46 protein-coding genes (1 of these 46 running past the window's edge) are annotated in these 57,671 nt (G+C 49.9%); 29 read left to right on the forward strand and 17 right to left on the reverse strand.

Annotated elements, in window-relative coordinates:
• Positions 1-83 precede the first annotated feature (83 nt).
• Both ACO6UY_RS14290 and ACO6UY_RS14295 read right to left on the reverse strand, forming a co-directional pair.
• Entirely contained in the window at positions 84-1,778 is a 1,695-nt protein-coding gene (locus ACO6UY_RS14290) for a VRR-NUC domain-containing protein (RefSeq protein WP_422490353.1), read from the reverse strand.
• Positions 1,779-2,038: 260 nt separating this feature from the next.
• Positions 2,039-2,707, reverse strand: a complete 669-nt coding sequence (locus ACO6UY_RS14295; RefSeq protein ID WP_422459491.1) for a hypothetical protein — start codon at positions 2,705-2,707, stop codon at positions 2,039-2,041.
• 110 nt (positions 2,708-2,817) lie between these two features.
• On the opposite strand from ACO6UY_RS14295, the gene ACO6UY_RS14300 reads away from it, so the two are divergent.
• Together ACO6UY_RS14300 and ydiJ are read left to right on the forward strand one after the other, a co-directional pair.
• Positions 2,818-3,384 (forward strand): DUF4202 domain-containing protein, encoded by a 567-nt coding sequence (locus ACO6UY_RS14300; RefSeq protein ID WP_422490354.1) that lies wholly within the window; start codon positions 2,818-2,820, stop codon positions 3,382-3,384.
• A gap of 185 nt (positions 3,385-3,569) precedes the next feature.
• Positions 3,570-6,632 carry a D-2-hydroxyglutarate dehydrogenase YdiJ gene (gene ydiJ / locus ACO6UY_RS14305; RefSeq protein ID WP_422490355.1) on the forward strand — a complete coding sequence of 1,021 codons (3,063 nt, stop codon included), beginning with the start codon at positions 3,570-3,572 and terminating at the stop codon, positions 6,630-6,632.
• 100 nt (positions 6,633-6,732) lie between these two features.
• Here ydiJ and dmsD read toward each other — a convergent pair whose 3' ends face one another.
• The 4 genes from dmsD to ACO6UY_RS14325 all read right to left on the reverse strand — a co-directional run bounded on the left by dmsD (position 6,733) and on the right by ACO6UY_RS14325 (position 12,886).
• Positions 6,733-7,326 (reverse strand): Tat proofreading chaperone DmsD, encoded by a 594-nt coding sequence (gene dmsD / locus ACO6UY_RS14310; RefSeq protein WP_269676953.1) that lies wholly within the window; start codon positions 7,324-7,326, stop codon positions 6,733-6,735.
• A gap of 94 nt (positions 7,327-7,420) precedes the next feature.
• Positions 7,421-8,170: a class I SAM-dependent methyltransferase gene (locus ACO6UY_RS14315; protein ID WP_422446520.1), complete on the reverse strand. Its 750-nt coding sequence runs from the start codon at positions 8,168-8,170 to the stop codon at positions 7,421-7,423.
• A gap of 47 nt (positions 8,171-8,217) precedes the next feature.
• Positions 8,218-10,425, reverse strand: coding sequence for a 1,4-alpha-glucan branching protein GlgB (glgB, locus tag ACO6UY_RS14320; RefSeq protein ID WP_422466820.1), 2,208 nt, complete (start codon positions 10,423-10,425; stop codon positions 8,218-8,220).
• 4 nt (positions 10,426-10,429) lie between these two features.
• Complete coding sequence (locus tag ACO6UY_RS14325) at positions 10,430-12,886, reverse strand: glycogen/starch/alpha-glucan phosphorylase (RefSeq protein WP_422446524.1); 2,457 nt, start codon at positions 12,884-12,886, stop codon at positions 10,430-10,432.
• A gap of 544 nt (positions 12,887-13,430) precedes the next feature.
• On the opposite strand from ACO6UY_RS14325, the gene malE reads away from it, so the two are divergent.
• The 10 genes from malE (at position 13,431) to adhP (ending at position 29,286) form a co-directional block, all read left to right on the forward strand.
• Complete coding sequence (gene malE / locus ACO6UY_RS14330; RefSeq protein ID WP_422446526.1) at positions 13,431-14,648, forward strand: maltose/maltodextrin ABC transporter substrate-binding protein MalE; 1,218 nt, start codon at positions 13,431-13,433, stop codon at positions 14,646-14,648.
• Positions 14,649-14,682: 34 nt separating this feature from the next.
• Positions 14,683-16,239 (forward strand): maltose ABC transporter permease MalF, encoded by a 1,557-nt coding sequence (gene malF, locus ACO6UY_RS14335; protein WP_422490357.1) that lies wholly within the window; start codon positions 14,683-14,685, stop codon positions 16,237-16,239.
• An 86-nt stretch (positions 16,240-16,325) separates the two neighbouring features.
• On the forward strand, positions 16,326-17,216 hold the full coding sequence (gene malG / locus ACO6UY_RS14340) for a maltose ABC transporter permease MalG (protein ID WP_422446530.1): 891 nt from the start codon (positions 16,326-16,328) through the stop codon (positions 17,214-17,216).
• Between the two features lie 82 nt (positions 17,217-17,298).
• Positions 17,299-18,435, forward strand: a complete 1,137-nt coding sequence (locus tag ACO6UY_RS14345) for an ABC transporter ATP-binding protein (protein WP_422466816.1) — start codon at positions 17,299-17,301, stop codon at positions 18,433-18,435.
• A gap of 9 nt (positions 18,436-18,444) precedes the next feature.
• Entirely contained in the window at positions 18,445-20,718 is a 2,274-nt protein-coding gene (malQ, locus tag ACO6UY_RS14350; RefSeq protein WP_422490359.1) for a 4-alpha-glucanotransferase, read from the forward strand.
• A 202-nt stretch (positions 20,719-20,920) separates the two neighbouring features.
• Positions 20,921-21,700 (forward strand): outer membrane protein, encoded by a 780-nt coding sequence (locus ACO6UY_RS14355; protein WP_422490360.1) that lies wholly within the window; start codon positions 20,921-20,923, stop codon positions 21,698-21,700.
• Positions 21,701-21,729: 29 nt separating this feature from the next.
• On the forward strand, positions 21,730-25,143 hold the full coding sequence (gene pulA, locus ACO6UY_RS14360) for a pullulanase-type alpha-1,6-glucosidase (RefSeq protein ID WP_422490362.1): 3,414 nt from the start codon (positions 21,730-21,732) through the stop codon (positions 25,141-25,143).
• Positions 25,144-25,528: 385 nt separating this feature from the next.
• Positions 25,529-26,020, forward strand: a complete 492-nt coding sequence (locus ACO6UY_RS14365; RefSeq protein WP_422459513.1) for a DUF2244 domain-containing protein — start codon at positions 25,529-25,531, stop codon at positions 26,018-26,020.
• 353 nt (positions 26,021-26,373) lie between these two features.
• On the forward strand, positions 26,374-27,936 hold the full coding sequence (gene lamB, locus ACO6UY_RS14370) for a maltoporin LamB (protein WP_422490364.1): 1,563 nt from the start codon (positions 26,374-26,376) through the stop codon (positions 27,934-27,936).
• 330 nt (positions 27,937-28,266) lie between these two features.
• Positions 28,267-29,286 (forward strand): alcohol dehydrogenase AdhP, encoded by a 1,020-nt coding sequence (gene adhP / locus ACO6UY_RS14375; protein WP_269673119.1) that lies wholly within the window; start codon positions 28,267-28,269, stop codon positions 29,284-29,286.
• Between the two features lie 302 nt (positions 29,287-29,588).
• Here adhP and ACO6UY_RS14380 read toward each other — a convergent pair whose 3' ends face one another.
• Genes ACO6UY_RS14380 through ACO6UY_RS14390 form a run of 3 tightly spaced genes read right to left on the reverse strand, consistent with a single transcriptional unit; the run spans position 29,589 to position 30,857 of the window.
• The gene (locus tag ACO6UY_RS14380; protein ID WP_422447905.1) at positions 29,589-30,017 is read right to left on the reverse strand and encodes a YkgJ family cysteine cluster protein; all 429 of its coding nucleotides are present in this window, start codon (positions 30,015-30,017) and stop codon (positions 29,589-29,591) included.
• Positions 30,018-30,057: 40 nt separating this feature from the next.
• Complete coding sequence (locus tag ACO6UY_RS14385; RefSeq protein ID WP_422446545.1) at positions 30,058-30,570, reverse strand: GNAT family N-acetyltransferase; 513 nt, start codon at positions 30,568-30,570, stop codon at positions 30,058-30,060.
• A 17-nt stretch (positions 30,571-30,587) separates the two neighbouring features.
• A complete protein-coding gene (locus ACO6UY_RS14390) occupies positions 30,588-30,857 on the reverse strand; it encodes a DUF1778 domain-containing protein (RefSeq protein WP_422446547.1) in 270 nt (89 codons plus the stop codon).
• A gap of 109 nt (positions 30,858-30,966) precedes the next feature.
• Between ACO6UY_RS14390 and ACO6UY_RS14395 the strand changes: the two genes are divergently transcribed.
• Entirely contained in the window at positions 30,967-31,194 is a 228-nt protein-coding gene (locus ACO6UY_RS14395; protein WP_422459589.1) for a hypothetical protein, read from the forward strand.
• 8 nt (positions 31,195-31,202) lie between these two features.
• Positions 31,203-31,295 (forward strand): alcohol dehydrogenase catalytic domain-containing protein, encoded by a 93-nt coding sequence (locus ACO6UY_RS14400; protein ID WP_286198363.1) that lies wholly within the window; start codon positions 31,203-31,205, stop codon positions 31,293-31,295.
• Positions 31,296-31,964: 669 nt separating this feature from the next.
• On the opposite strand, the gene amrS is transcribed toward ACO6UY_RS14400, so the two are convergent.
• Complete coding sequence (gene amrS / locus ACO6UY_RS14405) at positions 31,965-33,065, reverse strand: AmmeMemoRadiSam system radical SAM enzyme (protein ID WP_422446549.1); 1,101 nt, start codon at positions 33,063-33,065, stop codon at positions 31,965-31,967.
• Positions 33,066-33,278: 213 nt separating this feature from the next.
• Between amrS and amrB the strand changes: the two genes are divergently transcribed.
• Together amrB and amrA are read left to right on the forward strand one after the other, a co-directional pair.
• Positions 33,279-34,058 carry an AmmeMemoRadiSam system protein B gene (amrB, locus tag ACO6UY_RS14410; RefSeq protein WP_422446551.1) on the forward strand — a complete coding sequence of 260 codons (780 nt, stop codon included), beginning with the start codon at positions 33,279-33,281 and terminating at the stop codon, positions 34,056-34,058.
• Positions 34,059-34,219: 161 nt separating this feature from the next.
• Positions 34,220-34,798 carry an AmmeMemoRadiSam system protein A gene (gene amrA, locus ACO6UY_RS14415; protein WP_422446553.1) on the forward strand — a complete coding sequence of 193 codons (579 nt, stop codon included), beginning with the start codon at positions 34,220-34,222 and terminating at the stop codon, positions 34,796-34,798.
• Between the two features lie 310 nt (positions 34,799-35,108).
• On the opposite strand, the gene tyrS is transcribed toward amrA, so the two are convergent.
• The gene (tyrS, locus tag ACO6UY_RS14420) at positions 35,109-36,416 is read right to left on the reverse strand and encodes a tyrosine--tRNA ligase (RefSeq protein WP_422446555.1); all 1,308 of its coding nucleotides are present in this window, start codon (positions 36,414-36,416) and stop codon (positions 35,109-35,111) included.
• Positions 36,417-36,807: 391 nt separating this feature from the next.
• On the opposite strand from tyrS, the gene ACO6UY_RS14425 reads away from it, so the two are divergent.
• The 3 genes from ACO6UY_RS14425 (at position 36,808) to ACO6UY_RS14435 (ending at position 40,731) form a co-directional block, all read left to right on the forward strand.
• Positions 36,808-37,842 (forward strand): hypothetical protein, encoded by a 1,035-nt coding sequence (locus tag ACO6UY_RS14425; protein ID WP_422446557.1) that lies wholly within the window; start codon positions 36,808-36,810, stop codon positions 37,840-37,842.
• 202 nt (positions 37,843-38,044) lie between these two features.
• Positions 38,045-39,490 carry an OapA family protein gene (locus ACO6UY_RS14430; RefSeq protein WP_422490365.1) on the forward strand — a complete coding sequence of 482 codons (1,446 nt, stop codon included), beginning with the start codon at positions 38,045-38,047 and terminating at the stop codon, positions 39,488-39,490.
• A gap of 131 nt (positions 39,491-39,621) precedes the next feature.
• Entirely contained in the window at positions 39,622-40,731 is a 1,110-nt protein-coding gene (locus ACO6UY_RS14435) for an anhydro-N-acetylmuramic acid kinase (protein ID WP_422459519.1), read from the forward strand.
• A gap of 13 nt (positions 40,732-40,744) precedes the next feature.
• On the opposite strand, the gene ACO6UY_RS14440 is transcribed toward ACO6UY_RS14435, so the two are convergent.
• On the reverse strand, positions 40,745-42,100 hold the full coding sequence (locus ACO6UY_RS14440; RefSeq protein ID WP_422490367.1) for a hypothetical protein: 1,356 nt from the start codon (positions 42,098-42,100) through the stop codon (positions 40,745-40,747).
• A gap of 536 nt (positions 42,101-42,636) precedes the next feature.
• On the opposite strand from ACO6UY_RS14440, the gene ACO6UY_RS14445 reads away from it, so the two are divergent.
• The 4 genes from ACO6UY_RS14445 (at position 42,637) to ACO6UY_RS14460 (ending at position 47,209) form a co-directional block, all read left to right on the forward strand.
• The gene (locus ACO6UY_RS14445) at positions 42,637-43,518 is read left to right on the forward strand and encodes a hypothetical protein (RefSeq protein ID WP_422490369.1); all 882 of its coding nucleotides are present in this window, start codon (positions 42,637-42,639) and stop codon (positions 43,516-43,518) included.
• 202 nt (positions 43,519-43,720) lie between these two features.
• Complete coding sequence (locus tag ACO6UY_RS14450; protein WP_422490371.1) at positions 43,721-44,239, forward strand: C2H2-type zinc finger protein; 519 nt, start codon at positions 43,721-43,723, stop codon at positions 44,237-44,239.
• Between the two features lie 22 nt (positions 44,240-44,261).
• Positions 44,262-46,031, forward strand: a complete 1,770-nt coding sequence (locus ACO6UY_RS14455) for an SGNH/GDSL hydrolase family protein (RefSeq protein WP_422490373.1) — start codon at positions 44,262-44,264, stop codon at positions 46,029-46,031.
• A 131-nt stretch (positions 46,032-46,162) separates the two neighbouring features.
• Positions 46,163-47,209, forward strand: coding sequence for an START domain-containing protein (locus tag ACO6UY_RS14460; RefSeq protein WP_422490375.1), 1,047 nt, complete (start codon positions 46,163-46,165; stop codon positions 47,207-47,209).
• A 25-nt stretch (positions 47,210-47,234) separates the two neighbouring features.
• Here ACO6UY_RS14460 and ACO6UY_RS14465 read toward each other — a convergent pair whose 3' ends face one another.
• From ACO6UY_RS14465 to ACO6UY_RS14475, 3 genes are all read right to left on the reverse strand, one after another.
• Positions 47,235-47,477 (reverse strand): hypothetical protein, encoded by a 243-nt coding sequence (locus ACO6UY_RS14465; protein ID WP_422446575.1) that lies wholly within the window; start codon positions 47,475-47,477, stop codon positions 47,235-47,237.
• A gap of 41 nt (positions 47,478-47,518) precedes the next feature.
• Positions 47,519-48,463, reverse strand: a complete 945-nt coding sequence (locus tag ACO6UY_RS14470) for a C2H2-type zinc finger protein (protein ID WP_422446577.1) — start codon at positions 48,461-48,463, stop codon at positions 47,519-47,521.
• A gap of 180 nt (positions 48,464-48,643) precedes the next feature.
• Positions 48,644-49,066 (reverse strand): organic hydroperoxide resistance protein, encoded by a 423-nt coding sequence (locus tag ACO6UY_RS14475; RefSeq protein ID WP_422446579.1) that lies wholly within the window; start codon positions 49,064-49,066, stop codon positions 48,644-48,646.
• A gap of 158 nt (positions 49,067-49,224) precedes the next feature.
• Between ACO6UY_RS14475 and ACO6UY_RS14480 the strand changes: the two genes are divergently transcribed.
• The gene (locus ACO6UY_RS14480) at positions 49,225-49,635 is read left to right on the forward strand and encodes a MarR family winged helix-turn-helix transcriptional regulator (protein ID WP_276328469.1); all 411 of its coding nucleotides are present in this window, start codon (positions 49,225-49,227) and stop codon (positions 49,633-49,635) included.
• 91 nt (positions 49,636-49,726) lie between these two features.
• On the opposite strand, the gene ACO6UY_RS14485 is transcribed toward ACO6UY_RS14480, so the two are convergent.
• Complete coding sequence (locus ACO6UY_RS14485; RefSeq protein WP_101745577.1) at positions 49,727-50,143, reverse strand: hypothetical protein; 417 nt, start codon at positions 50,141-50,143, stop codon at positions 49,727-49,729.
• Positions 50,144-50,254: 111 nt separating this feature from the next.
• Here ACO6UY_RS14485 and ACO6UY_RS14490 point away from each other — a divergent pair, with 111 nt between their 5' ends.
• From ACO6UY_RS14490 to ACO6UY_RS14510, 5 genes are all read left to right on the forward strand, one after another.
• The gene (locus tag ACO6UY_RS14490; RefSeq protein ID WP_422446585.1) at positions 50,255-50,497 is read left to right on the forward strand and encodes a hypothetical protein; all 243 of its coding nucleotides are present in this window, start codon (positions 50,255-50,257) and stop codon (positions 50,495-50,497) included.
• A gap of 665 nt (positions 50,498-51,162) precedes the next feature.
• Positions 51,163-52,479, forward strand: coding sequence for a dicarboxylate/amino acid:cation symporter (locus ACO6UY_RS14495; protein WP_422446587.1), 1,317 nt, complete (start codon positions 51,163-51,165; stop codon positions 52,477-52,479).
• A gap of 121 nt (positions 52,480-52,600) precedes the next feature.
• Positions 52,601-53,245, forward strand: coding sequence for a thiamine phosphate synthase (gene thiE, locus ACO6UY_RS14500; protein WP_422446589.1), 645 nt, complete (start codon positions 52,601-52,603; stop codon positions 53,243-53,245).
• Positions 53,246-53,325: 80 nt separating this feature from the next.
• The gene (gene hemL, locus ACO6UY_RS14505) at positions 53,326-54,621 is read left to right on the forward strand and encodes a glutamate-1-semialdehyde 2,1-aminomutase (protein ID WP_422446591.1); all 1,296 of its coding nucleotides are present in this window, start codon (positions 53,326-53,328) and stop codon (positions 54,619-54,621) included.
• 52 nt (positions 54,622-54,673) lie between these two features.
• Positions 54,674-55,327 carry a hypothetical protein gene (locus ACO6UY_RS14510; RefSeq protein WP_422468697.1) on the forward strand — a complete coding sequence of 218 codons (654 nt, stop codon included), beginning with the start codon at positions 54,674-54,676 and terminating at the stop codon, positions 55,325-55,327.
• Between the two features lie 231 nt (positions 55,328-55,558).
• Here ACO6UY_RS14510 and ACO6UY_RS14515 read toward each other — a convergent pair whose 3' ends face one another.
• Positions 55,559-57,671: the 3' portion of a hypothetical protein gene (locus ACO6UY_RS14515; protein WP_422459528.1), read on the reverse strand. The gene runs 308 nt beyond the window's last position; 2,113 of the gene's 2,421 nt are visible here — the last part of the coding sequence; the start codon falls outside the window, past its right edge; the stop codon is at positions 55,559-55,561.

A 57,671-nucleotide genomic window follows, 5' to 3' on the forward strand; every position in this document is an offset into this window, starting at 1 on the left:
CAGGAGATAGAGCAACGCAGGAGCAGTTGCCGGGAGTGACTGACAACTTAGTCAGAAATATATGATTTCATTTGGTTAACTACTTATACCCACCCAACATACACCACCTCCGCTGGAATTCCGTTTTCCTGAAAAAAGGCTAACCACAATTTCTGATTTTCCTGCAGCCTGTCTCCCGGCCCCTTAACCTCCAGCCACTGATACCGGTTATTTTCCGGATCAAACAGGATCAGGTCCGGAAACCCGGTTCGGTTGTGGGCAATATCAAACATCAGTCGTTGAAACATGGCACGCAGTTGTGCCATCGGTATCAACGATACGGCCAGGGTAATCAGCTCCGGACTGAGTGCAGGCCAGATAACCAGACGATTGCTGATGCCCTGCTTCGCGCTATAGGTTGCCAGCAGAGTATCCAGAAGATGGCTTTCAGACATTTCTGCCAGCCTTTGATGAATCGAATCCTTACAGCTTTGATAAAAATCCGGAGTCATCAGGTCTGCTGGTCCACTCTGAAACGGGTGGAAAAACACCCCCTCCCGGTCGGCAAAGATAATATCCCAGAACCACAGGCCAGCAAGCCCATTGATCAGGGCATTTTCCACATAAAACACCTGCCAACCCTGATCTTTGAAATGCGCCTGCACCTGAAATTCAACCCGCTGACCATTGTCATTCAGCTCAAGAGTCCGTTCGTTAAACGGTGCGGTTTGCCGCCTGCGCTTCTCGCCCTTCAGGGTTTTGGCAAACCGATGGGCAAAAGCCAGCTCCAGGCTGCTGGCTGGTGAAGCCTGTATCTCTTCACACAGTGCCAAAGCGCCCGCAGTGTCATTCAGCCTGGCCAAAATGCGAGTCCGCCGTTCCCGGGACGGAGGCAAATACGACTGCTGAAAACTGGCGACTGCCGCCCGCAAAGCACCTTGCCTTTCCAGATCACGGGCAATGGCATTCACCAGCCGGGCATACCGCCGCTTAAGGGTCGGATGGCTGAAATCAGACGACGGTGGTAATTTAGCGACCAGGGCCTGCAACTCTTCAAGGTCAAGTTTCTTGTTGTCCCGGGCAACTGCCTGCCAGAGCAGTGACAGACTCAACCCCTGCTCCAGCTCCTCCCGGCGGTCAAATAACCGCGAGTTTAGCGGATAGCTTTCAAAGCGATTCAAACCCAGGTCCTGAAGTACAAACTCCGTCAAATCCTGACTGAGGTTACCAAAGAACAGGAACAATAAGGTTCTCAGCTCTTCCCGGTACAGCGGTTGAAGAATGGTAAATGGCAGATCAGGGCATGGGTTACCGCTATCCACCAACCGGTTTACCAAAGATTGCTTACGTTCGCTTCGGTAAGGGCCAAGCTGGTCAGGAAAACAGCACAGTAACTCACTTTTGGTCATAAGCTCGCACACCGCAACCAGATCCAGCGGCGGGTTAACCTGCATAAGACCCGCACCGACCAATTCATTAACCGCCAATTCAATGGCGGCAATTTCCGGATAGCTGAGTTTATCCCGCCGAAACATCGGGCCTTTGCGCCCCACCAGCCGCACATAGAGTTTCTGTGCATCCTCCTCCAGCCGTCGGAAGGTGTTGAGAAAAGCGGTTTCGCGGCAACTCAATAAATCAGCATACAGCTGCTCAACAAAACCAAGCAGCCGCTGAAAATTGGTCAGGTAATAGTCTTCAGGTAATACCACCGGTGTGTGCAATGCAGCCTCGCTATTAAGTAGTTGGCCAAATGGAATCGTATATTTCTGGCTAAGTGGGCAGTTACTATGTAATACCAATTCCACCTTCTAAATATGAACTGCGCAGCCATTTTGAACAGCTGGATCTTCGTTGGAATTCCTCGCAATAGCCCTGCTATTACTCGTCATTCCGCCTTGCCCAGCTGTCCAAAATGACTTGCTCGATCTCATATTTAGAAGGCGGAATTGGTATAAGGCGCAACGTAGGGAGCATAGCAGTAGCTATGTGACCGGAGTTGCAACGCCGCAGAGTGATTGACAACTTAGTCAGAAATATATGATTTCATTTGGTTAACTACTTATTCACAGACAGCAATATCGGAAGGGCGGAACACCTGCAAACCGGACACATCCAGTAATGACTGCTGGTACATCAAGGTTGCCAGTGCTGTAATCCGGGTGGGACGAAGTGCTTTCAAACCGGAAACCGGCAGGCTGCCTAACAGCGACAGCAGATAAAATCCAACAGACTCCATCAGCCGAAACTCATCACGATTGCCATGCAGCAATGACGGCTGGTAAATAGCCAGAGAGCGAAGCCCCAGTGCTTTCAGCCCACTCTCCGCCTCACCTTTCACCTTCATATAAAAGGCCTGCGACCCCTTATCTGCCCCATAAGCACTGATCAGATGAAACGACGGCTGTCCATGGTCCACTGCCCACTGACCAAGTGCCAGAACATAGTCACGATCAACTTTGGCAAAGGCTGACCTTGAGCCAGCTTTCTTTATGGTGGTACCAAGACAACAGAACAAGACGTCAACGGTTAAATCCAGATCCTGTAACTGATCCAGGCTCAGCACCACCTCCCTGACTTTGGCGTGACCCGCCCATTGTGTCGTTCGGTAGTGCAGAACAACGACCTCGGAGTAGTGGCTTCGCTCCAGCAGGTATTGCATCAACACCTGCCCGGTGGCACCGGTCGCACCAACCACCATGGCAACCCTTGGGGGCTTTTCTTTACTCATCCTTTTTAACCCGACTATCCAGTTGAGTAGAATCACAAATACCAGTCGAAATCCACTGGCAAATCAAGTAAAAAGTGCGGCATAACTATTTTAAAATGAGATCGCAGTTTATGACCAGGCTTGCAGAAACATTGGCCGCCATTGACCAGCTTCACCAGATGGACCCAAGCGTCATTGATGATACCCCGGCAGAATTAAACTACGCCCGGCAAATGACCCACTGGTTGCAACAACTGGCTCCGGATGCTTCTGAGGAGTTACAGATCGCCGTTCGCAGTCAGCACCTCTGCCGCTGGGAAATCCCCCGGTCAGAATACCCTGAAGGACGCACCGGCTACCTGAAGTGGCGCACCGAACTGGGCAAGCTGCATGCCCGAAAAGCCGGTAAAATCATGGCCAGAAACGGTTATTCAGAAGCAAGCTGTGCACAAGCGTCCGCGATTATCCGCAAGCAGGGCATCAAGCGAAATGCCGACACCCAGACGCTGGAAGACTGTGCCTGCCTGGTCTTTTTAACCCGCGACTTTTCGGCCTTTGCCGCCAAACACCCCAGGGACAAGGTGATCGCCATTGTGCAGAAAACCTGGAAAAAAATGTCTGAGCAGGCCCAGCAGAAAGCGTTGGCGTTGCCATTTGCAGAGCCTGACCTGAGGGTTCTTCAGGAGGCGTTGGCGTAGGAACAGTCATACTTAAATAAGCGCTGCCCGAAAAAGACAGACCGCATGTGCTTGTGCTTTTGTGGGCAGCGGGAAGCGGTCTCAGACAACAACTTACCAGAGCAACCCCCAAACCCACCACCTTTTGTTCCCTACTTTCCCTGCTTTACGTACAATACCCCACGGGATTGATGGGGAGTAAAGCTGTGATCAGTAGGCTGGATCAGAAAACAACAAACACCTTATATAGCCACTTTGCCCGTGAGCTGGCCTCTGCTGGCTTCAGCGGAGATATTGAGCTGGGCTATGCCGACCGGACCGTTCTGGCAACAGACAATTCAATCTACCAGGTACTGCCAGAGGGAGTGCTCTACCCTCGCTCAACGGCAGACATCAGCAAGATTCTGACCCTGGCCAATAAGCCATCGTTCCATCAGATCGTCGTGTCTCCCCGTGGTGGTGGTACCGGCACTAATGGTCAGTCGCTGACGTCTGGTTTTATGGTGGACACCAGTCGTTATATGCACCGAGTGCTGGAGATCAACACCGAAGAGCGCTGGGCCAGGGTTCAATCCGGCGTGGTCAAGGACTACCTGAACGAGCTGGCGGCGAAAGAAGGCCTGTTCTTTGCCCCGGAACTCTCCACCAGCAACCGGGCAACTGTGGGCGGCATGGTGAATACCGATGCCAGCGGTCAGGGTTCCGTAGTGTATGGCAAAACCCGACACCATGTACTTGAACTGACCTCAGTGCTTGCCGATGGCACGGTATGGAACTCCTCACCAGTCGATAACGATCAACTTGAGCAACTGTGTCAACGAGAGGATCGCATTGGCGAGATTTATAACACCCTGAAAAAGACCCACCGAGAACATCAACAACAGGTGTCTGACGTATTCCCGCACCTGAATCGAAACCTGACCGGCTATGATCTGGCCAATATTGTCAATAAAGATAACCAGCATGATCTGAATGCCATTCTCTGCGGTTCCGAGGGAACCCTGGCCATCATCAGTGAAATCAAAGTTAACCTGCTGCCTATTCCCAAACACTCTGCCCTGGTGCTGGTTTTCTACAAAAGTTTCCAGGACTCGCTGCAGGATGCCCAGACACTGATGTCCGCCGTGCCAGATTCCATTGAAACCATCGACTCCCGTGTGCTTGGGCTGGCAAAGGCTGACAGTGTCTGGGAAAGCGTCAAAGACTTCTTTCCCAGGCAGAGTGATGATATTGACGGCATCAACTTTGTCGAGTTTACCGGCGACGATGAAGCGGAGATTCAGCAGGGTATCGATCGTCTGAAAGCCGTACTGGAACAACCGGTCAGTATCTGGCGAGCCGGTCACAGCGTAGTGAACGGCACCGGCAATGTTAAAAAAATCTGGCACATGCGCAAGCAGGCTGTCGGGCTGCTGGGCAATATGAAAGGCGACGCACGACCTATACCCTTTGTGGAAGATGTGGCGGTTCCTCCGGAAAATCTCGCTGACTTTATTCAGGCATTTCGGGCACTACTGGACAGTCACCACCTTTCCTATGGCATGTTCGGGCATGTGGATGCCGGTGTTCTCCATGTCCGTCCGGCCATCGATATGAAAGACCCGGAACAGGAGAAACTGGTCCGGTTAATCAGTGATGACGTGGCCGCCCTGGCCAAAAGTTATGGTGGTGTGCTCTGGGGTGAGCACGGTAAAGGGATCCGTTCGGAATACGCACCGGACTTCTTTGCCGAGCTCTACCCGGTGCTGCAGGAAATTAAAGGCGTATTTGATCCCTACAACCAGTTAAACCCCGGCAAGATTGCCACCCCCGCCACCGAACCGGTTCAGCTGCTGAAGATTGATGAAGTGCCCACCCGTGGCCAGCAGGACCGGGAAATTGAGCGCAATGCCTTTGCCGCGTTTACCAGCAGTCTTTACTGCAACGGCAACGGTGCCTGCTTTAATTACAACCCCAACAGCGCCATGTGCCCCACCTGGAAAGCCACCTATGACCGGACGCAATCCCCAAAAGGCCGCTCGGGCCTGGTGCGGGAGTGGCTGCGGTTACAAACCGCCGCTGGTGCCGACATAGCTGGCGAAAGCCATAAGATCCGTCAGGCGGGCCCACTCTACAACGGTGGTCAGAAACTGATAAACCTGGTGAACAAATGGCGGGGTGAAGAGGACTTCAGTCATCAGGTGTATGGCGCTCTGGATAACTGCATGAGCTGTAAATCCTGTGCCGGACAGTGCCCGATTCAGGTCAATGTTCCCGATCTGCGTTCCCGTTACTTCGAACTTTACCACGGCCGCTACCCGAGACCGGTCAAACACCATGTGGCCGGTTTACTGGAGCCAATGCTGCCGGTACTCGCCAGGATCAAACCGGCTTACAATCTGGTTATGGGCTGGTCAGTGGCCAATACCCTTGCCAGCAAAACCATTAGTCTGCAGGATATTCCGGCGATTACCAGTTCATCGCCGGTTAACGACTGCTGTCGTGCTGGTGCGGCCATTGCCAACCGCACGTTACTGGATGCCATCCCCGATAGTGAACGGGATAAAACCGTCATTATTATTCAGGATGCCTTTACCAGCTTCTTTGAAACACCGCTGCTGACCGACCTGGTTGAGCTGCTGATTCGTCTTGGCTACCGCCCATTGATTGCCCCCTACCGCCCCAATGGAAAAGTGCTCCATGTCTATGGCTTCCTGGGTCGGTTTGAAAAAATCGCCAGAACCAATGGTGAGGAGCTGAAAGCACTGGCCGACAGTGGCATCAGCCTGGTGGGCATTGATGCGGCGGTTACCCTGACCTATCGGGATGAGTACCGGGAAGTGATGGGCGACAGGTCCCCGGAAGTACTGCTCCTGTCCGAATGGTTCGCCAAACAGTCAGAAACAATACGTCAGTTGCAATTAAGCCTTGCCTCCGCTGAGGCAGAAGACTTTGTGCTACTGGGCCACTGCACAGAAATCTCCAATGTCCCCGCAGCTCCTGCTCAATGGCAACAGTTATTCAGTGACCTGGGCCTGAAACTCACCTATAAAGCCACCGGCTGTTGTGGGATGGCGGGCATCTACGGCCATGAGACCCGTAATCAGGATACCTCAAGAAAGCTCTACGATATGAGCTGGAAGGAGGTTGTGCAGAACCCTGAACACAGTGGCAGGCTGGTAGCTACCGGTTATTCCTGTCGCAGCCAGGTGAAACGTTATGGTGATGGCAAGATTCCACACCCGGTTCAGGCACTGCTGCAGGTGATGAAACAACAGGCTTTGAATTAGCCTTTTTGAACCACGAAGGGCACGAAGAGCACTAAGTCTTTGTGACCTTTGTGGTTCCAGTGCTTGCACGACAACCTTCTTGTATTGCAGTGAAAAAATCTTATCGATATAGCTGATGGGTTGCCGCCGTCACATCATAGGCTGCAGAGACTTCCTTCAGGAATTCATCAGCCACCACTGCCAGCGCACGGTAAAAGCCACTCTCATCCGCCTCTGCCAGCAATTCCAGATAACGGCCAGACCATGGCAACAGATGGGTGCCAAGCAATTCCACCACTGCATCGTCATTCTCCGTTTCCATAAAGTAAGCCATGGCTAGAATCATCAGGCCAAACTGATCTTCCGGCTCATTCAAGTCGGTATCCAGTTCCACCTGGTTTGCCCGCAGAAACTGGCGATAGGCCTGCGCCGTTTCACCCAGCAGCAAATTTTCCCGATCCAGATAAACCGATCCCCAGGGCGGCGCTGGCATAGAGCCCTGCCCCTCAAACAACAGGGAAAATTGATAAGTCAATTCCGCTATATCCACAGAACACAGCTGTGCAGCAGCTTCTTCAATAACAGAAGGATTCTGCCAGTCCAGCAGAGCAGGCAGCTCAGCCAGTTCGGCAATAACGCTACCGGCTTCTTCGGAGGTTGGAGAGTAATAAAACAGGGTTCCCAGCATTCTGGGAAGAACGGCAATAGCAGACAACTCGGCACTTCCTGAAATCAAACGTACGCAGACGACTAACTATAGTAGCAGGCGATTTTCTTGAGTATATGGACTAATACCGAAAACCTTTCCCTCACGTCCTGAACGCCTCAATTGCCACAATAAACGGATCGGCCTGATACGCTGCCCAGTAATCGCTCCCCCTGGCCTTAAGCCCTTCTTCCGATACGGCTGGATAAAGCACATTCACGTTGGTCAAACCAGCCTCTTGTAAGCACTGAACAATGGTATCGGTAGACCAGCAGTAATCGGTAAAATGAACCTCAGTATCCCCGACGTGAATGGCCAGCTCAAACGGATCACCGTCCTGCAGGTTTGCCACAGCGTCCACTTTTTTTCCATAGCAGTCATCCGGTGTCTGAGGATTACCCTGCACCCGGGCATGACGCTCAGAATCCAGCGCCAGCAGATAACTATAGCCGCCCGGTGACGTATGATGCCAGAGGGTTTCGGCCAGCTCTTTCAGATGGTTCAGGCTGCCCAGGCGACAGGTCAGCCAGAAGGCCAGCACCGCAGAAAATGAACGCTCCAGTCGCAATGTCGTTGGATCCGCCTGCTTGTACTCAATACCCGGTTCAGCAGACTCATTCAACTGTATAGCCCGATCCAGCATGGCCGGGCACTGATCCACCCCCACCACATACTCAGCCCCGGCCGCCTGGGCAAGGCGGGAAAAGAAACCTTCGCTGCAGCGCAAGTCCAGCACAGAATTTACCGGGTGTGTCACAAACAGACTTTTTACATAAGGGGTGTAAACGTATTTGCCAACGGGGGACTCAGCCACCGCAATGGCATAATCATCCGGCGTGAAAAAATGACTCATATTCGCGCATCCTTAATGAGCAGTCTGCTCAAATCCAGAGAAGTGGATTATTCGGTCAGGTGTAAGAAAACCGTCGCTAATGGCGGTAACGTCATCACTAATGAATGCAGCTGATGATGCATTGGCACAGGCTCTGCCACCAGGGGCAGTTCATTCAACACACCACTGCCGGCAAACTCACGACTGTCGGAATTAAACACCTCTTTCCAGACACCGGCTCCGGGGACTCCCAGCCGGTAATGGGGCCTGACCACCGGGGTAAAATTACAAATGACCACCACCGGTGGGTCTTTGACGGTATGCCGACTGAAGGCGATGACTGACTGAAGCACATCATCAGTAATTAACCACTGAAAACCCGTTGGGTCATAATCGGACTGCCATAAAGCAGGTGAGGCCTGGTAAGTGGCATTCAAATGCCTGACCATAGTCGTCAGGCCACGGGAAAATTCTTTTTCCTCCGGTAACAACCAGTCCAGCTGACCATCGTGATTCCATTCACGGTGGGAACCCAGCTCCGCGCCCATAAACAACAATTTTTTACCGGGATGCCCAAACATATAACCATACAAAGCGCGAAGGTTGGCAAACTGCTGCCACTCATCTCCCGGCATTCGGCTGAGCAGTGTGCCTTTGCCATGGACCACCTCATCATGGGAAAGCGGTAAAATAAAGTGTTCACTGTCGTTGTACACCATACTGAACAGGATCTGATCATGGTGATAACGACGATGCTCCGGGTAGCGGGCCAGGTAATTCAGGCTGTCATGCATCCACCCCATATTCCACTTGTAACCAAACCCTAGTCCGTTGTCGTAAGTAGGCATCGAGACGCCGGGCCAGCTGGTAGACTCTTCAGCAATCATCATGGCATCAGGATAGTGCTGATATACGGCTTCATTCAGCTCCCTGATAAACTGGACGGCCTCAAGGTGCTCATTGCCCCCCAAAACATTGGGCTGCCACTCTCCCTCCCCCCTTGAATAGTCGAGATAGAGCATGGAAGCGACCGCATCCACCCGCAGACCATCCACATGAAACTGTTCAAACCAGAACAACGCATTGCTGATCAGAAAGTGTCTGACCTCCGGGCGTCCGTAGTTATAAATATGTGTCTGCCAGTCCGGATGCCATCCCCTCTGGGGATCTTCATATTCATAAAGATGGGTGCCATCAAAGTGGGCCAGGCCATGACTGTCAGAGGGAAAGTGTGCCGGAACCCAGTCAAGAATGACCCCGATACCGGCGTCATGAAACCGGTCTATTAAGGCTTTCAACCCATCCGGATCTCCGTAACGGCTGCTTGGCGCAAATAAACCCACCGGCTGATAACCCCAGGAACCATTAAAAGGGTGCTCGTGAAGCGGGAGAAATTCAACATGGGTAAACCCCATTCCTTGCACATAAGGCACCAGTTGTTCAGCCAGTTCAGTGTAATTCAGTAGCTGACCACGCTTGCCTTTTTTCCAGGAACCCAGGTGCACCTCATAAATACAGACCGGTCGATCTAACCCCTGGCACTGATGCCACACCGTATTCTGCCATTGATATTTGCGGGAATCATAAACAATGGATGCATTCCCCGGTGGCTGCTCCGCATAACAGGCAAAGGGGTCCGCCTTATGGGGCAGCAGCTGACCATTCGGGTCTTTCAGCTCAAATTTATACAGATCCCCCGCTGTTACTTCAGGAATAAACAACTGCCATATACCACTGTTACTGCCAGCCATCTGGTGCAGCCGACCATCCCAGTGGTTAAATGAACCAATCACACTGACACTGCGGGCATGGGGCGCATAAACCCGAAATAGGACGCCTTGCCAGCTATGGCCTGACAGCGTCACCGAATGGAGGTGCGCACCCAGTGTATGGTACAGCCAGTTGTGGCGGATGACCGGCTCTGTACGACAAAGGCTGGAGAATTGATAAGGGTCGTTAGCCCTGAACTGATGATGCTGGGCATTGGTGACCAGCAGATGATATGCCTGAGGCTTCGAGATATCCGGAAATTGCCGCTCAAACAGCCCCGGTGCAATATCAGTCGCGGGCCCCAGGCTCTTTCCGGTAACCTCATCAATAACCTCCACACTGATGGCATCTGGCCGCCATACTCTGACTACCAGCCCTTGACCGGTTCTGGCGGGATGCCAACCGAGCAAATCAAAGGGGCTGGCACAGCAGGTATTCAGAAGGTCATCAAGCACAGTATCCCGGCTGTCAGAATCCAGCCGGATACCTTCAAGAGCATCGGCCATAATCCTAGACTTCAATATTCCAGATAGTTTTACAGTAGTCGACAATGGATCGATCCGATGAAAACTTGCCCATGGAGGCGGTATTAATGATCGCCATGCGCCACCAGTGGGATGGGGTCTTCCAGGCTTGAACGATCCGGTCATGGGCGTCACTGTATGACTGGTAGTCAGCCAGGGTCAGGAAGTAGTCCGAATCCAGCAGAGATTCCACCAGTGGACGAAAGGCATCCGGCTCGTCAGGGCTGAGGTCTCCCGAGGCCAGCCAGTCAATAACCGCTTTCAGTTCTTCATTGTGCTGATAGACATCCCGGGGGTTATAACCCCGCTGACGCAGATCACTGACATCATCCACCGTCTTGCCGAAAATAAAGATATTGTCCTCGCCCACCTCTTCAGCAATTTCCACATTGGCGCCATCCAGGGTTCCTATGGTTAACGCACCATTCAGGGCAAATTTCATATTCCCGGTACCTGAAGCCTCAAAACCGGCGGTGGATATCTGCTCGGAAACATTGGCCGCAGGAATGATTTTCTCAGCCAGACTGACCCGGTAATTAGGCAGGAACACCACTTTCAGCTTGTCCCGAATGCGGCGGTCATTATTGACCCGCTCAGCCACACGGTTAATGGCGTAGATAATGTTTTTCGCCACCAGATAACCCGGTGCTGCCTTGGCTGCAAAAATAAACACCCGTTGTGGTACATCCAGGTCTGGGTCCTCGAGCAGACGACGGTAAATCGCGATGATATGCAAAAGATTCAGTTGCTGCCGTTTGTATTCATGCAGACGCTTGATCTGCACATCAAAGATCGCCTCAGGATTGACTTTGACACCGCACAGCTCATCAATAACACCAGCCAGGTGTTTCTTATTGTCCAGTTTGATCCGGGCAAATGTTTCCTGAAACTGTGGATCATCAGCCCGGGTCTTTAACTCGCTTAATTGGGCAAGATCGCTGCGCCAGTCGCCGCTGAGTGTTTGATCAATCAGCTCAGCAAGTTCAGGGTTACAATTGGCAAGCCAGCGTCTGGGGGTGACGCCATTGGTGACATTAACAATTTTCTCAGGCCAGAGCTGGTCAAATTCCGGGAAGAGGTTTGCCTTCACCAGCATTGAGTGCAGAGCAGCCACCCCATTGACTTTATGACTGCCGATCACCGACAGGTATGCCATACGTACCATTTGTGGTTCTGCAGGGTTTGTCGGCTCTTCAATAATCGACAGACGACGTTTCATCTGATGGTCACCGGGCCACTGTGCTTCTACCTCCTTATTCAGGAAGTGGTAGTTCAGTTTGTAGATCAATTGCATGTGTCTGGGTAAAACCCTTGCAACCAACCCCTGAGGCCAGGTTTCCAGGGCTTCAGGCAGCAGTGTATGGTTGGTGTAGCAGAAAACGCTGCGGCATACTTCCAAAGCCCTGGTAAACACAAAATCTTCTTCATCCATAAGGATTCGCATCAGCTCAGGCACAGCAATTGCCGGGTGCGTATCATTTAACTGAATAACGACTTTACTGGTAAATTCTTCCCAGCCTTTATGCTCACGCTTGTAACGGGCAATAAGATCCGCCAGCGAGCAGGCAACAAAGAAATACTGCTGAATAAAGCGCAGCTCTTTGCCTTCCGGATGACTGTCGTTTGGATAGAGCACCTGACTGATATTTTCTGCGAGAATTTCCCGGAACCTGGAATCCTGATAACGACCGGCATCAAAGCTGTCCAGGTCGAACCCTTCTGTCGCCCGACCCTCCCAGAGGCGCAGGGTGTTAACACGCTCAGTGTTATAGCCGGTTATTGGCAAGTCCCAGGGAACACCGAGCACTTCCTGGGTATCCTCCCACAGCTTTTTGCCATCAACTTCCCTGACCTTGCCGTATAATCGGATAACCTGTTTTCTTTTCGGTTTTTCAATGCCCCAGGGAAAATTGTCTTCCCGCCAGGCATCCGGACTTTCCACCTGTTTACACTTGACAAAGCCCTGCTTGAACAGACCGAAGCGGTAATTAATGCCATAACCAAAAGCGGGAACGTTCAGAGTGGTCAGTGAGTCGAGAAAACAGGCAGCCAGTCGTCCAAGCCCGCCATTACCCAGTGCCGGATCCGTTTCGTATTCCAGAACATCCGCAAGGCTCACGCCAAAACTGGCCATGGCTTGCTCAGCCTGATGGTAGATCCCCAGATTATGGAGGTTGTTGCCCAGCAGGCGCCCTACCATAAACTCAAGTGACAGGTAGTAAACCCTTCGGGCACCCTGGTCTTTTTCATCCCTTCGGGTACTCCTTGTACGATCCAGATTGATCTCCCTGGCCAGCAGGCTTAATGCTTCCCAGTAATCCCCGGGGGTCGCTTCCTCGGGTTCAACCCCGAGAGACTGCTCAAGATGACGACGAATTCCCTGTTCAATCTGAACCGTATCCATATTACGAACTGAACTCAGATCTACATTGATTCTATCCATATCAAACACTCTCTTGTGGCAGCTCAAGCTTTTCAGATTGATCAATTGAGAGGAGTCGTCACAGAAAACAGCTTGAGAAAAGTCACTAAAAACTACGAACCGGTACACGGAGGCAAAGTTAATCCTTGCGCCATGACCAATAATGGAAAACCATGAGTAAGTTATAGTTGCCTGACCCTGATTAGGTATACTTTTGTCGTTTTTTTTTAGGGTTATATCAATTTAAACAATATAAACGACGATAAATAATTAATTCATATAAATTAAACAACAACTGACACTTAAATAAAACCACACAGCGGAGAATCAGTATTAAAAACAAACTGTTAATAACCAAAACATCACCTTGATTAATGTATTGGATATTCTTACTGGCATACTCAAACACAGCGATTATTATTAGTCGGTATTCGACTCATTCATCTGGCTAAGACCTGACTGGTTTTTTAGTAATCAACCATGGTTCTTTTAACCTGTTAACGACTTTCCTTACCCGAATAACCAGCCGCTTTCAAGCAGTCTGGTTTACCCGGAGAAATCAGAAATGATCCCTTCGCTGATTAAAAAAACTTGCCCAGCTATCCTGACAGCACTGTCACTGATCTTTGCCGGTAGCGCATCGGCCTTCAACTCTGACGAGCTGTTGATATGGGTTGGTGGCGATAAAGCCTATGAAGGTATCCGCAAGGTCGGTGCCCAGTTTACCAAAGACATGGAGATAACCGTTAAAGTCGAAATACCGGAAAATATTACCGACCGCTTTCAACAGGCTGCAGCCTCCGGCAGCGGACCAGACATTATTTTCTGGGCCCATGATCGCTACGGTGAATGGGCAAGAAGCGGTTTGCTGGCACCTGTCAGCCCATCATCAGAGTTCAAAAAAAGAGTGAACAGCATTGGCTGGGAAGCCATGACCAGCAATGGCAAAATTTATGGTTACCCGATTTCTCTGGAAGCCATCAGCCTTATTTACAACAAAGCGATCCTGCCAGCCCCCCCGGCCACCTTTGAAGAAATGTTTCCCCTGGCAAAGAAGCTGAAACAGCAGGCAATCCCCAACAGGAAAAATGAAAAAGGCATCATCACCATTATGTGGGATCAGGATCAGCCCTATTTCACCATGCCACTGCTGGCAGCAGATGGTGGTTATGTTTTTCAGAAAACGGCCAAAGGCTATAACGTCAAGAAAACCGGCGTCAACGATCCGGGTGCCATGGAAGGAGCCAAAATGCTGGTGGACCTGATCGATAAGGGCGTGATGCCTCGTGGCGTTGACTACGGCGTGATGGAAGCCAATTTCAACCAGCAGAAAGTAGCCATGATGATTACCGGCCCCTGGGCCTGGGCGAATCTGGATAAGAGTAAAATCAGTTATGGTGTTGCACCGCTGCCCAAACTTCATGGCAAACCGGCCAGGGCATTCGTTGGCGTATGGGGCCCCGCACTGAATAATGCCAGCCCCAACAAGTCCATAGCCAAAGAGTTTCTGGAGAATTACCTGCTCACCGAACAGGGGTTGACCGTGATGAACAATGACGTCCCTCTTGGTGCCGTCGCCAATAAGGCGTTGATGAAAAAACTGATGAAAGACCCTCGTATTGCGGCAACGTATCAGAATGTTGAACGGGGTCTGATCATGCCCAATGTTCCGGAAATGGGTAAATTCTGGTCTGCCATGGAGACCGCTCTGCGCAATATTACCAGTGGCCGACAAAACTACCGTGAAGCCCTGAACGATGCGGCCAAACGCATCATCGGCTAACTGTTTTCTGTCGGTAAAAAGAGGCCAGCACGTCATGAGCACAGCAAGAGCGACCAGCAGTAGCGGTGCCTATCTGGTGATCGCCATTGTTGCCGTCATCGATCTGATACTTTTATACGGTGTAACCTTGATGTATGCCCAGGGAGAGCTGGCTTTTGCCATGCTCGTGCTGGTGCTTGCGACGGCAGGCTCATGGGTTTTTGTCAGCAGAAAAGGGTACAACTACCGCTATGTTTACCCCAGCCTGCTAGGGGTCGTTACCTTTATCGTCTTTCCGCTGATTTACACGGTCAATGTCGCCTTTACCAATTACAGTTCCAACCACCTGCTGTCTCTTGAGCGGGTCAGGGCTATACACCTGGCAAAAACCTACCGTACGGGCGGTGAATCGTTTTCTTTCAAGATGTATCAGGAAGGTCCCAGCTTCCGGCTGATGCTGACCAGTGCTGCAGGCGGTGAGGCGCACTATCTGACCGGGCCATTTACCGACAGTGGTCAGCCTCAGGAGCTGAAAGCCTTTGAGTCCCTGCATGTGCCAACCGGAGCGGCCCTCCCAATCCGGGAAGTCATCAAAAAACGTTCAACGCTTCAGAAGCTGGATATTGTTCTGCCTGATGGCACTGAACTGGCCATGACCAGTCTGAGAAAGTTCGGAGCTATCGCCAGGATTTATCGTCCCGATGACCACACTGACCGGCAATACCCGGAACAAAGCCTTGCCCTGGTCGATAACCGCACGGGAGAGATCATCTATCCGGATATGGCTACGGGGTATTACACCAACGAAGCCGGTACCGAGCAGATGGGTCCCGGTTTCACCATCTATACCGGTTGGGATAACTTTGTCCGGGTCTTTACTGACCCGGGTATTCAGGGACCTTTCCTGAAGATCTTTACCTGGACGGTGATTTTTGCCGCGCTGTCGGTTGCTTTCACACTGATTATCGGCCTGTTAATGGCCTGTCTGGTGCAATGGGAGCCGTTGAAAGGGAATGGTGTTTACCGGTTGCTGTTGATCCTGCCCTACGCGGTACCGGCCTTTATCTCCATCCTGATTTTCAGAGGGCTGTTTAACCAGAACTTTGGTGAAATCAACCTGCTGCTGGATATGCTCTTCGGAACTAAACCAGAATGGTTCAGTAATGAACTGTTGGCCAAAACCATGGTCATTATTGTCAACACCTGGCTGGGCTACCCCTACATGATGATCCTCTGTATCGGGCTGCTGAAAAGTATTCCGGATGATCTCTATGAAGCGTCGGCCATTGATGGCGCTTCACCGGCCCAGAACCTTTTCCACATTACCATTCCGATGATTATCAAGCCGCTGATTCCACTGCTGATTGCCAGCTTTGCCTTTAACTTCAACAACCTGGTGCTGATCGCCCTGTTAACCGATGGCGCTCCGGATATGCTGCACGCCACCACCCCGGCCGGAGCTACGGATATCCTGGTGAGTTACACCTTCCGTATTGCCTTTGGCTCCTATGGCCAGGATTACGGTCTGGCCTCTGCGATTGCCACAGCGATTTTTCTGATGGTGGGCTTTATTGCCTGGGTAAACCTGAAAGCAACACGACAATTGCAGTGAATGTTTAACCACATGGCAGACAAGTTTTATCGTTCCCACGCAAAGCGTCGAAACGAGATGAAAAAAGTCATACAGGAGCCGTTATCATGGCAATGGTGCAACCAAGAAATCTGAAATACCGGGTCTGGACAGCCCGTATTGTCATGTGGCTGTTCCTGCTGGTGATTCTGTTCCCTTTTTTCATGATTATCTCCGTTTCCCTGCGCACCGGAAACTTTGCCACGGGCTCCCTGATCCCTGAAAACCCCAGCCTTGAACACTGGTATCTGGCACTGGGTATCCCCTGGGAGAATGCCGATGGCTCTATTACTCAGCCACCGTTTCCGGTGCTGGCCTGGTTGTGGAACTCCATCAAGGTGGCCATCATCAGCTCTGCCCTGATCCTGATTCTGGCGACCACCGGTGCCTATGCCTTTGCCCGGCTGCGGTTCCGGTTTAAACAACAGATGCTGACGGCCATGATGATCCTGCAAATGTTCCCGGCCGTTCTTGCCCTCGTGGCCATCTACTCGCTGTTTGACCAGATTGGCGACTACATCCCCTGGCTCGGTCTGGATAGCCTGGGTTCCGTCACACTCGCCTACCTGGGCGGTATGGCACTGCATATCTGGCTGATCAAAGGGTACTTTGAAACCATCGATAACTCCCTGGAAGAAGCAGCGGCTATTGATGGGGCAACGCCCTGGCAGGCATTCCGTTTTGTGCTGCTGCCGCTGTCCGTCCCCATTCTGGCGGTTGTTTTTATCCTGGCATTTATCGCCAGTATTGCCGAATACCCGGTGGCATCGGTGCTGCTGCAAAGTATGGATAATCTCACCCTTGCGGTGGGCTCCAGACAGTATCTGAACCCTCAGAACTATTTATGGGGCGACTTTGCCGCCGCCGCCGTGCTCTCCGGTTTACCCATCAGTATTATTTTCCTGGCCTGCCAGCGCTGGATTGTCGGAGGACTGACATCGGGTGGCGTCAAAGGTTAAAAAAACGCCGCCCGCTTCCCGCTGCCTGTAAAAGTGGTTCGGCTGTTGCGGGCGGCGGGCAGCGATCTTTTAAAGGTGTCCTATGGCAGAAGTTAAACTCGTCAACATTGCGAAAAGTTATGACCAGGGACAAACCTGGACTCTGAAAGACATCAACCTGAACATCGGTAATGGTGAATTTATCGCGTTCATCGGCCCATCCGGTTGTGGCAAGTCAACGCTGCTGAGGATGATCTGTGGGCTGGAAGATATCACCAGCGGTGAGCTGAGCATTGATGGCGAGAAGGTGAATGACTGGCCACCCAATGAGCGTCGTGTGGGTATGGTCTTCCAGTCTTATGCCCTCTATCCCCATATGTCGGTGGCAGAAAACATGGCCTTTGGCCTGAAGCTGGCCAGGGCGCAAAAAAGCGTGGTTGATGAACGGGTGGGTGAAGCCGCCCGCATCCTGCAACTGCAGGCGCTGCTGGAGCGTAAACCCAAAGCCATGTCCGGAGGTCAACGACAGCGGGTTGCTATTGGCCGTTCCATTGTGCAACAGCCCAGGGTCTTTCTGTTTGATGAGCCCCTGTCAAACCTTGATGTGGCCCTGCGTGTGCAGATGAGACAGGAGATTGCCAGATTACATCGCCGACTGAAAACCACCTCCATCTACGTCACCCATGATCAGGTGGAAGCCATGACTCTGGCGGATCAGATTGTGGTATTGAGTCCCCTGGCACAGGACGCGGCCAGCAACCTTGAGCAGGTGGGCAAACCGCTGGAACTATATCACCACCCGGCCAACCTGTTTGTTGCCGGCTTTATTGGCTCCCCCAAAATGAACTTCTTTGACGGCGTCATTGAAAAAAGCGGAGAACAGGAGACGCATGTTCGTCTGACCACTGGCGAAACCCTGAAAGCCTGTGTCGATACCAGCAAAGCTGATCCGGGCTCCCGCGTGGTGTTAGGAATTCGACCGGAACATACCCTGGCGGAGACCGACAATGGCAATGCCGTTGATGGACGGATTGAAGCACTGGAGCGCCTGGGTGCTGAATCATTTATCTATATGAGCCACGATACCATTCGAGAGCATTTTATTGTGCGGGTAGAAGACTCCCTTCGCCGGGAAGAAGGCAGTAAAATACGTGTCGAGCTGTCACCTGAGCATTGTTATCTGTTCGATGCCAACGGCACGGCCTTTCGCCGAACCCGGGCACCGGAAATTGATCAATAAACTTGCCAAGTGAGTCCATCCATGCACGACATAAAACAGATTGATGCCCTGGCCGGGCTTTGTGGTATTCCCGCCCATTATATTGATGCTGCTGGCAATCCAGTCACCATTGAGACGGACTATAAACTCAATGCGCTAAAAGCCATGGGGGTTGCTGCGGGTAACGAGCTGGAAGTCCAGGCCTCCATCGACGGCATTCTCAGAAAGCAATGGTCATCATTGATTCCTGTGGTTCACGTGGTTCACTGCGGAGCGCTTTTCACGGTTCCCGTTCAGGTTGACGAAGCCCATCGGAATGAATCGCTGCGTGGTGAAATCATTCTGGAAGACAACCGTTCAATACCACTGGCCATCAACCTGTCAGAACTTCCGGAAGAAGACAGGCTCTCGGTGGACCAGCAGGAGCGAATACGCCTGCTCTGCCCGCTGCCGGAAGACCTGCCGGCAGGCTACCATCAGCTGTCCGTTACTCTTTCTGCTCATCAAGAAGCTGATCATCACGACAGCTGTCGTCTGATCGTCGCGCCACAGACCTGCTACGAGCCTGATATTCTCAGCTTTGAACAGCCCGGGCCAACTGAGAAAATCTGGGGAGTCAGTGTCCAGCTCTATACGCTCCGCTCAGAAAACAACTGGGGAATGGGGGATTTCAGTGACCTGAAGCAGCTGGTGAACAAACTCGGACCACAAGGGGCTGATATTGTCGGCCTGAATCCAATTCATTCGCTCTACCCGTCCAACCCGCTGCATTGCAGTCCTTACAGCCCGTCCAGCCGAAATTTTATTAATCCACTGTATATCGATGTTACGGCGTTGCAGGAGTATCAGGATTCGGCGGAAATACAGCAACATGTGAACAGTGACGACTTTCTGCGTCAGTTACAGAAAGCCAGGGACAGCTCACATGTGGAGTATGACCGGGTGGCTTCACTGAAATTTTCAGTACTGGAAATGGCTTTCAGCTATTTTGAAAAACACGCTTCTGGTCAACAAGTTTCTGGTCAACAAGCTTCCGGTCAACAAGAAAGCACCAATCAATCCTGCAAGTCAGCCGACTTCAGCCATTACTGTGAAGAAAAAGGTCAGGACCTGGAGCTTCAGGCCACCTATGAAGCCCTCTTTGAGCACTTCAGATCCAGAGATATCAATAGCTGGGGCTGGAACTGCTGGCCTGCAGACTATCAGGACCCGGACAGCCCGAATGTGAAGGATTTTGTTGCCCGGTCAAAAGAGCGAATCCGATTTTATATGTACCTGCAGTGGCTGGCCGAGCAACAACTGGCTGAAGCCCAACAGGCCGCCGTTGAGTCCGGCATGCGTGTCGGTATTTACCGGGACCTTGCCGTAGGCGTCGACCGGGGCGGTGCCGATGTCTGGGCCCACCGTGATGACTATGTTCTCAATGCCAGCGTCGGTGCCCCTCCCGATACCGTTGCGCCACAGGGGCAGAACTGGGGACTCCCACCCTTCAACCCAAACAGGCTGCGGGAGCAGGCGTATGCACCATTTATCGATATGGTTTATGCCAATATGCAGCACTGCGCTGCACTGCGTATTGATCATGTGATGGGGATACTCCGGCTCTGGTGGTGTCCACCGGATAAAACCGCAGACTATGGTGTCTACGTTAATTATCCACTGAATGATCTGTTAGGCATCATTAAACTGGAAAGCCAGCGACAGCAGTGCCTGATTTTTGGTGAAGACCTGGGAACCGTACCGCCGGAAGTAGAAGCAGCGCTGCCAGCAGCCCACTGCTACTCCAATGAAGTGGTGCTCTTTTCCAGGGTCGAAGATCATTTTCTGGCACCAGCAAAGTACAAACCCCAAGCCCTGACCTGTATTTCCAATCACGATATTCCCACGCTCAGGGCCTGGTGGAACTGTAATGATCTTGATTTACGACAGGAGCTGGGTATCTACGATTGGGCCAGAACAGAGCAGGAAAAAGTTGCACGGCATGAAGACAAACTGGCTCTGCTCAACACACTTGCGGATATTGGCGAAGCGCCTTATGGCGTAGACCCCAGTGATTTAAATTCTATGGGCTATAGCCGGGAACTGATGGAAAAGATCCACTACTACCTGGGCAAAACCGCATCCAAAATCATTGTTATCCAGCTGGAAGATGTGCTTGAACTGGATACACCGGTCAATATTCCCGGCACCAGCAGCGAGTACCGTAACTGGAGCCGCAAACTGACCCGCACTATCAGCGAGATATTTGCCAGTGAGGAAAACCGGGTATTGTTCAAAAACCTTGGGCTGACCCGTAAGGCCTGAAAACCCTAAGCAACAGTCTTTAATTAACCCTGAATTCGTATCCAAAATTCATAACCGTGTTTGAGTGTCCAAAAAACTAAAACCGCTTCAGATGTAAACTACACTTACCCAATATCGTCCCGGTTATGTACGACTTTGAACGTACATATATCTTAGATCTTCTCCAACTCTACTCCTTCACACAACAGATCTGGTACCACCTATGATAAGCGGCAAAAACAGCTATTTTGCATATTTTGCAAGAGCAGGCATGAAGGTGTTTGCCATTGGTATTTTGCCTTTTCTCTTCCGTGGAACATCCTTTGCCAGTGAGCATCCCTGGGATAATGGTGTGTGGTTTGCCCAATTGGGAGGGGGGACTGCATTAAGCAGAAGCCTTGAAGATGATCGAACGTTAAAACATGCCGGGTTTGATCTGCAAGACCGATTTAAAAACTGGCAAAGCGACCAGCATGGTTTTTTTTGGCTGCTATCCGGAGGCTATGAAATTCCCTGGCAGGACTATCAAGTTCGTTTAGCCGTTAGTTTTAACCAGATGGGCGAGCTCGAACACAAAGGCGTCAGGGGTCCCACGGGTGATCTGGAAAACACTGATCTCAATTATCGCTACAAAACCCGCAGTCGGCAGCTAATGGCTGAAGCCGGTATTCAGCTGCCTGTAACAGACCACAAAATGACCTTTATACAGCTGGGCCTTGGTCTTGGCATGGGCTGGAATAAGTTTCAAGGATTTTCGATAACGCCTGCCGAGGGCAGTATGTCTTCCCTGAATATTTCTGATCATAAAGAAAGTCAGTTGGCATGGAGCCTGGGCGTATCGATTGCTGTTCCTGTCCATGAATCGTGGGGCCTGGAGGCTGGCTATCGCTATTTGCATGGGGGCAAGATTAAATCAACAAGCAGCAGTCAGTACTCCTCACCGCTGGTGGACGACACGCTGGCCTTCCATCTGTATGAGGCTCGCCTGACATGGCGTTTTTGAATTCCCGGTTTCCCTGATGGATCTCTGTTATGAATATTGCCACAAAGCTTCTGTTTCCGGCTCTGGTTCTGACCAATCATTTGCATGCCGCCGGGTTGGTGGAAATCATTGCAACACAGGCCTTACCGGAAAAGCTGCTGAAAGGTGAAGAAGCAACCGTGACCTGGCTGGTCAGGTCATTGTCAAAAACGACACTCCCTGATTTTCAGGTTAAGCCTGCGGGAGTGAAAATCACGGCAAGCACTTGTACTGACCAGCTTTCTGCCAGTGAAATCTGTCAGGTGAGCGGTCGATTCCAAGCCAATGAAACCGGAGATGTTTTGGTTAAGCTTGAAGCCAGCGCGGCAAAACAGGCTTATCGATTCACCAGTGCAATCGCATCGGTGCATGTTTTTGAGGAGACTCCCGGTAAACCTGCTGACCAAGAAGCCATCCTTTATTACCAACGCCCGGACGGCATTTACCACGGCTGGGGGCTGCATCTGTTCAATAACGACAACTGCAAGGCTTTTGGCAAAACAGATACCGACTGGAACCAGCCCTGGATGCCAGAAAGTATTACCCAGACTTATGGTGCGCTCTATCGGATACCACTTTCGGACACTTTTTCCAAGGTGCAAGATGGCTGCCTGAATTTTATTGTGCACAAAGGCGATGAAAAAGATCTTGGTGGTGACATGGCCTGGCATTTTTCTGATACCGATAGTCAACTTGCCTATACCTACAGTGGTTACAACCTGATTTCATCGACGCCACTGGACGGCCCGCCTCTGATAGTTGATGGTGCAAAAGCGCACTGGGTTTCCTCTGCCACCCTGCTCTGGAATGAAGGTGGCGGTTCGGATGTTGATAGAGCAGAGCTGCTGTATTCAGACGACGCCAGCATCATACTCAAGGAGGGTAATATATCTGGAAAATATCAAACTATTTCACTTGCCAAAGGCGGCAATAACAACAGTGTGCGAGAGAAACTCCCCCACCTGATGAATCGCAGCCCTCTGACTGTTTCTGCCGATCTTGCGGTCATTAAAAAAGCCCTGAAAGGTCAGTTGCTGGCGGTGGCCTATAAAGGAAACCAGCCCAAATACGCTACAAAGGTTCAGGTTCAGGGCTTGCTTGATGAGTTGTATAAGTACAACGGTGAATTAGGAGCCATTGTGGGTGACTCCGGTATCGACTTTAAACTCTGGGCACCAACTGCCCGGAATGTGCGCCTGGTGACCACGTCTGCAAGCACAGCAGACGACCTTAAGTTTCATGACATGATTGAAAGCGCTGCTGGTGTCTGGAGCTACAGAGCTGACAATAAGGAGTATGACCAATCTTTTTATCGCTATGAGGTTACTGTCTTCCATCCTCAGACAGACAAGATCGAAACTTATGAAGTGACTGACCCATATTCCCTGAGTTTATCGACTAACAGTCAATACTCTCAGGTCGTTGACCTCAACGACCCATCGCTTAAGCCTGAGGGTTGGGATAGTGTTCAATATTCCCAACAAGACCCTGAGGATATGGTGCTTTATGAAACCCATATCCGGGATTACAGCATTAATACCTCCGGCTTGACCAATCCTGGCAAATTCAAGGCCTTTACGGAAGCTAACGCCAACACCCATTTGCAACAATTGCAAACTGCAGGCCTGACCCATATACACTTGCTGCCAGCTTTTGATATAGCCACCGTTGATGAAGTCCCGGCGAATCGGATTGATATTTCCCAGACTATGGAGCAACTGTGCGCCAGAAAGGAAGTAAAGGCTGATACCGACTACTTCCGCACTTTTTGTAGCAACCCGCAGTCAGGCCAGACCATTCAAGCTTATCTGCAATCCCTTGATCCTGGGACAGACCGGGCTCAATACCTCTACCAACACATCCGCCCTGTCGACAGCTTTAACTGGGGCTATGACCCGCTGCATTACACCGTTCCTGAGGGCAGCTATGCCACTGATCCAGACGGGATCAGGCGAATCATTGAATTCCGGGAAATGGTGATAGCCTTGAAAGCTGCAAATCTGGGCGTGGTAATGGATGTTGTCTATAACCACACTCATGCCCACGGTGTTGGCAACCATTCTGTGCTGGATCGAATTGTCCCCTGGTATTACCTACGCTTAAGCCCCGACAGCGGCATCGTTGAAAACTCAACTTGCTGTTCAAACACCGCCTCTGAGTTCCACATGATGGAGAAACTCATGATCGACTCTCTCAAGGTCTGGGTTAAAGACTACAAAGTGGATGCATTTCGTTTCGACTTGATGGGGCACCATCTCAAGCGCAATATTGAGAAAGCACTGGTGGCCGTTAAAGCCATTAACCCTGGTATCTATTTTTATGGTGAAGGCTGGGAGTTTGGTGAAGTCGCTGGCAATGCCAGAGGCATTAACGCCAATCAGTTTAATATGGCCGGGACAGGGGTAGGCACGTTCACTGACCGGATGAGAGACCGGATCCGTGGTGGTAGCCCTTTTGATCAGGGAGATGCTCTGCGGCAAACCCAAGGCTATGCCTCAGGACTCCATTATCACCCAAACGAAAAAACAGCAGAGGCAAAGGCGGCTTTGTGCGCCCATACGGATATCATCCGCCTGGGTATGGCCGCCAATTTGAAAAACTTTCGATTTGTTGATTGTCACGGCACCCTTCGTTACGGTTTTGATTTTGACTACAACGGTGCTCCCACCGGTTATAGCCTTGACCCACAGGAAGTGATCAACTACGTCTCAAAGCATGACAACCAAACCCTGTGGGATATCCTGATGTACAAGCTTCCTGAAGGTATGTCTACGGCCAACCGTGTCAAGCTGCATAATCTGGCGCTGGGCATCACGCTGTTAAGCCAGGGTGTTCCCTTTATTCATGCCGGCTCCGAACGGTTGCGCTCGAAATCCATGGAAAGAGACAGTTACGATTCCGGCGACTGGTATAACCGGATGCCTGACGACGACAATAACTATTGGAATCAGGGCTTGCCAAGAGCAGACAAGGACGGAGCGAACTGGGCCCTGATTAAAAAGATCATCTCAGATAGCACCACACGACCGAATAAGGAGAATATAGCTGCCGCAGATGCCTGTTTTCAGAAGATGCTGAGAATTCGTAAAAGTTCTCCTCTATTTCGCCTCAAAACAGAGCAGGACGTTATCGATCGGATTACTTATCTGAACACCGGGCCGGACCAGATTCCGGGTTTGATTGTTCAACGCATCAGCGATAAGGCACCATTTCAGAGTATTGATGACCAGTATGAGGTGATCATTGTTGCTGTGAACCCATCCGGTGACGAAATGGCTTTCGATCTGCCGGAATCTGAAAGTGGTACTTATTCACTTCACCCCTTTTTGCTGCAGGATATACCAGAGGGTTACCATAAATCCTCCAATAGTCAATTACGGATTCCGCCTTTGTCCATTGTCGTTTTTGTCCAGAAAGAGACTTAGGAACGGTCATTTAATAACTTCGACAGTTTAATAAGCGCTGCCCGCTTCCCGCTGCCCGAAAAAGACAGGCCGCTTGTGCTTTTGCGGGAAGCGGCGTCCTCTTTGTGATCTTCGGTGAAGACTTGGGGACATTCCCCCCACAAATTGAAGCGGTAATGCCTGCTGCACACTGTGACTCCAATAAACTGGTGTTTTTTCCAGAACTGGTGATCACTTTATGACAGCCTGCGTACAAGGCATGGACGCTGACCTGCATCTCCCACTCCCACCCTCAAGACCTGATGGAACTGCAACGAAGGATTTACTTTGCCAGCGACGAAAACCGGCGTTTTTTCAAAATTCCGGTTTGACCCGCAGAGCCTGGCCATAAAAAGGTTAAGAAGTGATGGTGACGATCGATTTTTCAGAAAGCAGCCAGGAAGGAACGATACTACTGGAGCCCAATAACTCCATGAGCTGGCGGCAGAATCTGCTGTTACTGGGGCTGATAACCATAGTGTCCCTGGCCATCGCTGTCGGCTTCTATCTGGCTGGCGCTAAAGTGATCTTGCCTTTTTCCATACTGGAAGTGACTGCCCTGTCTGTGGGTATCTATTACTGTGCATGGCAACGTCAGCGGAAAGAGCTGATCACCTTTCAGGAGCATCAGGTCACGATTCAGAAGGGCTTTTATCAACCACTGAGCACTCACCATTATCACCGCCTGTGGTGTCAATTGATTATTCGCGAAGCGACTCATCCCTGGAAAGCGCCCTCCATTCATATTCGTTCTCACGGCAAGGAACTGGAGCTGGGATCTTTCCTGAACCAGCAGGATAAACTGATCTTGATTGAGCGCCTGAAAAGACTGTTCAGCAACGCTTATATGTCTCAGTGACCACAAAGAAGCAGCACTAAAGTGAACATTTTTTTGCCCATCTTCAAACCCTGAACTAAATTCTTAAAAGACTCTGGCTGGCTGGTTCTCAGCCGGAGATAAAAAATCGGGATACCCTATAACCTTTCGTCGAAGCTGTGTTACGCCATTCAATACGGCCCAATTTACACGACGCAACTATTACTCTTTTCCTGCACGGAAAGCGGGCCTTGCTTTTTCAACACACATTAACTGACGGCTACCAGCTTTTATATATGCCCCTCACCAGGCCTATTTCAACAACATCATGCCTTTATTCAGCGGCAGGATGAAAAAAGCCGGAGCCAGAAAAACACACACAAGGTAGGCTAAGCATGCTTTCCAGGCATCAAACACCTTCAACCCTGAGCACTGGGTTAAAAGCGTTATCTGAAGCAGTTTCATCAATATCCCGTCGTTCGTGCCAGTATTGTGGTGCAGTGGCTATTGCGTCAGCCTCAACCTGCGCGCTGGCAGTCACCGGTGACGATATTAACTTCAACGGTTATGCCCGTTCAGGAATTGGCAGCACTGATAAGGGTGGTGAGCAGTTATGTTTTAAAGCGGCAGGTGCTCCCTCTAAATACCGTCTGGGTAATGAGTGCGAAACCTATGCGGAATTGAAGTTTGGTGCAGATCTCTTTGATCAGGACGATGTGCAGTTTTACCTGGATACCAATATTGCCTATAAAGTTGGCCAGCAAACCGACGTTGAACCCACTGAACCCTGGGCCCGTGAGATGAATATCAGGGCCACAGGTGTTTTTGGTGACGCACTGCCGGGCTCAACCCTGTGGGTCGGCAAGCGTTTATATAATCGTCATGATGTTCATATGATCGATTATTACTATTGGAATGTGTCTGGTCCCGGTGTTGGTATTGAGAATATTGATGTGGGGATGGGTAAGTTGGATGTTGCGTGGGTGAGGAATCAGAATGGAGTAAAATACGATAAATGGAATCAAGGTACTAAAAAATTAGCCTATGAAACTGAAACAGTTACTACCAACATTTTAGATTTTCGCTGGAATGAAATTCCAATAGTGCATAACCTGAGCTTGGAGCTTGGTCTTGACTATGGTGTTGGTAGCCCACCTGATAACTTGCCAGAAGTAACCCTCACGAATGGTGACAAGGTCGGAAAAAGCTATTTTGATAAAAACGGCTGGATGCTCACCGGTGAACTGACCTGGAATGTCTTGGAAGGATTCAATAAGTTTATTGTTCAATATGCTACTGATGCCATGACAGGCCCCGGCACAGGAACAGCTGGGTCTTATCTACAGACAACTGATTGGTATAAGGGGAATAAACTCTTTCGCGTAATGGATCATGGTGCTGTTTCATTAATGCCCAAGCTCGACATGATGTATGTTCTCGGTGTTACACAGGTTAAATACGATGAGGATAAAATTCATCCAATGTATCCAAACTATGGAACAAAGACCACCTGGATGACTGCGGGGGTACGGCCCTCCTGGAACTGGAATGATTTAACGAGTACTACCATTGAACTGGGTTATGATCAGGTTAAAAATGCTCACTCCTCTTTCCAAAAAGCAGATGGAAAAGAGCTATACAGCAGCAATCTTTTCAAAAGCAAACTTTTGAAGTTTACCATCGCGCAACAATTCCATCCGCAGTTTGGCAACTGGGTAAGGCCACAGATTCGCATTTTTGCCACCTATGCTGATTGGAATACACCCGATAAATTCAACACTGGTAAAACACTTCCGCCAGAGAATGTAAAAGGTCAATGCACCGATAGCTCAACAACATGCAACGCCCTCGGTCTTGAATACTTCGACACCTTCACCTCAGCCCAGCAACTCATGAAGGCCTATGGAAGTAAATCCGACGGCTGGACCTACGGAGCCCAGATGGAAATCTGGTTCTAATCCACTAGTACACCATTTCAATGAGTTTGATGTGTACAATCTCCGTTCACCCTGAGCGGAGTCGAAGGGTGATTGGCACAGTCTTTATTCAGGGTATGGTGTTTACGCCCTTCGACTCCGCTCAGGACGAACGGAGCTTGGAGGGGGCAACGAAGGACACCATCAATTGCATTGAAACCGTGTACCGGTTCGGTTCCCCCCTCGTTCCCACGGAGACCTCCGTGGGAACGCATACCAATCCCAACCGTAAACACAAAACCGCGTCACTCCACACTCCCCGCAACAAAGAAACCAAACAGGTATCAATTCGGAACAACAAGGTAACCCATCATGAAGGCAGCCGTCGTTCATCATTTCAAAGATCAGCTTACCATCGAAGATCTACCGCTACCCAAACCAGGCCCACGGGATGCACTGGTGAAAATCCATGCCTGTGGTGTCTGTCATACCGATCTTCATGCCTGCCATGGAGACTGGCCGGTTAAACCAAAACTGCCACTGGTGCCCGGCCATGAAGGTGTGGGAACGGTCACCGAAGTTGGTGACCAGATCACTCATATCAAACCGGGCGACCGTGTGGGTATTCCCTGGCTCTATTCCGCCTGTGGCTACTGCGAGTACTGTCTGGAAGGCAAAGAAACACTCTGCCTTGCCCAGCACAATGCCGGTTATTCCATCGATGGCGGCTATGCCGAATACTGCCTGGCAGCTGCCGACTATGTGGTCAAAGTGCCCGACAACATCAGTTTTGTCGATGCCGCCCCCCTGTTCTGTGCCGGGGTTACCACGTATAAGGCCCTGAAAGTCAGCCGTACCAAACCTGGCGACTGGGTTTCCGTTGTCGGTGTGGGCGGGCTTGGTCACCTGGCCGTTCAGTATGCCGTAGCCATGGGTCTTAATGTGATTGCGGTGGATACCGGGGCGGAAAAGAAAGCGTTATCCCTGGACTTGGGAGCCACTCACTTTATCGACTTTATCCGGGAGCAGCCGGAAGAAAAAATTCAGTCGCTGCTGGGTAACGGTGTTCACGCGACTGTCTGTACGGCGGTCTCCAAAGCGGGCTTTGACAGTGCTTATCGCTCCGTGCGCAGGGGAGGAACCTGTGTACTGGTTGGACTCCCCCCGGAGGATATGCCCATTCCTATATTCGATACGGTAATCAACGGCGTTTCTGTTGTTGGTTCCATCGTAGGTACCCGCAAGGATTTACAGGAATGCCTGGAGTTTGCTGCCCAGGGTAAAGTAAAGGCGATTATCCAGAAACGAACCCTTGAAGAGATCAACGCGATTTTTGACGAAATGGAGAAAGGTGATATTGCCGGGCGTGTTGTTATGGAACTGGCCCAGTAATTTATTCAATTACTTAGTGCTCTAACATGGTTTCAATGAGTTTAACGTGTACAATCTCCGTTCACCCTGAGCGTCCTTCGGCTCCGCTCAGGATGCACGGACGAAGGGTGCTTTGCACGATCTATCAGAGTCTGGGGTTTCCGCCCTTCGACAGGCTCAGGACGAACGGAGTGCGGAGGCACAACAACCCGTCAAACTCATTGAAACCATGTACTAGCTCTCTGTGGTTCCCAAAAACGCTTTTTCATCTGTCTTATGCCATAACCCTTATGCCATAACCCTAGCCTGGGCAAAATGGTCTACTACTGTCGTTTTGCCCGCTCTACTTCATACTTCTCCAGCCGCTTGTCCCAGTTTTTGAAACGTGTACGACAATAGGCATCCAGTTCATCGTAGGTCTGAAAATAGAGCTCGCAGCCATCATTAATGGGAGCGTCCCTCTCACAGGCTTCGTTACTGTGTTCCCGGCAGATAATGGGGCGTCGTTTATAGATACCACAGCGATTATCCGGCAACAGGAATTCACACCGGGTCTGACAGAGCAGGTACCAGCCATTGCCATCCTTGAAAATATGCACGCCCTTATGGGCCACCTGCCAGAGCAACACATCAAACGCGTGCATACTGCGGGGAGTGTCCAGTTCCTGGGTAATGTAAGAGCAACAAAGGGCAGTACAATGATCACACTTGTTGCTGGCAGTGATGTCCCTGGTTTCGATCCGGTTAACCATATCTGACACGATAAGTAATAAGTCCTGTTATTGTAATTGGCTACGAACTAAAAAGCCGGGCTACTGTTTTCATGGGCAGAAACATGCGAACTTTACCATTATGTTCACACAGAACTGCAAATCCATATTTTGCATAAAACTTCTCTGCGGCATCGGTTAAACAATCAACAATAATGGCGTATGCACGCATATGAGCGTTTATTTCCCACAGGTATTTCAAGGCATTTACCAGGCAGATTTTTCCTAACCCCTCGCCCTGAAATTCTCGATGAACCGCAAGCTGTGCGATCAAAAATACAGGAACAGGGTACCGTGGCAGCTTCTTTACCAGAGCTTCAGGTAAAGTGTCTCGACAGATGGAGCCTGGCGTAATGCTGTAAAATGCACAAATTGGTATTTTTTGATTTGGAAAAGGGTTTGATGCAGGCAGAACCATTGTACGACTGATACCTGCCTGCATGTGTTTTGAGGCTTGAGTCTGGATAAACAAATTAAGTTCCGTTTCACCACAATCAAATGACGCTCTATCGTGGATACCTTTATCGAGTTCCACAAACTCCCTTGACCAGCTCACTTGACACCTTTCTCTTCGGTAAATGTCAGAGCCGCCAGCAAAGCCTTATTTGGTGCCTTTGCCTTTTCGCAGGCTTCTGTAAAGCGATCAAAGACATCGTTTTCAACTGTCATCTTTTCATATTCAGAAATAACCTGTGTAGCATCTTCATCCATCAGCCTGACCACGTATTCGGTCAAGCTCTTCAGTCCCAGTAGAGCTGAAGCCTTCTCTGCCTTAGCCTTGATTTCCTCATCAAGTCTCAGGTCCAGGCGTGCATTAGCCATATTTCACCCTCCATTTGTACGGATATCTTCCGTATAGGCAAAGCTTAGACCTGAGCGCTCCTATAAGCAAGTTGTACGGATAAATGACGGATTATTTAGTGAATGTAACTTGGCAAAGCACCAGAACTCAAGCCACAATCTTCACCGGCACCCGACGACTACCCCAAATACCCGGCTGCTGTTCAAACACACCGGCAACCGGTGTCCCACACTGCTGGCAGACCCCCTTGCCGTCAGACGCATCGACTCCCCATTCCCCCAGCACATACCAGTCACGCTCAACAAGCAGACTATGGCGATCTTCATGCCTGCCATGGCGACTGGCCGGTTAAACTAAAACTGCCACTGGTCCCCGGCCATGAAGGTGTGGGTACAGTCACGGAAGTTGGTGACCAGATCAGTCATATCAAACCGGGCGACCGTGTGGGTATTCCCTGATGTTTATTAAACTTGGGAAGAAAGCTCCGATGGTGGACCTGTTATGGGTATGAATCAATACTGGCCTTAAAGAAGAAACATAAAGTAAACTAATACCAATAATTATTGTCAAACCAACAATGATTCAGATAGTTGAATCATTTAGTAATCAGCTGGTAGATTGAAGGCAAACAAAATATGCAAACGCAGTCTACACAAACACATGAAGGGTGTTGCACTCTTGGCTGGTCCATCAGGGATATAGACTATCAAACCGTTGGTACAACTCTTGGCTGTGCTACAGGCTGTGCTACTGGATGCCTTATGGGTAAAACCCTTTCATATTGTTGTATTGGCTGCATGATCGGTAAGACAATTAATTATTTATGTCACAATAGGCATACCCTTCGAACTTTAGATAATTTCGCGAATGTGGAAGTATTGAATGAAACATCCAATCACTTCCAAAATAGAAATTCTTCAGATAAAGCTCCTGTCACTACTCAACCAAGTGATCAAAATCACCCTCATGCCAATTAAATCTGGACTCGTCAGCCGGCGCGTTCAGGAGGCTGTCCGAGAATAGCGTCCGGGTGACCCTGTAGCGAAGACGGCAGAAATTGAGGATATGTTAAGTAGTTAAAGAACTTGGGTGACGAATAATGTTCAAGTCAGTACAAACCTCGAAATTCAGGCCACAATCTTCACCGGCACCCGACGACTGCCCCAAATACCCGGCTGCTGTTCAAACACACCGGCAACCGGTGTCCCACACTGCTGGCAGACCCCCTTGCCTTCAGACGCATCGACTCCCCATTCCCCCAGCACATACCAGTCACGCTCAATAAGCAGACTATGGCACTGATGACAGCGGGTACTGCCACCGTCAGAATCATGGACATTGCCAGTGTAGGCGTAGCGAATACCATGATTCAGCGCTATTTGTCGGGCCATGGTCAGGGTAGCGGCAGGTGTATGGGGATGCTCCCGCATTTTCCAGTCGGGATGAAATGCGGTGAAGTGAATAGGAACGTCCACGCCCAGGTGTTCAACAATCCATTGACACATGTCGTTCAGTTCATGCTCGGAATCATTTTCCCCGGGAATCAGCAATGTGGTGATCTCAAACCAGACAGAGGTTTCATGTTTCAGATATTCCAGAGTTTCAAGAACCGGTTGCAGAGCGCCACCACAGATCTTTCGATAAAAATCTTCGCTGAACGCTTTTAAGTCAATGTTGGCTGCGTCCATATAGCGGAAAAACTCAACACGGGGCTTATCACAGATATAACCGGCAGACACCGCCACCGACTGCAAATTTCTTTCATGAGCCGCCTGGGCAACATCAATGGCATATTCCAGGAAAATCACCGGATCATTATAAGTAAACGCCAGTGACCGACAGCCCAGCTGTTCAGCCGTATCCGCCAGTTCCTCGGGCGATGCCTGATCGGCCAGGGTGTCCATCTCACGGGATTTGCTCATATCCCAGTTCTGACAGAATTTGCAGGCAAGATTACAGCCCGCTGTACCGAATGACAGAACCGGGGTTCCCGGAAGGAAGTGGTTCAACGGTTTTTTCTCAATAGGGTCAATACAAAAACCGGAGGAGCGGCCATAGCTGGTAAGCACAATCTGACCATTTTCACAGGCACGGACAAAACAGAGCCCCTGCTGCCCATCACGAAGTTTGCAGGCTCTCGGGCAAAGATCACATTGGATTCGCCCATCCTCAAGTGCATGCCAATAGTTTGTTGACACATTTGTGGACGGTGTTTTTTCCCTGAGCATGTTCCATCTCCAGACCAGGTTCACTGCCTGATTGTCATCCTGATGATAGTAGGGCCCCGATACGCTGAGCACACAACGAAACGTCAACAGGCCCTAACCAAGGCTATAATTATAGGCTCTGCCGACATTATTTGAGCGATGCAAATAAAGAGAGTGGTTTATTTCGCTTGAAATGTGCCGGTAGGCTCAGCCACTCCCGGGGGAGAACCCATAATGATTATTCGCCAACCCGCTGTAGCCGGAACCTTTTACCCAGACTCACCCAAAGCCCTGGCCAACACGGTCAAAGAGATGCTTAGCGATGCCCACCCCAGGGATTTCTCTCCGAAAGTGCTGGTTGTTCCCCATGCCGGCTTTATCTATTCCGGCCCGGTTGCGGCCAGTGCCTACCGCCTGCTGAATTCAATGCGCCGGAATATTCGCCGGGTTGCCCTGCTCGGCCCCAGTCACAGAGTTCCGCTGCAGGGTATGGCCCTGCCGGACTGTGAAGCCTTTGCCACACCGCTTGGTAATATTCCGCTGGATATTGAAGCCATGGAGGAACTGAAACAGTTCAGCCAGGTAGAGACCGTTGATGAAGCCCATACCCACGAGCACAGTCTTGAAGTCCAGTGCCCGTTTCTGCAGGAATGTCTGGATGACTTCAAACTGATTCCAATCGTTGTTGGCGACACCAGCCCTATAGCGGTCGCTGAGGTGATCGAACACCTCTGGGGAGAAGAGGAAACCCTGATGATTATCAGCTCCGACCTCAGTCATTACCACACCTATGAAGAGGCCTGTTACCGGGATAACCAGACGGTTAAAGCCATTGAACAGCTCAGCTGTAATTTAACCGGTGGACAGGCCTGTGGCTGCTATCCTCTTAATGGCATGTTGAAGGTTGCCCAGCACCGGGGAATGGATGTTATTACGCTTGATGTACGCAACTCCGGAGATACTGCTGGCGATAAAAGCAGGGTAGTGGGCTATGGAGCCTTTGTTATTCAATAGAGCGATTATTCTGCAGAATCCGCCCTGCACACATCCACAAACCAGACGCTCAACTGCTGTCAGATAACATGGAGCCGTTATTCAGTGGTCCCGTTGAGTGGCGATAAAAATCAGAAGGAGGCTATCAATGCCTCTAACGAAGGAAAACGGGAATTTTTACTGTGCAAATTGCCCCTACAGAAAGTCAGAAAAGAGAATTATTGCGCCTTGCCCGCAAGACCATCAGTGAAGGCTGTACCCGGAGCCTGCCACCGAAACCATTACCGGAAGAAGACCTGGCAGATTTCTTTCTGCAACAGGCCGCCAGCTTTGTAACACTGCAAAAGCGCGAGGAACTGCGGGGCTGTATCGGTTCAACCCAGGCTTACCGGACTCTGTTGGATGATGTGATTCACAATGCCTTCGCCAGCGCATTCCGAGACCCACGGTTTCCCCCGGTGACGGAAAGTGAGCTGACCGATATCAACATTGAAGTTTCCGTACTGACCCCTCAGGAACGCATGGACATTGCTGATGAGAAAGACCTTTTGCAGCAGCTGAATCCCGGCATCGACGGACTATTGATTCGCAACCCTCAATACAGCGCAACCTTCTTACCGCAGGTGTGGAAACAGCTGCCTGCCCCCCGGCAGTTTCTGGCCCATTTGAAAAGCAAAGCCGGTATGACTCCGGGGTTGTGGCCTGATGATATGGAGTGCTTTCGTTATCAGTGTATTAAGTTCAAAGAGAGGCGGCACTGAAGCAAGTAAATGGTTTCAATGAGTTTGACGTGTACAATCTCCGTTCACCCTGAGCGGAGTCGAAGGGTGCTTGGCACGATCTATCAGAGTCCGGAGTTTCCGCCTATAGGCCCTATGGGTCCTTCGATACTTCGACAAGCTCAGCACTCAGGACGAACGGAGTGCGGAGGCACGATAACCCGTCAAACTCATTGAAACCATGTACCAGGAGGCTGACAGAAAATAGACTGCCCGATGACCATGAGCTTTTAAGAGCACGCTTTTAATGAACCGCTCTTCTCTTAATAAAGAGCAAAGAGCGGCAATTCGATCAAACCACTTCAAACAGAAAGTGATTTTTCTTACCCAGTTTCACCAGGAAGAACCGATCATACATGGCACCCCGGGCTGCAAAGCATTCTGGCAGGTTCATATTATCTGCCGAGCCACGAGCGACACCATTAAAGAATACCGCGTTATTAGCCAGCGCATCTTTAACCTGCTTGCCTGATTTCACCATGCCGACTTCTGCAAACAGCTGCGTCATAGCCTGGCCTTCCAGCCCGCTGTGCTCGATGGTGGCACTGGGCAGGCCATCCTGCTTCAGCTGTTCCATATCGGTTTCTGACAGCTGGGTAATGTCCCCGGAAAACAGTGCTTCGGTGATGCACTCCGCCGCCTTGAGACCTTCCTCACCATGCACCAGGCGGGTAGCTTCACGGGCAAGAATTCTCTGGGCTTCCGGCCTGCCCTGACGCTCAGCATCCGCTTGCTCAATGGCCTCAATCTCTTCCATGCTCAGGAAGGTGAAGAACTTCAGGAAACGATACACATCGGCATCAGCGGTGTTCATCCAGAACTGGTAAAAGGCATATTGGGAGGTCTTTCGGGAGTCCAGCCAGACCGCACCGCCTTCTGTTTTACCAAACTTGGTGCCATCGGACTTGGTAATCAATGGTACCGTTAACCCAAAGGTACGGGCCTTATTCTGACGGCGGGCCAGGTCAATACCGCCAACAATATTACCCCACTGGTCACTGCCACCAATCTGCAGGGTACAGTCATAACGGCGGTTCAGCTCGGCAAAGTCCATGCCCTGCAGCAGGGCGTAGGAGAACTCGGTAAAGGAGATACCGGAGCCTTCCCGGTTCAGCCGTTGCTGTACCGACTCCTTGTTGATCATGGCATTCACCGCAAAGTGTTTGCCAATATCTCTCAGAAAGTCCAGAACATTGAGGTCGCCGGTCCAATCCAGATTATTGGCCACAACGGCGGAGTTTTCGCCGCAATCGAAGTCGATAAACTGACTCACCTGCCCCTTGATTTTCTCAACCCAGCCCGCCACCACATCCGGGGTATTCAGTTGACGTTCAGCCGCCTTGAAGCTTGGGTCACCAATCAGGCCGGTGGCCCCACCCACCAGGGCAATGGGTTTATGACCCGCCTGCTGGAAACGCTTGAGCACCAGCAATGGCACCAGATGGCCAAGATGGAGACTGTCAGCCGTAGGATCGAAACCACAATAGAGCACCCGGGGCTGTTCGCTCAGATGAGTGTCCAGTTCCTCAACCGCAGTGGTCTGCGCGATAAGCTGGCGGGCCTGAAGATCTTTCAGCAACGGGTTTTGACTATCGGACATTTGCCTTTTCCTGCGACGATTCGATGATTCAACCGGATTACTGCGGTGGATGCCAGGGGCTCTGACATCAAATCAAGCAACAACTCCCTGCTCCGGTGGACAGGAAACAATCAATAAAAAATCAAGCCGCCCAAAATACAACAAAACCGTGCCGGAACAAATGCCTGACCTCTAAATAAGGTAAATTTCAGTCTATTTTTCTTACCAGGCCTTTACTTGATCAGACTGGAACTTACGTTAATTCCTAACTGTCGAATCAATCCAGAGTGCCTGCGAATGTCTGATACATTGGCTGATTCATGCCCCGTAACGAATCTGTCCAATCGGGCACTGTTTGATATTTCTGCTAAATCTCCGCAATACCGGCACCATCATAGCGGGAGGAAAAGTCTTGGATTTGCCACAACCACTGTCGACACCAACAGCTTCAACCTACTCTGCTGCTCTACCGGCAACATCCGCTGCCTCCCAGGAAAAAGAACCTTCGTACAAATCTGGGCAGACGGGTTCAAATTTTTCCGCAGGTGATGCTGCCTGGGTGGTAATGCGATCCCTGTCAACAGCCGCCGAGTGTCTGAATTTTGCCTGCAGAAAAGTGGCCGTCCTGTCCAGTGTTTGTTTGGGTGGTTTTACCGGGCTGCTGCAATATGCCCATGAGAACCTGGGGGATAGAACGGTTCAAAAGGTACCAGTGGCAGAAAATAGCAGAATTGAACAACAACTCACTGGTGATAAACAGCCTGGAGATAAAGCACAGCAAGCGGCTTATCTCCAGAATCCCCCGGTGGAAGAGTACGTCAGGCAAGGTGCCAACAAGTGGAAGCACTATATGGAGTCCGGCACTTCACCGGATTCTGAATACACCTGGATGTACCTTGCCGGTATGGTCATATCCATAACCCTCTCCATATCTGTGCTGGGTATAGTGGGTACAATGCTTCTGCATACGCCGCACTGGCTGTTTAAGGCAGAACCTTATATCCATCTCAATACACCAACGCCCCCCTCGCCTCAATCACCCTTCCAGGCGGCTGCAACTCTGCCTTCTGACCATCCGGATAGGCAATCCCCAGCCCTTGATCCGGCAGCGGATAGCCGACCTCTTGATAACCCGGCCAGCCATCCCCCTGTCGAACTACCGCCAACCGCCGTAACCTCAAGCCAGAGTCCCCCATCATCGCCAGCAGTAGAAACAAGCCATAATAGCCAGGGCTCCCAACAGCAACCTGAACCCGAAAACCAACACCGCACAGCTTCACTACATGAGCCACTGACCAATGCTCAAACCACTCAGCAGTCAGCCACCTGTCCTGCACCCTTTCCACATTCGGAACAGCAACCCTTACTACAAACAAGCCCGCACTCACCTATTAACTCACCCACGGGCGATCGCATGCCAACATCCGTTTCAGTGCATAAACTCTGACGATGAACAGCCCTGCATTTTCATTCCGCCTTGGAAAGACAAACCACAAGGCAATAGAATGATTCGTGATAATCAAGACACTAATGAAAAAACAGGATAATTGGCCTTGTATTGACGTACCTTTTCTGACAGATATGATTTACGATATTTTTTATCGTTATAATTTACTGATCACCACACTGAAGACAGCGTTAAAATCTTAATGAATAAAGCCATCCCGAGGGGCGCAACACGAATCAACCAGCGCCTGAAACAGTTCCCCAGGCGACACTTGCTGCTGGCAAGTACCATCGCTGCCAGCGTCATGGGATTGATGGCTCTTCTACCTTCTGGTGACGTAGAAGCCAGGCGCAATGAAATCCCGATGTCCATTGACGCATTCCAGCCTCAGGAAGCCAACACTGAGCTGACCAGCAGCCCCACAATTCCCGAATCTTCCCCATTTGTCAGCAATCAGAACGCTGATCAATCAGAAACAGCTATCAAAGAAGCAGAACAGGAAGCAGAAGCCAAGGCTCTGGCAAAAGCCGCCTACGACCTGGAGCAAAAACTGGGAAAATGGCACAGTGTCACCATTAAATCTGGTGATAATTTATCGGTGTTGTTTAATAGCCAGGGATTAAATGCCAGTGTTGTTTACCAGGTTGCCAACACCCCCAAATATGGCGAAACACTGGCCAGCATACGTCCGGGGGAATCCCTGGAGTTCCGGATTAATCAGGAAGGAACCCTGACCCAGCTGCGCTACGTCAAGTCCAGGCTGGAAAGCATTTTCTTTAACAGGGAAGACGATGGCTACCGGGCAGAACAGGTAACCCTGTCACCGGAAATCCACCCCACCTATGCCAGCGGCATTATTGAAAGCTCTCTCTTCCTTGCCAGCCAGAAAGCAGGCCTGTCCCAGAATCTGACCATGGAGCTGGCCGGCATTTTTGGCTGGGATATCGATTTTGTTCAGGATATCCGCAGTGGTGACAGCTTTAATCTGCTCTTTGAAGAGAAGTACCTGGAAGGGGAAAAACTGGGCGATGGCAATATTCTGGTAGCCAGCTTCACCAACCAGGGAGAGACCTATACCGCCATCCGTTATACCGACAGCAACGGCGATACCAACTACTATACCCCGGACGGAAAAAGCATGAAGAAGGCGTTTCTCCGCACTCCGGTGGATTTTACCCGTATCAGTTCAAGATTTAACCCCAACCGTCTGCACCCGGTGTTCAAGACCAAACGCCCTCACCGGGGGGTCGATTATGCCGCCCCGATGAATACCCCGATTAAAGCCGCAGGCGATGGCCGTGTGCAGTTCTCCGGCTGGCAGAATGGTTTTGGCAATGTGGTATTTATTCAGCACCCGAATAATGTGGTGACTGTGTATGCCCATGCCAATAAACTGGCCGGTCTGAAAAAAGGCCAGAGAGTTCGTCAGGGCCAGACCATAGCCTATGTGGGCAAAACCGGCTGGGCCACCGGGCCTCACCTGCATTATGAGTTTCGTGTGAATGGCGTGCACAGAAACCCGATGACGGTTAAGCTCCCGGATGCAGCCCCTATCGCCAAAAACGAAATGGCTAACTTCCGGAAAAAATCCGAACTGATGATAGCCAGGCTTGAGAAGCACAGGGAAACGCTGCTGGCCACGCAGTAGCCCTGCAAGTGATTGAAAAAACCGTAATGTGGGCACGTAAGGCGCAAAGCCATCTGGCTGTTTATTTTGCGCTTCACTGTCTTTGTCGTTAACCATAATGTCCCGATAAACCTTCCTTCCAGAGGCGAACCATGTCTGATATCTATATAGGGCTTATGTCAGGTACCAGCCTGGACGCCATGGATGCTGCCGCTGTTCACTTTGCTGGAAAGAGTCCAACACTCCTGGCCCACCACAGTACTGAGTGGCCCACTGAGTTGAAGCAAAAAATTCAACAGCTCTGCCAGCCTGGTCATGATGAAATCCGTCTGCTGGCGGAAGTGGACCCGGCCATTGCTTATGTCGCTGCAGAAACGGTCAATGGGCTTCTGAACAAAGCAGGACTGAGTGCTGATCAAATCAAGGCCATTGGCAGTCATGGCCAGACCATCAGACACATACCCGAGTCAGGCTACACCCTGCAGATCGGTGACCCTAATATCCTGGCAGAGCAGACCGGCATTACCGTTATTGCCGACTTCAGACGCCGGGATATGGCCGCCGGTGGTCAGGGAGCCCCACTGGTACCCGCCTTTCACCGTGCGGTTTTTACCAGCGAAACCGGCCACCGGGTAATCGTCAACATTGGCGGTATCAGCAATATATCGATCTTGCCCGCTGACAACGGTGAGCAAAAACCGGTAACCGGCTTTGATACCGGCCCCGGGAACCTTTTAATGGACTATTGGTGCCAACAGCAATGGGGGCAACCTTATGATAAGGATGGCTTTCATGCTGCCCGGGAGCCCTATGACCCGATCCTGCTGGAAACCATGTTAAGCGATCCCTTTTTCCGGTTACCCGCTCCCAAAAGTACCGGCCGGGAACTGTTCAACCCGGCCTGGCTCAACGCAATGCTCGAAGGCTTTCGTGGGCTGTCCCCTTCCACCATACAGGCAACCCTCTGTCGCTTAACCGCTCGTTGCATTGCCGATGCCATACAGCAACATGCCCCCGATACCGATGAAGTGTTTACCTGCGGCGGCGGTGCCAATAACAGCGCCCTGATGGCAATGCTGAAAGAAGAAATGCCCGGCATCAAGCTGGGATCAACCTCGGAGCTTGGTGTTGATCCTCAGTGGGTAGAAGCGATCGCCTTTGCCTGGTTAGCAAGACAGAATATGTTGCAGCTACCCGGCAACCTGCCTGCGGTTACCGGGGCATCGGGTTTGCGTTTGCTCGGTGGACGTTATTACCCGTGACAGCGGCAATGCATTACACGATGGCTTCTCCACAAACCGCTGTGCCCGCAGAGTCGACCGGAAATGTACTGATAACCTCCACCAGTGTCTGAACCAGCAGTTCTCTCTGTTCAGGAGTATCATCAGGGAATCTGCCAGTAACCATATTATTGATGGATTGCCTGATTCTGACTTCATCTCCGACTCCAACATTGTTGGCAAATGCCTTGAAATCCAGGTAACTCATTTTGGACACGTGCCGCTTAAAGGCCTGGCTTACCTCAGGCTCAAGGGACTCAAAGGCATTATCTTCAATAAATTGATACAGTCTGTCAGCATCATTCCCTGCACAGGGGTAGAATGCCGTCTCATCAAACGGTTCATCTGCTATCAGCAGGGCAGGTGAACCACTACGATTGGAAGACATATTCACCATATCGAGACTTTCTGATGGAAAAGCAGCAGGCACAGGCATAACCTCGGCTTCAACATTGACTAAACAGGGTAAAAATGGCTGAAATTCTTCCTCATCACTGTCATAGGAAAGTGGATATTCCACATTAACTGAAGAACCGGCATCCTGATTAACGCTTTCCACATCCCATGACCCGGCTTGCTGATAATCCGCTTTCAGCAGCAGGTCAGGCCTGGTATCGCGGTTGACTGATTCCCTTTGCCGAAGGGTTGAAATATCTTCCATGGAAATTTCAACGGACTTGCTGTTATTTATTTGATCTTTAGGGCCAGATTCTGAATCCAGAATTTTACTGCTCTGACTTTTATCCGTTTTTTTGGTATCACTGCCGGAACAAAAGCGTGTCAATAAAATACCTGCAACCCCCACAGTGATAAAAAATAATCCAGCGACGTATAATCCGCCAATACCGGAAGAGTCCTCATTATTCTGTGCTGAGGAAGCAGAGATAGCATCTTGTAATGATGCCGTAGTGTTTTTATTAAAGGCCAGATTTGAGGGAGGTGTTGAATTGTAATGGTTGCCAGTTGATGAAGAACTCTCATTCAAGCTAAAAATACCACTCCCGGCAGCGAGCAGAAGTGCCAGCCCCACAAGTGCCAGACAGGTTCCTCCACATATAGCCTCAAGGGTTTCATCCGTTTTTTTCCCCAGCAAGATTGCCTGACAACCGGGTTGGGTCACTTCTCTTTGCGATATGGCTTTACTGTGACTCTGGACTCCGGGTTCCTCGATCGGCTCCGTTCTGCAGTTAACAACGGCGTCTGAATCCTCCTTTACCACGGCCCTGGTTCCGGTAAACCCTTTAGATTCAATGGCGTCTTGTGAAGATGATGGCTTCAGGGTGCCATCAGCAGGATCAATAGCCTGTTGATACTGAACTTCATTACCTGAAGCTGTGCCTGTAATGCCCATAGTACTTTATTACCTGATTATCAGTATTTTTTTCATAAGATGAGAATCAAAACAATCCAAACAGCATTTAAGCAAATAATCTGCACAGGATCCTTTTGTTTCCTAATAAAAGAAAATAAAACAATACTTTTATAAAAATTATTAGTCATAAACTATAATTTAATATTTCAATAATTAGATAATTACATGAACAAAGTTAACGTAGACTCAAATATCATTCTTGGTTATTCCCGATTACAGGATTTTCTAACAGCACATTTAATACCAACCAACAACTTCAATTAACAGTTTAAAGCTTCTGAATCGCCCGGTTCTGCTGAAATTGTGCCCTTCTCGCTTGCAGTGGCTCACGGGCAGTCGGGAACAGCTAAGGTTTCCAAAGAGTTTTACATCGTTATTGCTGATATCCATATCAATCATTTATGCATTTTTGACATAAATAGTAAGCGACTTGTGTCAGGAGGGAACTTTTATAAAGTATGAGAGGTCTTAAGCTTTAATTCAATATCTCAATAATTCAATAATTCAATAATTCAATGTACATATCCGATTTTGACTCAATTTTCATTTCTGACTACTCATGGTTACAGGAGTTTCTGGATGAACACTCAATACCAAATGATCCTTTAGATTCACAGCCAAGTATGGCTGGCCACTCTATACAGACACCTGACTCATTCTATGATGGGTATTTAAATCAGGATGTAATAGATCTGGACACACTACCGGCTCCACATTCACTGAGTGATTTTTCAATTTCTCATTTACCATCCACAACAAAATTTGAGCAAATAACCCATAAGTTGTCTCCGGAAAATTCATTAGCTGTTTTTTCTCAGCCACCATCACGTCCAGTTGTTCAAGTTGATCCATTAAATAAAGACCCACAAGAGCAAGTTACAATTGAAACCAGTCAGTTTAAAGCACATGAATCGTCCGGTTCTGATGAACCTCGGCTCCTCACGCTCGCTGTACCTCACGAGCAATCCGGGAAAATCAAGGCTGCCAAAGCCCGGGCACAGTCCGAGAAAAAGAAGGATTGCCGGAAGGCTTACGAGCAGTCCGAGAAAGGGAAGGCTGTCAAGAAGACTTACCAGCAGTCCGAGAGAGGGAAGGCTGTCAAGAAGACTTACCAGCAGTCCGAGAGAGGGAAGGCTGTCAAGAGGACTTACCAGCAGTCCGAGAAAGGGATGGCTGTCACGAAGACTTACCAGCAGTCCGAGAAAGGGAAGGCTACCAAGAGGGCTTACGGACAGACCGAGCAACGGAAGGCTTATATTAAGGCTTACTACAAAGTTCTCAGGAATACCGGTGATAAAGAACAAGCAAAAATCGCTGGTAAGCAAGCTGCCGCCTTGGTAAGGAATAAAGCAAAAAATAATGGGCTTGAATCTACCTCTATGCCCCGAAAGAGGTAGAAGAGACCGTTACACTGACTACGAAATACTCGCTTACGGCATGGGATGAGTCTTTACCGGGCAAGAGTCGAACCTGCTTTCAACGAATGACTTCAGCTCATGGAGCCTCACACATCCTTGGGCTTAGGGCCTGTCGCGAAGGAACTTTTATAAAGAGAAGTGATCAGTGATCCAAAGTATTATTGAATAATTCAGTCATCCCATGTTGAGCAATAACAATAATTTACGACAAATCTGTTTTTGCGGCCTCCTTGGCCTGGCTCCTGTCGCCCATACTCAGGCCAATGATCAATCACGCCCTGCCGTTTATCAACAAATGCCTGTTTCTTTAGCTTCCCCTCAGCCAAACAATTTAACTAATGGTCCGGAAAGGTTATCCAACCGCAATCCAGCGGCAAAAGACTCAAAGGGCAAAAAATTTACATGCAGCCGTAAAGAGTGTGGTGAAACATTCAGATTTGATATTGAACGTTGCCTGCACGAGAGATCGGTTCATCAGATTACAAAAAACTATAAATGCCACGTATGTAAAAAACGGTTTACTCAAAAAGCTGGTTTAGAAAGACATGCCTCTGTCCACTCTGGGGTTAAACCATATCTTTGCCTGATATGCGTTAAATCTTTTTCTCAATCTTCTAACTTATATACTCATATAAAAAACTGCCATCAGATTCAGCCTGTAAATCATGATAGCTGGGTTAAAATTGAGGAACATGGGTAAGTAGTTCAGTCAGGGCCAGACCATGAAAAACTGTTGGTATACACTGATCACCTGCTGCCTGGTTTTGTTTTCCCTGCAAACCAGTGCGCACCATGAGCCGAATATAAGCCGTCCTGTAGTAATCAAACCTGAGCCATGGAGCCCCCATACCTTACTGGTATTTGGGGACAGCCTCTCAGACAGTCATGGTGATGATTTTCATACACCTGATTCAGCGCTTTCTACCTTCAATCTGCTGAAAACCCTGAGGGGGGATTTCAACCCGATGGTCGAAGAGCCACCCATTGATCTGAGCCAGTTCTTCTCCCGCGCCAGCAGCATCCGGAATATTAAACAAACATTTGCACTTTATCGGATAGAACTTCAGGCAGAAAAACGTGAACAAAGCTTTATCCGGCGGCTAATGACCGGGTTGGAAGAGCATGCTGTGAACCAGCTGGAATCACTGCTGACGAACATACTGGCAGGCCTTGAATACATGGAACAGAAGCTGGACAGTCCCCTGCTCGGGGCGGTACAACGCACCACCCGCTTTCTCCGCACTATTCAGCATTCCTATATTGCCCGTCAGATGCCTTCCATCAAAAGTATCAGCAGACTTCTGGCCAATAAGACCGAGGCCCTGGGTGAAATTATCAGGGCAGACCTGTTCTCTATGATTCCTGCCGTGGCTGAAGAGACCTTACTGTCAACCACCAGCCAGTTTGCAGACCAGATCCCTCTCCTGCCGGACAGCCAGCACTACGAAAAAGGGAAGTGGACCACCGGCAGAGAGATGGATTTGATGTGGCCCGAGGTGCTGGTCAGAATGATGTCATACCCGAATCAGCACAAAGTGAACCTTGATAACCGGGCCATGGCAGGCAGCTGGATACTCTGTGCTGAAAGTAAGCTGGGCAGACCCGGTGCCTTCCTGAGTTCTGTGGAGGGGGTCATGGATGCTGTTGTCACGCTCTTTCAGGGCAGCCTTATACCCCCTTGTGAGGGTCTGATTGTGCAGTCCTATCTGAGTGAGCGCAATGGCAAGGTCGGTAAAGACACTTCCAGCCCACTGATCCTGCCGGACACCCTGGTGGTCTTTTTTAATGGCGGTAATGATTTCCTGAATAACTGGCAGGAACCTGACGATATTGCCCAGGAACAGGCTCAGGATATTTACAATGTGCTGCAAGCAGGTGCTCAGCGGGTTATCGTGTTTTCACTGCCCGATATCACTTCCACACCCAGGTTTCTTAACGCCCCCGAACGACAGGAGTTGCATGAAAAATGGCGGGTATACAATGCCAGCCTGAGTATGAGAATCAACCTGCTAAGGGAATCATTTCCTCAGCACTCTGGTTATCGTGTCATGAAAATTGATGGTGAAGAAATGTTTGAAGTTCTGCGACAAGATCCTCAATGGGATTTTGTGCACCCTATTCTGAATATTCCGATACCGGGTATAGATGACGATGGAGAGGTTGAAATAGATCGCCGGGCCCTTATTGCACAAAAGCGAAAAGAGGCTGAACAGCAGCGCAACATTTTTACCCGGGAACTGCTAAACAATGCGGCATTTGATGACAGCTGGCACCCCGTCTGCAATCATCTGTCTCAGATAGCTCCGGGAAAAACAGCATTTTACAGCGACAGTGTGCATCCGAGTGCAGAGGCCCATTATGCCATTGCAGAACAAGTGTGTCAGATCCTGGAAGACCGGTTTAACATTCCCTGCGATACCAGCAACTACCCTGAGGCACTGGCCATAAAAGAGGCACAACATCGCAAACATCAATTGGTTTTAAGTAATTAATGCCAGGAGGTTGAAAACAATTGTCCTGACAATCAGGGCAGATAAAACCGACATTACTCGACTTGACATTTATTTTTCATGGGCTTTTATAGTGGCATTGTGCAAGTTGATCAAGACTATCTGGTTACAAAATGCGAGCATGTCAAGGTAATCCCCAATTTGATGAATACAGTAGTAGATCAATTAGCAGGCCGGGGTCCCAGCGTCAGATTGATGTCGGTACATGGCATACTAATTCAGTTTCCGTAGAAGAAAATGTAGCCCACTCTATTCAAGCCTTACCTGAGGGTGGCAAGCAGGAATCAGCAACAACATCAGCAAAAAAGCCATTAGAAGACAGGCAAATATCACCAGGTTTTCAGGTAACACACTCCCCGGACGGGAACGCTGCAAGGTGTCCGGTTACCCCTGTCTTTGTTGAATCAAAGGGGCAGAGGTACAAGCTGATGCAACTGCCCGACTTCGTTAAACTGCGTGACTTCGCCGGGAGCCAGGATGGCAAGTGGACAAAAGTCTATGAGGATAGCCAGAAAGCTCTTCTCGTGGAGTCCAGGCCAGAGGATCTGAAGCCTGGTGAGAAAGGCTCCGGATTCAACATTGTCCGTGCAACTGTCCAGTGGGACGATATTAATCCCGAAACGCTGTTCAACACACTGCATGATGCAGACTACCGCAAAACCTGGGACAAGAAGATGGTTGAGGGGCGCGACATCTGTCAGCTGGATTACCGGAATGACATTGGATACTACGCAGTGCAACCCCCTTGGCCGATCTCGAAACGTGATTTCTGCAACATGCGCTCCTGGATGGAATTTACCAACGGTGAGTATATCATTATGAACCACAGCGTGGACCATGCAGACTGTCCTGAGCGGGAAGGATTTGTAAGGGCTCGCTCATTTATCACTGGGTATTACATGATACCGACCCATTGTGGCGGGACTAAACTGATATTTATCTCGCACTCTGATCCAAAGGGTTCCATACCGGCGTGGCTGGTTAACAACCTCTTGGGCAAGGTGATTCCTGACACTATTACTAACTTGCATGATTGTGCCCTGAAATACGATACCTGGGCTTCAGAGAACCATGGCTCTGATACAAAATATAAATGGCGTACACCAAAGATCGACTGGAACGACTTTACCCGGGAAGTCCAGGATAATTATGATGACTGATCCTTATGAGTGCGTTCGTGTCTTCTCAGATTTTGCTTCGTGATATATCCCCTATCGCAACCCCCAAACTCACATGGAAATGGATAAGCTTTTCTTCGCCCGGCTTACGTTTGATGCCAGGGTCATAAGGCTTGTCTTGAGCTATTACCTGTCGGTTAAAAGATGCTGAGGCCGATGCTGTTTGCCCGATGGCCTTAGCCAATAAAAATTGAGCGATAGCTTCAATTTTTGAACCTGATCCGGAGGCTTTGACATACCTTGAATTCATATTATTTTAGATTTAGCTCCATGGCAAAACTCTTACCGAATTCACGAACTCTCATTTAAATGACTACGTTCATGTAATTTCATCTTGTTCTTTGTGATAAATCTCCTGCCACAATCCACAAACTCACATTTAAATGGCTTATAGCCCGTATGAATGCGTCGGTGTACTTGCAGATTTTGACTCGTGGTAAACTTCTTATTGCAGTCCACATACTCACATTTATATGGCCTCTCCCCCGTATGAATGCGTCGGTGTACTTGCAGATTTTGACTCGTGGTAAACTTCTTATTGCAATCCACATACTCACATTCATATGGTCTCTCCCCCGTATGCATGCGTTGGTGTCTTTTTAGATCAGACTTCCTGGCAAACGCTTTTCTGCAACCCTCAGAATCACATTCATACGGCCAATGCCCCGTATGAATGAATTGGTGTGCTTTTAGATCATAATTCCTGGCAAATGTTTTTCTGCAACCCGCAAAATCACATTTAAACGGCTTCAGCCCCACATGAGTACGTTGGTGTACTTGCAGATTATTGCTTCGAGTAAATGTTTTACCACAACCATCCCATCTACATCGATAAGTTTTTCTTTCTTTTAATGGCAGGGCTACTTTACTGGGTGGCTGGTACTCCTGTTCACTGGTCTGCAAGTTTTGCCCATAACATTCAACCAAGGGGTAAAACTCGTAGCGTTGACTGTTCTGACCCGATCCTGAAAACTGTTGACCCTGTCTGCCAGAAACCGGGTTTGCAAGGGTGGTTAATGTGCATCTTTTCTCGCTGAAGTCTTGAGTGACACGCTTTTCTTCGCCGGGCTGACGTTTTAAGCCAGGGTAATAAGGCTTGTCTTGAGTTCTTACCTGTCGGTTAAAAGATGTTGAAACCGATGCTGTTTGCCCGGAACTGGCCTTAGTTGCTAAAAATGGAGCGATAACTTCAACTTTCGAACCGGGCTGGTTAGCCGTGACATTAACTGAATTCATGAATTTGTCATCTTTTTTGATTGATACTTGAATTATGACATATTCATGGTTGTATGATGCTTCATCCGGAATATGGATAAATCATCCGACTCCAGGAGGCTGCATTGAAAAGTAATGATGCCCGCTTTTGCATGCATCATTACGTCCCATCAAGACAATTTTCAGGCGTGCATTTCCGGATTAAATAAGCTGACCATTGGCGGATATCTGAACATCAATGTTGCCACGGACGGCATTAGAGTATGGACACACCTGATGTGCAACCCGAACCAGTTCCAAAGACTGCTCCCGGGGTAAATCCAGGTTTACTGTCAGACTGACAGTAAGTGCAAAGCCACCACTGGCATTCGGGCCAATGCCCACTTCGGATGTGACCGGGGCAGCTTGCAAAGCTACCTTGCTTTCACGGGCAACATGAAGAATGGCGTTTGAGAAGCAGGCAGCGTAACCCGCGGCAAACAGCTGCTCAGGATTCGTCGCCGCACCAGTACCACCCATTTCTTTTGGGTAGGACAGCTCCAGATTTAACATACCATCGTCTGTTTTTACCTGTCCGTTACGACCAGCCAGAGCAGTTGCCTGAGTTTTATAGATAGAAGTCATGGTAATATCCTTTGCCATTTATATTGTGAACAACTTAATTGCTGACAATATTTTATCTGAAAAAGAGCGAAAGACAAGTATATTGTGTGCAATTTATTTTATGGGTGCGGCTGATGGCTCTTTGTGAACAGAAAACTCAACTCTCTGCGGAAGAGCACATGTTGCTGGATCATCAGGTGTGTTTTCCGCTTTATAGTGCATCAAATGCCGTGGTTCGGACTTATCGTCCATTACTGGATAAGCTGGATCTGACGTATGCCCAATATCTGGTGATGATGGTGTTGTGGGAAAATGATGGCATCAGTGTAAAGGATATTGGCGCAAGACTGCATCTGGATTCTGGCACATTAACCCCTCTTTTGAAGCGGCTGGAGGGCAAGGGCCTGGTCGAACGTGGACGCAGTGAGCAGGACGAACGCGTGCGCGTGTTAAAACTGACTGAGGAAGGAACCGGATTAAAAAAAGAGGCGTTGCAGGTGCCTGCTCAAATGAAGTGTAAAATCCAGCTTGACCTTGATGAATTAATCACTTTAAAAAAGCTGTGCGAAAAAATAGTTGCAACGCTGTAGAACATTAATGCAAAAAAGGCCTGACACCCCTGCAATGCACACTCTCTGCCCGGGAAAGACATACCAGTGCCTTCAGGATGTGACACAACCGTTAAACACTGTGCCGTCGACTCAATGTCTGGCGGGCAACGTCGTTGCCGGGATTATTAGATAACCTGACGTTATTATCCTGATCGTTGGTTTCCAACCACTGATTGATTGAGGCTGCTGTGGGAGTAACGGTGTGATTATCTGCACCCGGGAACAACGCATTCAAACCATTGGTAACATTTCGCACACCATCGACAACCGCCAATAATGAATGGTGAATTGAATACCCACATAAGTAACCCAGGCCTGCGCCAACCGCACTGGAAGCAGCCAACGTCACCAATCCTGGATCCTGGACTTTTTTAATGCAAATAAGAAACCCTGCGAACACCCCATAGCCTGTAAGTGCTTTTACCAGGTTAGGTGTTTCAGCTTGCTGCCCGGAAGTAGCAGGCGTATAAGAAATGCTTATGTTCATTATTCTTTTCCTCAGGATCACGAAAGTCTCAGAGTAGCACAAGAGACAGACTGTCATTAATTTGGAGGCATTGTCGGCACTGATTACCAGGGTAAAGGTACCGGTCAGGCATTGATCCACTTTGGCCTGCGTACATTAAAAGACAATGGCACAGAGTTGGTATTCACCTATGGTGATCCTGATTACTACTGTCGAACAGGTTTTGCGCCTGTCAGTGAAACCGTGATCAAAGCACCACTGCCGTTGTCCCATCCGGAAGGTTGGTTAGGCCAGTCGCTGGTTAGTAAGGAGATTGAGCCAATCGCTGGCAAACCACACTGTGTCGAGGCGATGAATAAGCCGGACATCTGGTAATCAAGTAACAGGGTAGTCAATATCTGCCGCTGTCAAGAATGATGTAATACGATCGTGCAAAATAATCATGGTATTAGGCACAGCATCAGCATCACGGATGATTTTCTCCACGGCATAAGCCGTTTCAACATTCTCAGGCCAGGGCTTGCGAAACCTCAGGGCTGATATCCAGGAGGCTGACCGAGAATAGCGCCCGTAGCGAGGATGGCAGAAAATTGAGGATAAAAAGTCGGAAATTTTTAGTGAATAGTGGTTCTATTTGCTAAAAATTTCCGACTTTTTAGACCAATTTGCTGCCACCGCAGTAGGGCAGTCTATTCTCGGTCAGCCTCCCAGGCATGGTGACAACATGCCTGGCCTCCAAAACTTTCACAAAAGTGCTTTGGCAACATTAGCAGCGAATAATGGCTGAAATACTTTTCCGGGGGACATCAAAAGCCCCCCCTACTCGCCTGAAACTGGCTGGTTATGCCTTCAATTGCACAAATCCGGCCCTGATCACGGCTTCAGGAAATCCGATAATTTTCAACTAAAATAAGGATTTACCATAAGGAAATAGCATTTTTTCATCTTTGTCGGGAACTTGTTACTGATAAAGCGTTCCAAATAAGTAAGGGGGCATAAGTCAGCAGAGCCGTTTCACTTTCATATTGAGAGGAGAATGTATGATGCAGAAAAATTTAGCCCCTCAAATACTGATTGCCCTGATACTGGGAATGGCCACTGGTATCATTATCCAGTTGGCTGCCTCTCCCGAAGGTATTATCCAGAAATATCTGGTCAGTGGCCTCTTTCATGCCGTTGGTGTGATGTTTGTGGCAATGATTAAAATGCTGGTTGTCCCCCTTATTTTTGTCTCCATTGCCCACGCTGTGTGCAGCATTAACGACATCACCCAAGTCGGTAGACTGGGGGTTAAAACCTTTGGCATCTATCTGGGCAATACATTTTTTGCCATCCTGTCAGCCATTGTTATCACATTGATGGTGGCACCGGGTACCGGAGCCAATCTTGGCCACGTTGACCAACTGGTTCGCTCTGGCCAGTCTGAACTCCCTTCACTGCTGAATATGATTATTAACGTGGTACCAGTGAACCCCTTTCAGGCGTTGGTAGAAGGCAATATTCTGCAAATCCTGTTTATGGCAATCATTACCGGGGTTGCCATAAAGAAGCTGGAAAACCACGAAACCCACAGTGTCAGCAATGCTATTTCACTGGCCAACAGCGTGATGATGAAACTGATTGGCATGGTCATGAGTATGGCTCCCATCGGGGTTTTCTTTCTGACCGCCAAACTGGCTGCCACATTAAACGGCAGCAGCATTTTAAGTGTGCTGTCCTATGTGCTGACCTGCCTGCTCATTATGTGCCTCTGGCTGTTTGTTATTTATCCGGTGCTGATCGGGCTGGTGATTAAACGTTCCCCTCTGGTGTTTATCCGTCACACCCGTGAACAGGTCATTTTTGCCCTCTCTACTGCCAGCTCTAACGCTTCGATCCCCATTACCTATCAGACACTGATCGAAAAGTTCCAGGTCCCAGCACATATCGCCGGCTTCACGGTTCCCCTGGGAGCCACCATTAATATGTCCGGTTCTGCTATCTATATGAGCGTTGCCGCCCTGTTTGTGGCCAACGCCTGGCATATTGACCTGAGCCTTCTGGAAATGGGCACCATGGGCTTCACCACCTTCCTTCTGGCCGTTGCTACTGGCGGTATACCCGGCGGTGCAGCAGTCTCCACCGGAGTACTGTTACACACCATGGGGCTACCCGTTGAAGCCATGGCGATTATTCTGGCGACTGACCGGATTACCGATGCCGGCTGCACGGTCACCAATGTTGTTGGCAACACGGTTGCCGGCATTCTCTGCTCAGTGGGCGAAGCCCACCCTGAAGCCGACGAAGATAGCTCAACAGTCAGTGAGAGAGCTGCCATCGATGCTGATGCATTACCGGGCAAACCTGATGTTTGTTAGAACACATTTTTTCCACGGAATATGATGAATACTGGTCTTATGTTTAATAATGAACGTCCATTAAAGACAAGGACGATAAACTGGTATAATCTGCCGGATATTTAATAATTGGGTATGGACCATGCATAGATTTCACGGCCTGTACGGTATTACCGATAGTCAACTGCAACCCGATGACAGAATACTGTTCGAAACGGTAGAGCAGGCTCTGATGGGCGGTATGAAAATCCTGCAATACCGCGATAAAAGCCTCGACTCCGGTAAAAGACTGCGACAGGCCGGAGCATTGAAGGTTCTCTGCCATCAATACCAGGCCATGCTGATCATCAACGATGACATTGAGCTGGCCCTTGATGTGGAAGCCGATGGCGTTCACCTTGGCCAGCAGGATGACAGTATTGCCGATGCCAGAGCCCGGCTGGGTGATTATGCCATTATCGGCATCAGCTGCGAGGGCTCTCTGGAAAAGGCAAAAGCGGCTGCTGAACAGGGAGCCAACTATATTGCCTTTGGCAAGTTTTTCCCCTCCCGAACCAAACCCGATGCTAAAAATGCCGAGCTTGCCATTCTGACCCGGGCACGGGAAATGTTTGACCTGCCCATCGTCGCCATTGGCGGCATTACCACGGACAATGCTTCTGAGGTGATTTCTGCCGGTGCTGATATGGTTGCCGTCGTTAATAACCTGTTTGCGGCACAGAATATCCGGGATCGGGCCCGGAATTTTATAGCTCTGTTTAACGATACACAGCGTAAAGCTGTTTAACCTTCCACAGTTGCACAATAAAGAATAGCGGCCAAAACCCCGGGGTTAAGCCGCACAGCCTATGTTAAGGAATTGCCACCATGTCTCGTTCTGAACAACTTTTTGACGATGCCCAGACGGTCATCCCCGGGGGAGTAAACTCACCGGTCAGAGCATTTAAAGGAGTTGGCGGCAAGCCCATCTTTTTTAAAAAAGCCCGTGGCGCGCATCTTTATGATGTGGACGGCAGGGAATACATTGACTACATCGGCTCCTGGGGCCCCATGATCCTCGGCCACAACCACCCGGATGTGATCGCTGCCGTGCGTGATCAGGCCCTGGCTGGCATGAGCTTTGGTGCACCCACGGAGCTGGAAACCCGACTCGCCAAGATGGTACGGGCGATGGTGCCCTCCATGGAGCTGCTGCGCATGGTCAACTCCGGCACTGAAGCAACCATGAGCGCCATTCGTCTGGCCCGGGGCTTTACCGGTCGTGACCGAATCATCAAGTTTGAAGGCTGCTACCACGGCCACTCCGACTCACTGCTGGTAAAAGCCGGTTCCGGTGCCCTGACCCTGGGTGTGCCCAATTCACCGGGAGTGCCCGCTGCACTGGCGGAAAAAACCATTACCCTGACCTACAACAACCTTGCCGAGGTGGAAGAAACCTTCCAGCAGGTTGGTGATGAAATTGCCTGTATCATCATTGAACCGGTGGCTGGCAACATGAACTGTATTCCACCCGTTCCCGGTTTTCTGGAAGGCTTGCGCAAGCTGTGTGATGAATACGGCACTGTCCTTATATTTGATGAAGTCATGACCGGTTTCCGGGTTGCACTGGGTGGTGCCCAGGCCTATTACGACGTAACGCCGGATCTGACGACACTGGGTAAAATTATTGGCGGTGGTCTGCCCGTGGGTGCTTTTGGTGGTCGCCGGGAGATTATGGAGCACCTGGCACCACTGGGCCCTGTTTACCAGGCCGGAACACTCTCTGGTAACCCGCTGGCCATGGCTGCCGGTCTGGCCACACTGGAAAATCTGTCTACCCACGGCTTTCATGAATCCCTGACGGAGAAAACCACGGTACTTCTGCAAGGTCTCAGAGAAAAAGCAGAAGCCGCCGGTATTCCTTTTACCACATCCCAGGTAGGCGGCATGTTTGGTCTATTTTTCACCGACCAGCATCATACCGACAATACCATAGACAGCTTCACCAAAGTGATGGCCTGTGACACCGGGCGCTATGCCAAATTCTTCCATGGCATGCTGGATAATGGCGTATACTTGGCACCCTCAGCATTTGAGGCTGGATTTATATCCATAGCCCATGGTCAGGCAGAGCTGGACGCTACATGGAGTGCGGCAGAGAAAGCATTCGCCCGATTATCCTGAGTCCGGAAGGCTGATCTTCGGAGTATTTTATTAAATGACTGGTTAAGCAATTTTGCAAACAATGAGTTCTCTGGCTATTTCCGATGCCGTGCTGGCCTTTGCCTGCCTTTTTGCTGTTTTTCTTATGGCACAGCAAAAGAGTTTCGCTGACGTTCATCGCTTTTCTGCCACTGCTGCCTTGCTGGGATTCCTGCTAATGGCGCTGGCATCCATTACTGGCAGCCTGCGTTATGGTATCTCCAGTGCCTGGTCAGGCCCCCACGAGATGCTGGTGAATGCTGCCATGTTTCTTGCGCCGCCTCTGACCGGAATTGCCACCTGTCTTGGCGTTAGCGTCAGCAGCTGGAGTCGGGCCGCCTGGGGTCGGCTGATACTGGGTGTGTGCGTGGTTTACGAAGTCTGTCGATGGTACGGTTTAGACATTATTTACCGTGACCTGCAAATGGCTGTGCTACTGATTTTCGCGTCATTTCTGCTATTGCGCTCAACGGTGGAGTCCGGGCCGAAGTGGCTGATCATCGCTTCTGTTACCAGCTATTTTACCGGCGCGCTGATCATCGGTACTGAAGGCACACTGGCTGGCTATCTGAGGCTGGATTTATTCCGGTACCTGATTGGACTGGGCAACCTGCTGTTGAGCAGTGGACTGTATCTGCTCTTTAAAAACCGGTATCAAAACGACAACGACAAGCAGTTATCGGCCTGAGCCTTATCAAGCCGGGAACCTAGTACATGGTTTCAATGAGTGTGAAGGGTTGTCGTGCCTCCGCACTCCGTTCGTCCTGAGTGCTGAGCTTGTCGAAGTATCGAAGGACCCATAGGGCCTAAAGGCGGAAACTCCGGACTCTGATAGATCGTGCCAAGCACCCTTCGACTCCGCTCAGGGTGAACGGAGATTGTACACGTCAAACTCTTTGAAACCATGTACTAGGCAATATCACACCCCCAGGTAATACAGAGGATCGGCAATGCGTTTTAACGCAAAAAACTCATGCCCCTTGTCATCATAAACTTTTCTTAGCTTGTGGCTGCTGACCAGGCCACTCAACTCAGAAAAAACATGGCCAAAACCGGAGCATCCGGATCGCAGGCGCTTGCAGGCCTCAGCGTCCTTTTTTTGCTCCGGGTTCTGATGGTGCCGCTGAATCAGCATCTCCTGCAACCGGCCACTGAGGATACGCTTCTCTATGGGCTGTGCCAGGTAACAGGCCATGGCCCGGGAGACCCAATCCAGGGCAAAGTGCAACATTTGCCATTTTGCCTCCTTCTCATCATTCAGTTGGTCACCGGCCAGGATGACCGCGTTCATCTGCTCGGGAAAAATACACTGCCGCAAGTAGAACCAGGCTGCATCTTCGCAAACACGCCCATAGACCTGGTCCTGCATCAGCCACTGTTCAATACACAACTGCTCACTGGCAAGATCACTTTTGTTTCGATGGGCATTAATCTCCCGGACAAACCTCTGAACCATCAAATCACTATCGCTGAAGCGCCCCTCCCTTGGCATAAACAGCTGCCGTGGGGCCGTTGCCCCGGCCACCTTCTCAGGCGCTGGCCTCAAAGATGTAACCGGTGAAAGTTGGTCTATCTGTGCCGCTTCCGGGGTTTTATCCGGATGTTCGCGGTCTTCAGAATCTGATTGTTCAGGCAAATCAGACTCCGACGGCAAATGCCTCTGCTTAACCGGCCGGACAACTTCAGGTGTTTGCTCCGTATCCGGACTGTGCTGCTTCGGGGCAACCACGTTCCCTCTGAACTCCGCCCTGCTGCGCTGATGTGTTTTTCTTTTTTTCCTGCTTTTCCTGCTGCCAGATTCAACGACAACCGGCGTTTTAACAGCATCTGTTGCTGCAGTGCTGGTTACGGCAGGAATATTTAACTCACAGATTTCAATTAATGAATCCAGCCTTCGCCTGAGGGACTCTGGCAAACCGGGTAAGCTGCGCAGCTGCTGATACAGTTCCCGGGACTTTTCAAACCGACCAAAACCCAGGTTAATATCACCCGCATCTTTGAGCAGCAGCGGGGACAAGCCACTGTCTGCCGCATTAGCCAGATGTATAAGGGCGATCAGCGGATGTTTTTCAAACCCTGTGGAACAAAGGTACATTAGCCCTTTGGTCAACTTCATAAGCCCACTTACAAAGCGTGACTCCTTCGCCTCAAGACGTTGCTCGAAGTACTTATACAGCCTTCTTTTCGTATCCCCCTTGCCTGCATCCTTGAATACCCCGCCAAGCAGATTATTTATTGTCCCTTTCGATACCCGCAACTTCGCCCCCGATTCCTCAAACACTTGCCTGAGATCGTTATGGTTATAGCGGTTGCGCCTGGAGCGAAGTTCGAGCCTGCCACCTTCCTGTCGGGAACGAATAATGTCACTCCAGTCCAAAGTAATGATCTGCCTCAGCCCTTCCGGATAGTCAGCAAACTTTTTGATCTCAGGCTTGGCATTGGTACCCATTATCAGCCCCCCCAAATCCAGCATGAACAAGTCACGGGGCGTCATTTTTTCAAGACAGCTTTTGAAGTGTTTGTCAGTCAGCTTGAGGAGGGTAGTGAATGCATCCATCAGCTCCCGGGCAAAAGTCCGTTCCAACATAATCATTTCAGAGCTCCGATTCAGGAACGGAACCAGCAGACGCGGGATAAGAAAGGGTGAAACCAGCAGCAGCTTATCTGTATTACAACTCAGCTTCACCAGCAGCCAGGCGGCGGGAAAAAATTCAGTCTCCCGGACCAACTGAGAAAGCTCCTGCACCTGCTCATAATCCATAGAAGAGGGTGACTGTCCGGAAATCAGCAAATATAGCTCAACAGCCCTGAGATAAAGGTCGAGAAAATCCTTATCAATATTCTTAAGCTTTGCCAGGATGGGTTCAGTGGCTTCAGGCTCCCCGGCATATTGCAAAGCCAGAAATCCTGACAACAGAAAATTGCATTTCTTACCATTACTGACGAAGGGAGACAATTGCTCTTCTTCATCACAAATGCATGCAGCTAAAATGCGCATTATCGCCCGGCTATCGAAGGGGTGCGATGTACCA

Origin of the sequence: Endozoicomonas sp. ALE010, assembly GCF_049310165.1 — a bacterium.
Taxonomy (GTDB): domain Bacteria; phylum Pseudomonadota; class Gammaproteobacteria; order Pseudomonadales; family Endozoicomonadaceae; genus Endozoicomonas.

Excerpts from the sequence above, each read along its gene's own strand:
- glgB (WP_422466820.1), bottom strand. The coding sequence starts at position 10,425 with ATGGCCGATGCTCTTGAAGGTATCCGGCTGGATTCTGACAGCCGGGAT.
- ACO6UY_RS14355 (WP_422490360.1), top strand. The coding sequence starts at position 20,921 with ATGATAAGCGGCAAAAACAGCTATTTTGCATATTTTGCAAGAGCAGGC.
- ACO6UY_RS14465 (WP_422446575.1), bottom strand. The coding sequence starts at position 47,477 with ATGAATTCAAGGTATGTCAAAGCCTCCGGATCAGGTTCAAAAATTGAA.
- ACO6UY_RS14365 (WP_422459513.1), top strand. The coding sequence starts at position 25,529 with ATGGTGACGATCGATTTTTCAGAAAGCAGCCAGGAAGGAACGATACTA.
- ACO6UY_RS14450 (WP_422490371.1), top strand. The coding sequence starts at position 43,721 with ATGTTGAGCAATAACAATAATTTACGACAAATCTGTTTTTGCGGCCTC.
- ACO6UY_RS14315 (WP_422446520.1), bottom strand. The coding sequence starts at position 8,170 with ATGAGTCATTTTTTCACGCCGGATGATTATGCCATTGCGGTGGCTGAG.
- hemL (WP_422446591.1), top strand. The coding sequence starts at position 53,326 with ATGTCTCGTTCTGAACAACTTTTTGACGATGCCCAGACGGTCATCCCC.
- ACO6UY_RS14430 (WP_422490365.1), top strand. The coding sequence starts at position 38,045 with ATGAATAAAGCCATCCCGAGGGGCGCAACACGAATCAACCAGCGCCTG.
- ACO6UY_RS14390 (WP_422446547.1), bottom strand. The coding sequence starts at position 30,857 with ATGGCTAATGCACGCCTGGACCTGAGACTTGATGAGGAAATCAAGGCT.
- ACO6UY_RS14440 (WP_422490367.1), bottom strand. The coding sequence starts at position 42,100 with ATGGGCATTACAGGCACAGCTTCAGGTAATGAAGTTCAGTATCAACAG.
- adhP (WP_269673119.1), top strand. The coding sequence starts at position 28,267 with ATGAAGGCAGCCGTCGTTCATCATTTCAAAGATCAGCTTACCATCGAA.
- pulA (WP_422490362.1), top strand. The coding sequence starts at position 21,730 with ATGAATATTGCCACAAAGCTTCTGTTTCCGGCTCTGGTTCTGACCAAT.
- ACO6UY_RS14470 (WP_422446577.1), bottom strand. The coding sequence starts at position 48,463 with ATGAATTCAGTTAATGTCACGGCTAACCAGCCCGGTTCGAAAGTTGAA.
- tyrS (WP_422446555.1), bottom strand. The coding sequence starts at position 36,416 with ATGTCCGATAGTCAAAACCCGTTGCTGAAAGATCTTCAGGCCCGCCAG.
- thiE (WP_422446589.1), top strand. The coding sequence starts at position 52,601 with ATGCATAGATTTCACGGCCTGTACGGTATTACCGATAGTCAACTGCAA.
- ACO6UY_RS14460 (WP_422490375.1), top strand. The coding sequence starts at position 46,163 with ATGCGAGCATGTCAAGGTAATCCCCAATTTGATGAATACAGTAGTAGA.
- malF (WP_422490357.1), top strand. The coding sequence starts at position 14,683 with ATGAGCACAGCAAGAGCGACCAGCAGTAGCGGTGCCTATCTGGTGATC.
- ACO6UY_RS14295 (WP_422459491.1), bottom strand. The coding sequence starts at position 2,707 with ATGAGTAAAGAAAAGCCCCCAAGGGTTGCCATGGTGGTTGGTGCGACC.
- ACO6UY_RS14475 (WP_422446579.1), bottom strand. The coding sequence starts at position 49,066 with ATGACTTCTATCTATAAAACTCAGGCAACTGCTCTGGCTGGTCGTAAC.
- ACO6UY_RS14345 (WP_422466816.1), top strand. The coding sequence starts at position 17,299 with ATGGCAGAAGTTAAACTCGTCAACATTGCGAAAAGTTATGACCAGGGA.
- malE (WP_422446526.1), top strand. The coding sequence starts at position 13,431 with ATGATCCCTTCGCTGATTAAAAAAACTTGCCCAGCTATCCTGACAGCA.
- malG (WP_422446530.1), top strand. The coding sequence starts at position 16,326 with ATGGCAATGGTGCAACCAAGAAATCTGAAATACCGGGTCTGGACAGCC.
- lamB (WP_422490364.1), top strand. The coding sequence starts at position 26,374 with ATGCTTTCCAGGCATCAAACACCTTCAACCCTGAGCACTGGGTTAAAA.
- ACO6UY_RS14495 (WP_422446587.1), top strand. The coding sequence starts at position 51,163 with ATGATGCAGAAAAATTTAGCCCCTCAAATACTGATTGCCCTGATACTG.
- ACO6UY_RS14445 (WP_422490369.1), top strand. The coding sequence starts at position 42,637 with ATGTACATATCCGATTTTGACTCAATTTTCATTTCTGACTACTCATGG.
- ACO6UY_RS14325 (WP_422446524.1), bottom strand. The coding sequence starts at position 12,886 with ATGGATAGAATCAATGTAGATCTGAGTTCAGTTCGTAATATGGATACG.
- ACO6UY_RS14380 (WP_422447905.1), bottom strand. The coding sequence starts at position 30,017 with ATGGTTAACCGGATCGAAACCAGGGACATCACTGCCAGCAACAAGTGT.
- ACO6UY_RS14455 (WP_422490373.1), top strand. The coding sequence starts at position 44,262 with ATGAAAAACTGTTGGTATACACTGATCACCTGCTGCCTGGTTTTGTTT.
- ACO6UY_RS14485 (WP_101745577.1), bottom strand. The coding sequence starts at position 50,143 with ATGAACATAAGCATTTCTTATACGCCTGCTACTTCCGGGCAGCAAGCT.
- amrS (WP_422446549.1), bottom strand. The coding sequence starts at position 33,065 with ATGCTCAGGGAAAAAACACCGTCCACAAATGTGTCAACAAACTATTGG.
- amrB (WP_422446551.1), top strand. The coding sequence starts at position 33,279 with ATGATTATTCGCCAACCCGCTGTAGCCGGAACCTTTTACCCAGACTCA.
- ACO6UY_RS14300 (WP_422490354.1), top strand. The coding sequence starts at position 2,818 with ATGACCAGGCTTGCAGAAACATTGGCCGCCATTGACCAGCTTCACCAG.
- ACO6UY_RS14480 (WP_276328469.1), top strand. The coding sequence starts at position 49,225 with ATGTTGCTGGATCATCAGGTGTGTTTTCCGCTTTATAGTGCATCAAAT.
- ACO6UY_RS14435 (WP_422459519.1), top strand. The coding sequence starts at position 39,622 with ATGTCTGATATCTATATAGGGCTTATGTCAGGTACCAGCCTGGACGCC.